Raw genomic sequence first — 46,197 nt, forward strand, 5'->3', positions numbered from 1 at the left:
GCGGCGTCGACATGTGCCTGGACCGGGACGTCAGGGACAAGAACTCGGGCGCCGACCTGCGCAAGGGCTGCCAGACCCTCGACGGCGCCGAGGCGCTGGCGTTCGTCCGGCAGCGCAAACAGGAGGCCCAGGGCGACCTGGGCCGTACCCGCAACCAGCAGAAGTTCCTGGCCGCCCTCGCCGAGAAGGCGGTCACCCCCGGCACCCTCCTCAACCCCGCCAGGTCCTTCCCGACCCTCAGCGCGGGCCTGGACACGCTGGTGGTCGACAAGGACACGGGCCTGCGGGACCTCATGACACTGTTCCGGGCGATGCGGGGCGTCACCGCGGGCGGCGGCCGGCAGCTCAACGTGCCGGTCTCCGACCCCGCTCTCGCCACCTCCAAGGGCAGCGCCGTCAAATGGGACGACCGCCGCGCACGGACCCTCTTCACACAGTTGCGGAACGACCGCCCGGTGACGCTCCCGCAGGGGAAGTGACCATGCTCTCCGACGCCGGGGAAAGTGCCGGAGCCGTGGGAAGCAGCGGAGCCGGCGGCAGCGCGGCGGCCGGGACCTCGACGGCGTGCGGGTAGGCGGCCGACCGTTTCTGGAAGGAGAGGATCTTCGGATTCAGCACGACACCGTCGCGGATCTCGATGGCGTTCCTGATCGTGGCGTCCTCGTCCCAGGCCGCCGGGCCGCTCAGCACCTTGCGCAGATACGGCAGGAGCGCCTCGCTGATCTCCCAGGTGGCCGAGTTCCACAGGTGCGACGGGCTGTGGTCCACGCCGTAGTAGTGGCAACCGGAACCCACCTGGGGCATCGGGTCCTCGAAGGTGGTCGGACGGGCCCACTCGAAGCCCATGCCCTCGTCGCAGGAGACGTCGACGAAGAAGGTCCCCGGCTTGAACAGGGCGAGCTCCTCCTCGGCGACGAACGTCAGCGGCGCGTCGGTGTCCTGCCTTATGCAGTTGACGATCACGTCGAACCCGGCCAGGTACTCCGCGAGCGGCACGGGGCCGAGCCCGGTGAGCGCCTCAAGACGGGACGGATCGTCCTCGCGCTCCGCGAAGTGACCCATCACGACCGACGGCATCGGCGAGGCGACCGCCGCGGCGGCACGCTGGGTCAGCACCGTGACGTCGGAGATCCCCATGGCACCCAGACCCGTGACCGCGCCGCGTGCGGTGGCCCCGAAACTGATGACCACCGCGCGCATCCGGCGACCGTAGCTGCCGGTCAGACCGCCGAGCTGCAGGGCGTGCAGCACCGAGCAGTAGCCGGCCAGTTCGTTGTTCTTGTGGAACACATGGACGCTGAAGGCGCCCGTGGAGGTCCAGTGGTTCATGGCCTCCCAGGCGATGAGGCTGAGCTGCCGGTCGATGGCGAGCTGCGTCATCCGCTCGTCCTGGACGCAGTGCGGCCAGCCCCACAGCACCTGGCCCTGCCGCAACCGGGTGACGTCCTCGTGCATGGGCTTGGGCAGGAGGAGCACATCGCACTCGTCGAGGAGCTGGTCGCGGGAGCGCAGTCCGCCGACCAGCGGGCGCAGCGCGTCGTCGCCGACGCCGAACCGGCCGCCGTAGCCCTCTTCCAGGAAGATCTTCGCGCGTACGTCGGGAGCGATCCGGTCGAGGTGACCGGGATGCAGCGGCAGCCGGAACTCGTTCTCCTTGTGGGAGGAGGCGAGTACTCCGAGACTCAACAGACTCATGCGCGTCCTTCTATTTCGTTGTCGTCGTGCGGGCGTTCGTCGTGCTGGTTCGTTCGTTGTTCCGGTTCGTGCGCCGTGCTGGGTCGGGGTGTTCCCCGCCGGACCGGCCGCATCGGTCGGACCGGCCGGATCAGGGTCGGTCTCCCCGGTGCCTGCGCACGCGTTCGTCCAGGGGGAGGGCCGTCTCGCCGAGGCCGTTGACGGATCCGCACGCCATGCGCGCGCAGGTCCCGTGGCAGGCGAGGATCTGGCCGCCGTCGTGGTGGGAGACCACCACGGCCTCGGGGTCGGGTGCGTTGCGGTAGTCGGTGCCGCACATCAGGCAGACCAGTCCGGAGAGCATCTCGGCGGTCGGTTCGGGGCGCCCGCGGCGGTGGCCGGAGATCGCGTCCTGTGAGTACATGTGTCCCGCATCCTCTGTGTTCGGGTCTGGTCGGACCGTGCACGAGGCTCCCGAAGGCCCCGGAAGGGCGTCCGAAGAGCTGGGAGGGTCGCTATCGCCTGGTGCGGAAGGGACTGCGGGAGACGGCGTGACGGTACGAGCCAGAAGGCATCGCGCGGCTCATTTCCGGCCGGATTCGATCTGCGTCGGCCATTGCCGTTCTCCGAGTGCGACGCCGAAACGGATGACGGCGTACGAGGTGCGCCCGGTGACGTAACCGTACTCCCTTCCGCATTCGGCGCCGACCCGGCGGGAAGGGATGGAAGCCTGGCCGCGGACCTTTTTCCCCCATCGGGAACGTATCCGGCACACCGGACGTTGGAATGAGTGGTTGTAGTTGAAGTTTGCGAACGTGGAAGCGCCCGCGGAGTTCTGGCAGCGGGCGTTATGTCGTTTTCGGGGGTTTTCTTCGACGGCCTGGCGACCAGCAACCCGGAGTCGCGCGACGCGCGCTCTCCGCTCAGCTCGTCATCTCGACTCGAAGGAGACATCACATGAGTCTTGGAACTGTGAAGTGGTTCAACGCGGAGAAGGGCTTCGGCTTCATCGCCCCTGACGAGGGCGGCGCCGACATCTTCGTGCACCACTCGGCCATCGACACCGAAGGTTTCCGCTCCCTGGAGGAGAACCAGAAGGTGGAGTTCACGGCAAGCCAGGGTCCCAAGGGAATGCAGGCGGACCAGGTCCGCGCGCTCTGAGGAGCCCCCTTCCTGAGCCTTCTCTTCCCAGGCAGGCCCTTTCCGAGGCAGGCCCGTACGCGGGCCTGCCTCGGGGTGTCTACGGCGCGAGGCCGCCAGGACCGGGCCCCCACGGCCCGGACGCCTGCCCCGCACGGCCGGCCCGCCCGCACCCCGAGAGGAAACACGTGACCACCACCGAGACCGTCGCCCGGAGCACCGACCCGGCCGATCCCGCCCGGATGACCAAGCCGCCCCCCGCCCGCCGCGGCAGCGACTACGCCGCCCTGTCCCGCGAGGTCAAACAGAGCGGACTGCTGAAGCGGCGCCCGGTCTACTACTCGGTCAAGGTCGGGGCGAACCTCCTCCTGCTGGCCGCCGGATGGACCGCGTTCGCGCTGATCGGACAGTCGTGGTGGCAGCTGGTGACCGCCGCGTTCCTCGCGGTGATGTTCACCCAGACCGCGTTCATCGGACACGACGCCGGACACCACCAGATCGCCGCCTCCAAGCGGGTCAACAACGTGCTCGGCCGCGTCCACGCCGACCTGCTGGTCGGCCTCAGCTACGGCTGGTGGATCAACAAGCACACCCGGCACCACGCACACCCCAACCACGTCGACCGCGATCCCGACATCGCCGACGGCGCGATCGCCTTCACCGAGGACCAGGCCCGCGTCCGCAGCGGCGCCTACGCCTGGCTGGGCCGCCACCAGGCCTGGCTGTTCTTCCCCATGCTGCTCCTTGAGGGACTGGCCCTGAAGGTCGCCGGCGTACAGGCCACCATCGAGCGCGGCCGTACGCGTACCGGGCGCGCGACCAGGCTCACCGAGGCGGCCATGCTGACGACGCACATCGGCGGCTATCTCGCCGCCGTGTTCCTGGTCCTGACCCCGCTCCAGGCCCTGGCCTTCATCGCGGTGCACCAGGGACTGTTCGGGCTGTACATGGGGTGCTCGTTCGCCCCCAACCACAAGGGCATGGCCCTGTTCGGCAAGGACGACAAGGTCGACTTCCTGCGCCGGCAGGTCCTGACGTCACGCAACATCCGCGGCCACCGGCTCACCGACCTGGCGCTCGGCGGACTGAACTACCAGATCGAGCACCACCTGTTCCCGTCCATGCCGCGGCCCAGCCTGCGCCACGCCCAGGAACTCGTCCGCGGCTTCTGCGCCCGGCACGGCGTCGCGTACCACGAGACGACCCTCCTCGACTCGTACGCCCAGGTGCTGAGGCATCTGCACACCGTCGGCGGCCCGCTGCGTCTGCGGCCGGAGCTGGAGTACTGAGCCCTCCGGCTCACCCCCGGCCGTCCGTCACCGGGGACTGCGCGGCACCACCAGCCCGCAGTCGTACGCCAGGATGACGGCCTGCACCCTGTCGCGGAGCCCGTACTTCTCCAGGATGTGCGCGATGTGCGTCTTGACCGTCGTCTCTCCCACGCCCAGCTCCAGTGCGATCTCCGCGTTGGACAGTCCACGGGTCAGGGCCCGCAGGACGTCCAGTTCACGGCCGGTGAGCGCGCCGAGGCGGGACGGCACGTCCGGGGACGCGGGCGCGCCCAGATGGGCGAAGCGGTCGAGCAGCCGGTGGGTGACCCGGGGCGAGAGCACGGCGTCACCGGCCGCCACGGTACGGATGGCGCCGACGAGCGAGTCGGCCGGTCCGTCCTTGACGAGGAAGGCGCTGGCCCCCGCGCGCAGGGCGTCCACCACGTGAGCGTCCAGGTCGAAGGTGGTCAGGATGACGACGCGGCTCGACGACCCCGTCTCCGCGATACGGCGTGTGGCCTCGACGCCGTCCATGGTCGGCATCCGGATGTCCATCAGGACGATGTCCGGGCTCAGGGACCGGGTGCTCTCGACGGCGGCGACGCCGTCCGCCGCCTCACCGACGACCGTGATGTCCGGCTCCGCTTCGAGGATGAGCCGGAATCCCGTCCGGATCATGGGCTGGTCATCGACCAGCAGGACGCGGATCGCTTGCATGCGGGGAATGCCCTTCGTAGTGCCCTGCGAGGTCGAATGAGGGATCGTCCGGTGCCGGTGGTGGCGTCGGTGAGTGGGCCGGCGTCGACGCCGGCAGCGGTACGACCGCGTGCACGCAGTACCCGCCGCCCGGCCGCGGGCCGGTGTGCAGCACACCGCCCACGGCGCCGATGCGTTCGCGCATGCCGAGCAGTCCGTGACCGGGCCCGTCGGGCAGGTCGGCCGGGCGCGCCACCGCCCCCTCGCCCGGCCGCGGTCCGTCGTCGCACAGCCGGACGGTGAGCCGCCGGTGCCTGCGTTCCCACGCGATGGTCAGTTCGGCGTGGGTGTGGCCGGCGTGCTTGAGCGTGTTGGTGAGGCCCTCCTGCACGATGCGGTAGACGGTCAGATGCGAGCCCGCCGGCAGCTCGGCGGGGACCCCGGTCGTCGTGAAGTCCACGGTGAGGCCCGCCGCGCGCACCGCGTCCACCAGCGCGGGCAGCGCCTCCACGGTGGGCTGCGGCGGCTCCTTGCTCGGATCGGCGGCCGCCTCGTCCTCCGTACGCAGCACGTCGAGGAGTCTGCGCAGTTCGGTGACGGTCGCCCGGCCGGTCTCCTCGATCGTGCCGTGCAGCTCGTGGGCCTTGGCGCCGTCGCGGTCCTGGATCCGGTCGGCGGCGATCGTCTGGACGACCATGAGGCTGACGTTGTGCGCGACGATGTCGTGCAGTTCGCGGGCGATCCGGGTCCGCTCCTCCATGACGGCGGCGCGCGCGTTGGCCTCCTGCGCGCGTTCCAGCGCGGCGGCCCGTTCCAGCGCCTGGTCGCGGATGGCGGCGCGGGCCCGGGTCAGCCGGCCGAGCGCCCAGGCCCCGACCAGCAGGACGGCCTCCGCGAGGAGGGTGGCGATGCGGTGCCCGGCCGGGGCGAGGACCGCCTCGGTGACGGCCGCCGCCGGGATGACCGCGGCGACGACCAGGGTGGCCGTCCTGGGCGCGCCCCGCCGGGCGGTCAGGAGGACGGCCGTGGCCACCCCCATGTAGGAGGGTCCGATGGAGGTGCCCTGCGGACCCGACAGGTGCGGGATGTAGTGCCGTGCCTGGAGCGCGGCAACCGCCACCGTCATGATCAGCAGAACCGGCAGGGGGAACCGCCGGTGGACGGCCAGCGGCAGAGCGGACAGCAGGGCGAGTACGACGAACAGGGCGTCCGGGGTGCGCAGCGCGGGCACGGTGGCGGGCATCGGCACGAGCGGGACCAGCGCGCCCGCGGTGAAGAGCAGGGCCAGACCCGCGTCCGTGACGGCCGGGGGCACGCGCCGTCCGGCGAACGAGTCCATCAGGGTCATGGCCCCAACGGTAGACGGACCGCGGGGCTCGGCCCTCTGACCGGGGGAGGAACGGTTTCTGGCCGCCTCCTCCGTGAAGGCATCCTCCGCAGGGAGGAGGCCGCCGGAACCCCTGGGGCGGACCGGCTTCCGTCGGGTCAGTGGCTGACGCGTACACCGTCCAGGGCGATGGACATGACCCGCTCGCGCTGGGTGTCGTCGTCGAAGTTCGTCGCGGTGATGCCCGCGACCATGCGCAGCAGATCGCCGAAGGTCATGTCCGTACGCGCCTCGCCGGCCCGCTGGGCCCGCTCGAACAGCGGGGTGCCTGCCGCGTACATCGACTCGCGGCAGGCGGCGAAGATCGCCGACTCGTCGTTCAGGGCCTCGCGCACGGCCCGCTTGGTCACCATGTAGCCGGCGAACCGGTCGAGCCAGGTCGTCAGCGCCTCCCACGGTTCGAGCTCCGCGACCTCGTCGGCCACCTCGCACAGCGAGTTGACCTCGTCCGCGTACAGGCTCTCGAAGAGGTGCCTGCGGGTGGGGAAGTTGCGGTACAGCGTGCCGATGCCGACGCCCGCGCGACGGGCGATGTCCTCCAGGGAGGCGTCCGCGCCCTGCTCGGCGAAGGCCTCACGGGCGGCGGCGAGCAGCGCGTCGTAGTTGCGCGCCGCGTCCTTCCGGTGCGGCCGCCGGGTCGCGACGATCTCGCTGACGGGGAACGACTGGGCGGTCACTGCTGCCTCCCGGGCGGGACGAGGTCGAGGCGAAGGGATCGGGACGAGTTCGAGGCGAGGGTATCGGGACGAGGTTGAAGCGGAGGTATGCCTCCGCTACAGTGGAGGGGTGCCTCCACTTTAACAGTGCGGGGTGCGTCCACCGGGGACACGTGCGGCCGCACGCGCCGTCGGCGCGACGCCACCCCCCTGTCGTCCGGGCCCCGCGCCGAGCGCGCCGCCCGACTCCCTGACACTCCCTGACACCTTCCGCGACCTCCCCTGCTCCCGGCTGCCGCTCACGGCCGCACACGGACAGGAACCAGTTCGGAGAGGCTTTCCATGCCCCGCAAGTCCACCCGCCTCACCTTCGCGGTCCTCGCGACCGGTGCGGGCGTCTTCTCCATGCTCCAGTCGCTGATCGCGCCGGCCCTGCCGACCGTCCAGCACGAACTGCACACCTCCCAGGCCACCGCGACCTGGGTGATGACGGCCTACCTGCTGTCCGCCTCGGTCTTCACCCCGATCCTCGGCCGCGTCGGCGACCTGATCGGCAAGAAGCGCACCCTCGTCGCCGTCCTGGTGACCGTGATGATCGGCTGTCTGATCGCCGCGCTCGCCCCGACCATCGGCGTACTGATCGTCGCCCGCGTCGTCCAGGGCATAGGCGGCGCGCTGTTCCCGCTCTCCTTCGGCATCATCCGGGACGAGTTCGCCCCGACCCGGGTGAGCCCCAGCATCAGCAACCTGTCCGCCGTGATCGCCGCGGGCGGCGGTGTCGGCATGGTCGCGGCCGGCCCCATCGTGTCCGCGCTCGACTACCGGTGGCTGTTCTGGCTGCCCGTCGGAGTCGTCGCGGTGACCGTCCTCATCGCCCTGCGCTACGTCCCCGAGTCGCCCCGGCGCGCCGAGGGCCGCGTGAACTGGCTCGGCGCGGTCCTGCTGTCGGCCTGGCTGGTGGCGCTGCTCCTGCCGCTCAGCCAGGCGACCCAGTGGGGCTGGGGCTCGGGCCGGGTGATCGGGCTCTTCGCCGCCGCGGTCGTCCTCTTCGTCCTGTGGCTGCTCGCCGAGGCGCGCTCCCGCTCGCCGCTGATCGACCTGAAGGTCATGCGGCTGCCCGCCGTGTGGACCACGAACACCGCCGCGCTGCTGTTCGGCGCGGGCATGTACTCGATCTGGTCCTTCCTGCCCGCCTTCGTCCAGACCCCCAGCTCCGCCGGGTACGGCTTCGGCGCGAGCGTCACCGCGTCCGGACTGCTCATGCTGCCGATGCTGGTCGCCATGTTCTTCTCGGGCATCCTGAGCGGCCGGCTGGAACCCGTCGTGGGAGCCAAGAAGCTGCTCACGACCGGCGCCGCGCTCGGTGCGGTCGCCTGCGGATTCCTCGCCCTGTGGCACGACGAGCAGTGGCAGGTGGCCTTCGTATCAGGTGTGTTCGGGCTCGGCATCGGCCTCGCGTTCGCCTCGATGGCCAACCTGATCGTCGGCAGCGTCCCGGCCGAGCAGACCGGCGCCGCGACCGGTATGAACGCCAACATCCGCACCATCGGCGGGTCCATCGGCGCCGCGGTCACCAGCGTCCTGGTCACCGGCCACCTGCAGTCCTCGGGCCTGCCGGAGGCCTCCGGCTACACCCACGGGTTCACGCTGCTGGCCCTGCTCTGCCTGGCCGCGGCGCTGGCCGCGCTGCTCGTCCCCGTCCAGCACGTACGCCGTCTCGCCGGCGCGCCCCGCGCCTCCGGCGACCCGGACCAGGGCTCGGCCCCGGCGCGTGCGGACACGGAGAGCGTCACCCCCGCCGCACGCGGCTGACGCGACTGTTCCTCGATGTCACTGCTCCTGCTCCTCGACGGCCCGGCGGCTCTCCGGGCCTGCCGGGTCGCGGTCCGCGTCGCCGGACGCCGTCAGACTCCCCAATATGGCGAGGAGTTCGGCGTCCCGGCTGCCCGGTGCGGCCTGGAAGACCTTCAGGATCAGACCGTCCGATCCGACGATGCCCAGCTTGCTGGCGTGCAGCTCGAAATCGCCGACCTTCGGATGGCGCAGCCGCAGAAGACGTGACTGCTTGGGCCGCACGTCGTGGCGGCCCCACAGATACCGGAAACGCTCACTGCGTACGGACAGCTCGCCCACGAGTTCCACCAGGCGGGGATCGTCGACGTCGGGCCCGACATTGGCCCGCAGCGCGGCGACCCCCGCCTCGGTCAGCTCGTCCCAGTCCCGGCGCAGCTCCCGTTCGCTCTCGTCGAGGAGGACGGCCCGCATGATGTTGCTGCCGGGGGCGTGGTTCGGGGACAGGGCCCTGGCCAGCGCGTTGGAGGCCAGCACGTCGGTGAACTTGTTCTCGACGTGGGCGGGGTTGTTCGGCCAGGCCTCCAGGAGCTGGAGGATGTCGGGCGGCACGGTCTCGGGCCTGCGGGCGGCCCCGCGTCCGCGACCGGTGGCGGGAGCGGCCCGGTGGGCCTGGGAGGGCCGGGCCTGGGCCAGGCCGATCAGATGCTCCGTGGCGTTGGCGTCCAGATTCAGGACGTCGGCCAGGGCTTCGAGGACCTGCAGCGACGGGTTGCGGTCGCGGCCCTGCTCCAGGCGCAGGTAGTAGTCGGCGCTGATGCCGGAGAGCATCGCCACCTCCTCGCGGCGCAGGCCCGGGACGCGCCGCAGGCCGCCGCCGCGGATACCGGCGTCCTGTGGCCGGACCAGGGCCCGGCGGGCGCGCAGGAACTCTCCGAGGACGTTCGTGCCGTTCATGTCTCCACCGTAGTTCCGTCCCGGCGCGGGTGACTGTCCCTGCCACTCCCAGGAACAGCGGGGTACTGCCGTCCGCGTCCGGCCCGGCGCAGAGTCGAGGAGCAAGGACTCGAGAAGTACAGCGAGAGGCAACACCATGACGGACGTGACCGGCACGCTCTCCGGCGGCACCCTCACCCTGGCCGACGACCTGACCCTGACCCGCATGGGGTACGGGGCCATGCAGCTGGCGGGCCCCAACGCGTTCGGGCCGCCCAAGGACCGGGACGAGGCGGTCGCGGTGCTGCGGGAGGCCGTCGAGCGGGGCATCACGCACATCGACACGAGCGACTTCTACGGACCGTTCGTGGTCAACGAGATCATCAAGGAGGCCCTGCACCCCTACCCCGACGACCTGCGCATCGTGACCAAGGTCGGCGCCCGCCGCGGTGACGACGGCGCCTGGATCTTCGCGCGGGAGCCCGAGGACCTCAAGGCCCAGGTCCACGAGAACCTCCGGCGCCTCGGCGTGGAGGCGCTCGACGTGGTGAACCTGCGGGTCGGTTCCGTCGTGGGCACGGACGAGGAGCCGCTGAGCGACCAGTTCGGGGCGCTGGCCGAGCTGCGGGAGCAGGGGCTGATCCGGCACCTCGGTGTCAGCTCGGTCTCGGCCGCGCAGCTGACCGAGGCGCAGGCCATCGCGCCGGTCGTCACCGTGCAGAACCTCTACAACCTGGCCAACCGCCAGGACGACGCCCTCGTCGAGCGGTGCGCGGCGGAGGGGATCGCGTTCGCGCCGTTCTTCCCGCTCGGCGGCTTCTCCCCGCTGCAGTCGCAGATCCTGACCGACGTCGCCGCCCGGCTGGGCGCCTCGCCCCAGCAGGTCGCCCTGGCCTGGCTGTTGCAGCGCTCACCGTCGATCGTCCTGATCCCGGGCACGTCCTCACGGGCGCACCTGCGAGAGAACATCGCGGCGACGACCCTGGCGCTTCCGCCGGAGGAGATCACCGAACTGGACAAGATCGCCTCCTGACCCCCACGCGAGGGCCCGCTACGCGGCGCACGGATTGACACGGGGCAACCCTCACCACCTAAGGCGCGCGCGGCGCACGGATCGGCGCCGGTCAACCCTTCCCGCCTAAGGGGCGCGGGGAACGGCGCGTCCAGCGACGTGCGACCTGCACCTGACGTCGTGTGTCGGGTGCGGGTCAGTGGAGGCTGAGTGCGCAGTTCCCCGCGCCCCTTACGGGGCGCGGGGAACTCTGGCCGCCTAAGGGGCGCGGGGAACGGCGCGTCCAGCCACGAGCGACCTGCACCTGACGACAAGCGTCGGCTGCGGGTCAGTGGAGGCTGAGCGCGCCGTTCCCCGCGCCCCTTACGGGGCTGCGGTTACGGCGCGCCGACCGTCGCCGTCTCGCGGAGCAGCGGGGTCTCGGTCACGGCCGGCTCGCGCACGGCCGGCTCGCGCACGGCGGTGGCGCGCGTGCGCCACAGCCAGCCGATGTCCCGGCCGAACGACCAGGTCAGCAGGGCCAGCGCGAGGGCGACGACGCCGAACGTCAGGGCGTACGGGAGGATCCCCGAGCCCGCGAGCAGCAGCAGGACCCCCTGGAGCGCCGCCACCGTCTTACGGGCGGTACTCGGCGGCAGCGCGTTGTTCAGCCAGGGCAGGAACTTCGCGGCGGCCACGAACGCGTACCGCATCCCGCCGATGACGAGGGCCCACGCCCCCACCGTCGTGGCCACGTACACACTGAGCACCAGGATGAGGAACGCGTCGACCTCCATGTCGAAGCGCGCCCCCAGCGCCGTGGAGGAACCGGTGCGGCGGGCGACCTTCCCGTCGACCGCGTCGAGGATCAGGGCGACCGCGGTGAGCGCCACCAGGACCGTGACCGGCGGCGGGCTCTGGAACGAGTCGGCGACCAGCGCGGTCACCCCGCCGACCAGGGTCGCCCGGCCGAGCGTCACGCGGTTGGCGGCTCCGAAGGAGCGGGGCCGCGTGCGGTGCAGGGCGCGTGAGAGCACCGCCCAGGTCGCGAGTCCGAACGCCAGCCCGGTGAGCCAGCCCGCGGGGCCCAGGCCGATCGCCGTGCCGAGCACGGTCAGCAACAGCAGTTGCACGCCCGCTCCCACGGCCGTCTCCTGCTGCAAGAGCCTCGCGTCATACGTGTTGTTCAGGGCCACCGCACATCCTCCGGCCAGGTGACAGAGTCGATCATTGCCGCGTACCTTGTGCGCGGCTTCGCAAAGGTCGGTACGTGGCTCGCCGCCCGATCGTTCAGCCCGTTCGCTCAGCCGATTCACATGAACCACTCAGGAGGATGCCGAATGGACCGCTCCGCCCGCGCCTTCTGGCTCAGCTCTCCCGGCTGTGGCGAACTCCGGGACACCCACCTGCCGGAACCCGCAGAGGGCGAGGTCGTGGTGCGCACACTCTTCTCCGGGGTGAGCCGCGGCACGGAGACGCTCGTCTTCCGCGGCGGGGTCCCGGAGAGCCAGTACGCCGTCATGCGGGCGCCCTTCCAGGAGGGCGACTTCCCCGGGCCCGTCAAGTACGGCTACCTGAACGTCGGGACCGTCGAGGAGGGGCCCGCCGAACTCGTCGGCCGGACCGTCTTCTGTCTCTACCCGCACCAGAGCCGGTACGTCGTCCCCGCGAGCGCCGTCACCCCCGTGCCCGAGAACGTGCCCGCCTCGCGCGCCGTGCTCGCCGGCACCGTGGAGACCGCCGTCAACGCCCTCTGGGACGCGGCGCCCCTGCTCGGCGACCGGGTCTCGGTGATCGGCGCGGGCATGGTCGGCGCGAGCGTCGCCGCGCTGCTGGCCCGCTTCCCCGCCGCAGACGTCCAGTTGGTCGACGCCAACCCGGCGCGCGCGGAGATCGCCCGCGCCCTGGGCATCGGGTTCGCGCTCCCGGAGGACGCCGCAGGGGACCGCGATCTGGTGGTCCACGCGAGCGCCACCGAGGCCGGGCTCTCCCGCGCGCTCGAACTCCTCGCCCCGGAGGGCACCGTCCTCGAACTGAGCTGGTACGGCGACCGGAAGGTCACCCTGCCGCTCGGCGAGGCGTTCCACTCCCGCCGTCTCACCGTCCGCAGCAGCCAGGTCGGGTCCGTCTCACCCGCCCGCAGCTCCCGCCGTACGTACGCCGACCGCCTCGCGCTCGCCCTCGAACTCCTCGCCGATCCCGCCTTCGACACCCTGATCACGGGGGAGTGCGCCTTCGAGGACCTGCCCGAGGCGCTGGCCGGGCTCACGACGGGCGAGACGACCGCGATGTGTCATCTCGTGCGCTACGACGCGGACCCCCGTACGACGTAGACCCGGACCGGGACGGACGGTCGACTCCGCTCACAAGCGGTCACGTCCGCACACCGAGTAGCCAAGAACCAACGCCGGTAACCAAGTTCGCACCACGCGCCCACCTGGCAACCCTGTCTCGGCACCCGCGTCCGAAACTCCGACCCGAACCCCCTGAACACGGAGAACGGACCGGCCGTACTACACGGCACGCCCCGGCAGAGGGGTCAGACGCACCGCACCTGGAGGGTCGTCCGTTGTTCAGCATCACCGTCCGCGATCACCTGATGATCGCCCACAGCTTCCGCGGAGAGGTCTTCGGACCCGCGCAGCGACTGCACGGAGCGACGTTCCTCGTGGACGCCACGTTCCGCCGCGCCGAGCTGGACGACGACAACATCGTCGTCGACATCGGACTGGCCACCAGGGAACTGGGGGAGGTGGTGGCCGAGATGAACTACCGGAACCTCGACAACGAGCCGGTGTTCGCCGACACCAACACCTCCACGGAGTTCCTGGCGAAGGTCGTCGCCGACCGCCTCGCCGAGCGAGTGGAAAAGGGAGCACTGGGCGAAGGAGCCCGCGGACTGGCCGGCATCACGGTCACCCTGCACGAGTCGCACATCGCCTGGGCGAGTTACGAGCGTGCCCTGTGAGCCACAATGCCGACATCATCCCCATGTCCCTGCGCGCCATGCACTTCGTGATGCCCGGCGGAGTGGACGACTCGACCATGCCGAGCGGCGGCAACGTCTACGACGCCCGCGTCAGCCTCGACCTGCCCGGCTTCGGCTGGCAGGTGCACAAGCACGCCATCGGCGGAAGCTGGCCCCGGCCCGAGGCCGCGGCCCGTGACGAACTGGCCCGCACCCTCGCGGAACTGGCCGACGGCACCGTCGTCCTGCTCGACGGCATCGTCGCCTGCGCGGTCCCCGAGATCATCATCCCGGAGGCCGAACGGCTGCGGCTCGTCGTCCTCGTACACCTGCCGCTCGGCGACGAGACCGGGCTCACGCCCGAGGTGGCCGCGGACCTCGACGCCCGGGAACGCCACACCCTGCGTGCCGTGCCGGCCGTCGTGGCCACCAGCGAGTGGGCGGCCCGCAGGCTCGTCGCCCACCACGGCCTCGCGCCCGACCGCGTCCATGTCGCCACCCCCGGCGCCGACATCGCGCCGCTGGCCCCCGGCACCGACGGCGTCTCGCGGCTCCTGTGCGTCGCCTCGGTCACCCCGCGCAAGGGGCAGCACCGGCTCGTCGAGGCCCTCGCCTCCGTCGTCGACCTGCCCTGGACCTGCGTCCTGGTCGGCGGCCTCGACCACGACCCCGAGTACGTGGCCGGTCTGCGGGACCTGATCGAGCAGCACGGGCTCGGCGACCGGCTGCAACTGGCCGGACCCAGGTCCGGTGCCGCACTCGACGCCAGCTACGCCTCCGCCGACCTGATGGTCCTCACCTCGTACGCCGAGACGTACGGCATGGCCGTCACCGAGGCGCTCGCCCGCGGAATCCCCGTCCTGGCCACGGACGTCGGCGGTCTCCCCGAGGCGGTCGGCCGCGCGCCCGACGGCGGCGTGCCCGGTCTGCTCGTCCCGCCGGAGAACCCCGCGGCCCTCGCCGCGGAACTGCGCGGCTGGTTCGGCGAGCCCGACGTACGCCGGCGCCTCAAGGCCGCCGCGCGGGCCCGCCGGGCATCCCTGGGCGGCTGGGCCGCCACGGCCCGGAGTCTGTCGGGTGTCATGGGGCGACTGAAGAGCGAGGCAAGGAGGGGGGCGGCATGAGCGGCATCAGCACGAGCACGAGCACCAGCACGAGTACGGGCGTCAGTACCGGCACGGCGTCGGTGGAGGGCCCGGGGGCGGGGGAGCACGGACGGGACACAGGAACGATTCGGCTGGGTGACCGCACCCGCGGCGAAGCCACCGACGACACCACCCGCTACGCCCCCGAGTGGCTGCAGCTGCGGGAGGGCGTCGACGCCTCGGCCCGGGCGACCGAACTGCTCGACCCGCTGCGGATCCGGCTCGCGAACCTGCCCGGACGCTCGGGCGGGTTCGTCATCCACGACCTCGGCTGCGGCACCGGCTCCATGGGCCGCTGGCTCGCGCCCCGGCTCGACGGCCCCCAGCACTGGGTGCTGCACGACCGCGACCCGTATCTGCTGCACTTCGCGGCCGTCGGCTCGCCCCGCTCGGCCGCCGACGGCAGCCGGGTGACGGTGGAGACACAGCGCGGCGACATCGGCCGGCTGACCGCCGACGCCCTGGCCGGGGCCTCGCTGGTGACGGCCTCCGCGCTCCTCGACGTCCTCACCGCCGCCGAGATCGAGGCACTGGCCGCCGCCTGCGCCGGGGCCGGCTGCCCCGCCCTCCTCACCCTCTCGGTGGCGGGCCGGGTCGAACTCACCCCGGCCGACCCGCTGGACGCCGAGATCACCGAGGCGTTCAACGACCACCAGCGGCGCGGGGACCTGCTCGGCCCGGAGGCGGTCAGCGCGGCCTGCGACGCCTTCTCCGGGCACGGCGCGACCGTACGGGTGCACCCCAGCGCCTGGCACCTCGGCCCGGACGAGTCCGCGCTGACCGCGGAGTGGCTGCGCGGCTGGGTCGGCGCGGCCGTGGAGCAGCGCCCCGAACTGGCCGCCCGGGCAGAGACCTATCTGCGTGAGCGTCTCGCGGCCTGCGAGGCGGGGGAGCTGACCGTGGTGGTCCACCACAGCGATCTGCTCGCGCTGGCCCGACCGGCCGGGGGATCGTGATGAGCGCGGGAACCGTGGCGCGGGAGGAGCGGGCCCTGGCCGCCCTCGACGAAGAGCTGTCGGCGGCGGTCCGCGACGGCGACCCGGACGGGGCGACGGAGCGGACCCGTGCCGACGCGGACCCCGGCGAAGCCGCCGTGCGTCCGCGCGGCGGCCGGACGGGCGGCGCCCGCTCCGGCGTCCGGTTCCTGCGCACCCACTTCGGCACGATCGCCGGTGTCGTCATCCTCACGGTGCTGACCTGGCGGCTGGGCACCGGAGTCTTCCTGGACGGCCTGCGCCGCATCGACGGGCTCACCCTCCTCGCGGCGCTCGGCATCGGTGTGCTCACCACGGTGTTCAGCGCCTGGCGCTGGTGCGTGGTGGCCCGGGGCATGCGCCTCGAACTGCCGCTGGGCGCGGCCGTCGCCGACTACTACCGCGCGCTGTTCCTCAACGCGGCGCTGCCCGGCGGCGTCCTCGGCGACGTGCACCGGGCGGTGCGGCACGGGCAGAGCGCCGGCGATGTCGGCCGCGGCGTACGCGCGGTCGTCCTCGAACGGGTCGCGGGCCAGGCCGTCCTGGCCGCTGTCGGGGTGGCCGTCCTGCTCACGCAGCCCTCGCCCGTCCTGTCGGAGACCCGGCACCTGGTCGCGCTGCTCGCGGTCGTCTCGGTGTGCGGGGCCGTCACCGTGGGCGCCGTCCGCGGCAGGGGCAGGGCGCCGCGCGCCTCCCGCCGCTACCGGGCCGTGCGGGGCGCGCTCACCGAGGCCCGCGGGGCGCTGCTGGCGCGCGGGAGCTGGCCGGGCGTGGTGCTCTCGTCCGTCGTGGTCCTCGCCGGACACGTCCTGATGTTCCTGCTCGCGGCCCGGGCCGCCGGATCGGCCGCCCCCGCCGCCGCGTTGGTGCCCCTGGCACTGCTGGCCCTGATCGCCATGGGACTGCCGCTGAACGTCGGAGGCTGGGGACCCCGCGAGGGCGTCACCGCCTGGGCGTTCGGCGCCGCGGGCCTGGGCGCCACCCAGGGCCTGACCGTCGCGGTCGTCTACGGCGTCCTCAGCTTCGCCGCGAGCCTGCCCGGCGTCGCCGTCCTGCTGGCGCGCTGGTACGTGGGACTGCGCGGCCCGCGCGAGAGGACGGGCGCGGCGGCCGGGGTCGACGCGGCGGCCGGCCTGGACGCGGCGGCCGGGGTGGACGTGGCCGTGCGGCGACGGTCACCGCAGGAAACGCTCCCGGCCCGCGCCGAAGGGGGCGGGGACGCTCAGTGCGGATCCGCGACCGGCGGTACGCGCGGTACGCCGGAGGCGTCGGGGTCGGATGTCAGTAGGGAGAAGTACGCTCCGAAGGAGTCGGCGAGCGAGGCCAGAAGTTCCTTCCCCTTCTCGGCGGACGCCCTCGAAGGACGCCCGATGACACCGGACTTGGTATAGGCCGACATACCGAGGGAGAGCAGATGCCGACGGTCGTCGGCGACGAAGTCGGAGGTCTCGTAACCGGGCCTGAGGTATTCGGGATTGGTGTGCAGCAGAATGGAGGTCTCGATTTCCCCCGCATGCATATCGGTGAGCAGCGAGGTCTCCACCCCGGCCGCCTCCCGTGCCGTTTCCCAGTCCTCGACCGCCGGGAACAGAGCCATTCGAGCACCGGCGGCGGAGGATTCCTGAACGACATTGCCCAACACGTAATTGCCGCCATGACCATTGATCAGAACGAGTGTGTCGACACCCGACCGACGCAGTGAATCAGCTATGTCCCGCACCACCGCATGGAGTGTCACGGAGGAAATGCTCACCGTTCCCGGCCAGGCCGCGTGTTCGTGGGAGCAGGAGATCGTCACCGGAGGAAGGAGATGAACGGGGAATGCGGCAGCGACCTCCCGGGCGATCGCACACGCTACGAGCGTGTCGGTCGACAGCGGAAGATACCGGCCGTGCTGCTCGAAGCTGCCGATGGGAAGCACGGCGACCTGCCGGGCGACACCGGCGCCTCGTGTGCGCACGTCCTCCGTGGTGTCCGTCGGCAAGGGCCCTGACACCGTGAGCCGTATTTCCGAACCGTCCGAATTGACCATGTTCTCGCGACCTTTCGTCTCTGCTTAGGAACCAGAATCATGACAGAAATAGATGGCGTACTCGCCGGGAAAGCCCAGCCCTCAGGTGCCGAGCGGGTCGTCACTTCCCCGCTGCCCACCGTGTACGGCGATTTCCAGGCCGTCGGCTACCTGGACCGTACTCGCGGAGACGAACAAGTGGCCCTGGTTTACGGCGACATCCGGGCCGCCCGGGGCGAGGGAATACTCACCCGGCTGCACTCCGAATGCCTGACCGGCGACGCCTTCGGGTCCCGGCACTGCGAGTGCGGACCCCAACTCACCACCGCGCTGCGGGAGATAGCGGCGGAGGGCCGCGGTGTCCTGATCTACCTCCGGGGGCACGAGGGCCGCGGCATCGGTCTGCTGGCCAAGCTCCAGGCGATGAAGCTCCAGGCGGAGGGCCTCGACACGGTGGAGGCGAACCTCGCGCTCGGCCTGCCCGTGGACGCCCGCGACTACGGCGTCGGCGCGGACATCCTGCACGACCTCGGTGTCCGCTCGGTGAGACTGCTGTCCAACAACCCGCGCAAGCGGGAGGCGTTGGTCCGCAACGGCATCAGGGTCGACGCGCAGGTACCCCTGCTGATCCCGCCCTGCGACGACAACATCACCTACCTGCGCACCAAGCGGGAGCGCCTGGACCACGACCTGCCGCACCTGGACGCGGTGGTGGGCCACCGGGTCTGACCGCCCGGCCGCCCTTCCGGACCCCCGTCCCCGCCGGAGGTGGTGACACCGGTGCGGGACGGGGGAAGGGATGAGGAATGACCTCAGACCTTCACCTCAGGACGGGCCGCGCGAGGCCGAGCCTCCTCGAACTGAGCCGCTTGGGACCGTGCCGCCTCGGGCCGTGCCGTCCATGACCGCCGTGCCGGGGCGCGCCGGAGTCGTCGTGATCGGCGGCGGGGTGATGGGGACGAGCATCGCCTACCACCTGGCGCGGGCGGGTGTGCCCGACGTGGTGCTGGTCGAGCGGGACGAACTGGCCTCCGGATCCACCGCGCGCGCCGCGGGAGGCGTCCGCGCGCAGTTCTCCGACGAACTGAACATCCAGCTCGGCGCCCGCAGCCTGGAGGCGTTCGCCCGCTTCGAGGAGGAGACGGGCCACGACATCGCACTGCACCGCGTCGGCTACCTCTTCCTGCTGTCGACGCCCGAGGACGTCGAGGCGTTCGAGGCCGGGGTCCGGCTGCAGAACGGCCTCGGTGTGCCCAGCCGGATGACCGACCCGGCCGAAGCACACCGGCTCGCACCGCTGATCACCACCGACGGACTGCTGGCCGCCGCCTTCTCCCCGGACGACGGCCACTGCACACCCGAGGCCGTGGTGCACGGCTACGCGGCCGCCGCCCGCCGCCACGGCGCGACGATCGTCCGGCACTGCGAGGTCACCGGCATCGAGACCCGCGGCGACGACATCGCGGCCGTCGTCACCCGCCACGGCCGGATCGCCACGTCCACCGTCGTCTGCGCGGCCGGCGCCTGGTCGCGGGCCGTGGGCGCGATGGCCGGCGTGGACCTGCCGGTGGAGCCGCTGCGCCGCCAGATCGCCGTCACCGAACCGGTCCCGGGGCTCCCGCCGGACCTCCCCATGACCATCGACTTCACCAGCAGCCTGTACTTCCACACCGAGGGCCCCGGCCTCCTCCTCGGCATGTCCGACCCCGACGAGAGACCGGGCTTCGCCACCGGGACGCACGACCGCTGGATCCCCCGCCTCTACGAGGCCATGGAGCGCCGCGCCCCCACCCTGCTCGACGTACGCAGGACGGGCGGCTGGGCGGGCCTGTACGAGATCACCCCGGACCACAACGCACTGATCGGCGAGGCCCGCCAGGTCTCCCGCTTCCTGTACGCGACCGGGTTCTCCGGGCACGGTTTCCTCCAGGGACCCGCCGTCGGAGAGGTGGTCCGCGATCTGTACCTGGGGCAGGATCCGTTCGTCGACGTCACCCCGCTGCGTGCCGAACGGTTCGCGGCCGACTCCCCGAGACCGGAGGTCAACCTCGTATGACCGAGCTGCACCTGTGGCTGCGCCACGAGACCCGTACGACCGAGCGGCGCACCCCGGTCGTGCCGTCCGACGCCCGGCGGCTCGTCGGGGCCGGCGTGACGCTCACCGTCGAGGAGTCCCCGCAGCGGGTCTTCCCCTCCGAGGCGTACGAGGCGGCCGGCTGCCGGGCCGTCGAGGCGGGCTCCTGGACCGGGGCACCGGCGGACGCGGTGATCGTCGGCCTCAAGGAACTCCCGGACGGACCCGACGGGCCGGAGGAACTGCGGCACCGGCACATCTTCTTCGGGCACGCGTACAAGGCGCAGCCGGGCGCAGGCGCGCTGCTGCGCCGGTTCGCCGCGGGCGGCGGGAGCCTGTTCGACCTGGAGTACCTGGTGGACGACGACGGGCGCAGGCTCGCCGCCTTCGGCTACTGGGCGGGCTATGTGGGCGCCGCCCTCGCGGTCCTGCACCACCGGGGCAGGCTGACGGCTCCACTGCGGCCGACGTCGAAGAAGGAACTGGACGACGGCCTCCACCCGGCCCCCGGCGACGAACGGTTCACCTCGCTGGTGATCGGGGCGCTGGGCCGCTCCGGACGCGGGGCGCGGGCGGCGCTCGCCGAGGCGGGCCTCGAACCCACCTGCTGGGACCTGGCCGAGACCCGCGCCCTGGACCGGCCGGCGCTGCTGGCCCACGAGCTGATGGTGAACACGGTGCTGACCACCGGCCCCTCCACACCGTTCCTCACCGACGACGACCTGGCCGTGCCGGACCGCCGCCTGCGCACGGTGTGCGATGTGACCTGCGACGTCGGCTCCCCGTACAACGTCCTGCCCGTCTACGACACCGTCACCGACTGGGCGGACCCCGTACGGCGCCTGCACGGACGGCCCGCCCTCGATCTCATCGCCATCGACAACCTGCCGTCCCTGCTGCCCGAGGAGGCGAGTACGGACTTCTCGGCGGCGCTGACGCCCCTGCTCCTGGAGTTCGGGGTGGGCGGGGAGTGGGGCCGCTGCCTGGACCGGTTCACGCAGGCGTGCCGCGCGCTCGGCGTACGGGACGGAGGGCCGGGCGATGTCTGAGACCGCCGCACCCGGGCCCGCCCCCGTGCCGTCCTCCCGGACCGTCCACTGGATCGGCGCGGGCCTGTCCACCGGCGGCGGGCTCGCCGCGCTCTGCGCGGCGGCCGACCGCGTACGGCTGTGGCACCGCACCGAGGAGCGGGCCGGGCGGGCCCTGGCGGGGCTCGGCCTCACCGGCCGCGCCGAGCCCCGCGCGTACACCCCGCGGGCCCTCGCCGCCGAACTGGCCCCCGGGGACGTGGTGGTCTCCATGCTGCCCGCCCCCGAGCACGCGGAACTGCTCGCCGCCTGTGTGCGGGGCCGCGCGCACTTCGCCTGCTCCAGCTATGTCTCCGACGCGGTGCTCGACCAGCTTCCAGCGGCCACGGCGGCCGGTGTCGTCGTCCTCACCGAGGCGGGTCTCGACCCCGGCATCGACCACCTCTTCGCGCACGGCCTCATCGCCCGCGCCCGTGCGGAGATCGGCGCGGACACCGCGGCCGAGGTGAGCCTCACCTCGTACTGCGGAGGCGTCCCCGCCGTCCCGAACGACTTCAGGTACCGCTTCAGCTGGGCCCCGGCGGGCGTCCTCAACGCCCTGCGCTCGCCCGCCCGTTACATCGAGGCCGGCGCCGAGACGACGGCCCCGCGCCCCTGGGAGGTCACCCGGCCCCATGTGGTGGACGGGGAGCCCTTCGAGGTCTACCCGAACCGCGACAGCGTCCCGTTCGTCGCCCAGTACGGGCTGCCGCCGGCCTGGAAGCCGCAGACGTTCGTGCGCGGCACCCTCCGCCTTTCCGGCTGGCTCGACGCGTGGCAGCCGGTCTTCGCGGAACTCCGCGAGGGCGACGACCGACGGATCGCCGAACTGGCCCAGGAGCTGGCGACCCGCTACCCCACCACGGACGCCGACCGGGACCGGGTGATCCTCGCGGTGACTCTCGACGTACAGGCCGCCGGGGGACGCACCTGGTCGGGGCGCTACCTCCTGGACATGGAGGGGGACGCGGAGGAGAGCGCGATGGCGCGCTGCGTCTCACGGACGCTGGCGGTCGGCGTGCGCGGGATCCTGCGGGACGCCCTGCGGCCGGGCCTCCACCGCGCGGCGGAGACACCGGAGCGCTCCGAGGAGTGGCTCGCCGAACTGGATGGCGAGGGAATCGACTTCACGCTCCGGACCGACGGTTGAGCCCTCTGCCAGGGTGCCGCCTGCCGGGGAGCCTCCTGGCAGGCGGCGCGGGCGCTGCCCCGGGGCACAGGCTGCCCGGGTGGCGCCCGCCCGCGGCACGGGCGCTCAGTCCCCGAGGGCCTCGTGCACGAAGGTCTTCAGTTCGTGGAAGGACAGCATTCCCGCGGGCCGTACCTGGGTCATGAACTGCACGGTCAGGTCGTTGCGGGGGTCGACCCAGAAGGTCGTGCCGCCCGCGCCGCTCCAGCCGTAGGACCCCTCGCTCTCGGGGGACGGTGTGCGGTCCGCGTCCACCACGACCGAGACGCCGAGGCCGAAGCCCAGGCCCGCGTTGCCCGGCTGCCCGTGCAGGGGTTTGGTGCCGAAGGCGTGCAGGTCGGCGGGGAGATGGTTCGCCGCCATCGTGTCCACGGTCCCGGGGGACAGCAGCCGGACGCCGTCGAGTTCGCCGCGCCGGCGCAGGAACTCCATGAAGCGGTGGTAGTCGCCCGCGGTCCCCACCAGGCCGCCGTGGCACGAGAGCAGGCGCGGGCGCTCGTGCACCGGCGGGCCCGCGAACGGGATGATCCCGCCGTCCTTGTCCTCCGGGTCCTCCTCGTAGAGGACCGCCAGCCGGTCGGCCCGCTCGCCGGAGACCCAGAAGCTCGTGTCCGTCATGCCCAGCGGCGCGAAGACCCGTTCGGCGAGGAACTCGTCCAGCGGACGGCCCGTCACCACCTCGATGAGGCGGCCGACCACATTGGTCGCGATCGAGTAGTTCCACTCGGTGCCCGGCTCGAACTGCAGGGGCAGGCTCGCGTACACCTCGCACGCCTCGGCGAGATCCGCGCCCTCCGGTGCCTGCGTCTCGACGCCCGCGGCCCGGTACAGGGCGTCCACGGGGTGGGTGCGGTAGGCGCCGATGGTCAGGCCCGCGGTGTGGGTCAGCAGATGCCTGACCAGCAGGGGGTGCTCGGCCGGGCGGGTTTTGAGGCCGTCGCCCGTGCCGCTCTCGTAGACCTGGAGGTCCGCGAAGGCCGGCAGATGGCGGGAGACGGGATCGTCGAGGCCGAGCAGGCCCTCCTCGTGGAGCATCAGCGCGGCGACGGACGCGACCGGCTTGGTCATCGAGTAGAGCCGCCACACGGTGTCCGCGGTGACCGCGGCGCCGGCCTCCCGGTCGCGCAGGCCGTATGACGTGAGATGTGCGACACGTCCGTGACGGGCCACGGAAACGAGGTACCCGGGAAGGAGGCCGTCGTTCACGCGACGGGCGAAGAACCGGTCGAGACGGTCGAGGGCCGCCGGGTCCAGACCGACCTCCGCCGGCTCCACTTCTTGCTGCAACTGAGCCATGTCTGCCTCCGGTTGACGGTCTGAAAGCGGCGGAAAAGGGATGTCGGCAAGCGGTCGGCGATGAGGCGTGGAGATCGGGAAGCGCTACGAGAGTAGCTGTGTGGGGGGTGTCCTCCGAATGAAATTCTCGGCGGCGGCCGAACGTGTACGAGGGCTCGTGGACCGGTGTGCTCACGTACCACCGGTACCGGGACACCACACCGGCGCGCGGGGCGCGCGACGCGGGAACGTGTGCGTCAGTGCGCTGAACTGCGGCTCCACCTCGGATCCGTAACTCTCGGACCTGCGTCTCCAGAGGCGAATGGCTGTCCTGTGCACGGATGATCGGCGCGGCGGGATCACGTCACGGACCGTACCCGTCCGATGACTACGCTGCGTGAGGCAACCATTCTCCAGTTCGATTCGTATATCTCCGTGGAAGCCCTGTGGACCGGGCGGGTAACGTGACGCCGGAGCGTCACGATCCGACTGGCCGGGTCCGCACCGAGCAAGGAGAACCGATGCGACCGTTCGCGCTCAACTACGCCCGTCCGGCCCAGCAGTTGGAGGTCAGCGTTCCGTATGCCTATGACTCCAGACTGCAATTGAATGTCCTCCCGGACGGACGGCTGGCCGCGCATGACTACGCCGTGTTGCGGGAGTTGGGGTCCACGACTTCCACAGCGGGCTCAAAGACCCACTTCGACGACTGATTCCGGACCCCCGACGATGACGGTTCTGATCCTGACGTGCGAACAGGATGTGACCGCGGACATGGTGGTGGCGGAGCTCGACGGGAACGGAGTTCCGGTCGTCCGCCTCGATCCCGCGGACCTGCCCGGCCCGGTGGCCCTGTCGGGCGAGTACGTGCGCGGCGGCTTTCACGGGCATCTGTCCGCCGGCGGCCGGCTGGTGAGCATGAGCGGGCTGCGGTCCGTCTGGGTCCGCAGGCCCGGCGCGCCGGCGAGCAACGCCGCCGAACCCTCCGACTGGCTGACCGAGGAGTCCGCGCAGGCGCTCTACGGCATGCTGCGGTCCACCGACGCGCGCTGGATGAACCACCCCGACGCGGCCCGCCGGGCCCGCCACAAGCCCTGGCAGCTGTCCCTGGCCCAGCGCTGCGGCCTGCCCGTACCCGCCACTTTGATCACCACGTTCCCCCAGGCCGCCCGCGACTTCGCGGACCGGTTCCCGGATCTCGTGGTCAAGCCCGTGTCCGGCGCGCACCCGCAGGAACCGCCCAGGGCGGTGCCCACCAGCCGGGTCGCGCCCGACACGGACTTCGCGGCCGTCGCCTTCGGCCCCACCCTGCTCCAGCGACGGGTGGTCAAGCGGGCGGACATCAGGCTGACCTGCGTCGGCGACCAGTTGTTCGCCGCGCGCAAGCCGGTCGCCCCGGACGCCGACCCCGACGAGGTGGACGTCCGTTTCGCGACCTCGGACGCCCTGTGGCAGCCGGTGGACACGCCGTCGTCCGTCGCCGCCGGGGTCCGCAGCTACCTCCGGGAGGCCCGACTGGCCTTCGGCGCCTTCGACTTCGCCGAGGACGCCGAGGGGATGTGGTGGTTCCTGGAGTGCAACCAGTCGGGCCAGTTCGGATTCGTACAGATCGAGTCGGGCCAGCGGATCGCGGCGGCGGTGGCCGACTGGCTGGCCGCGCCCGTCGCGCCCACCGCGCCCGGGGCGCTGCCCAACGGGGGCCGGGCGTGGGCCATGGAGGGCCACTGAGCCCGCGTCGCGGGGAGCGTGTCTCTTGGCTGCGGGCCGATGGGGGTTCGGTTGCGCAGTTCCCCGCGCCCCTCAGCAGGGGCTACTGCCCGCCGAAGACGTCAGGCCGGGGCACAGCCCCGCCTTTCAAGGGCGCGGGGAGCAGCACGCGTTGGTCCACCGTGAGCGCCGGCGCCCCGTCACCCGCGAGCGTCACCTCCAGCGTCGTACCGGCCTCCTGGGCGTACGGGCCCCGCACCCGGAGCGGCGAAGTCACCCGCACGGAGCCGCCCTTGACGTGTACGTCGCCGCGACCGAGCGCGGACGCCGAGGCGGTGGCGAGGACGCCCTCCTCCAGCGTGGTGCCGCCGGTGTACGCGTTGGCTCCGGTGAGCGACAGCGTTCCGCTGCCGCGCTTGACGAGCGCGCCCCGGCCGCCGATGTCGTTGCGCCAGGTGTCGGCGCCGCCGAAACCCCCGGCGGCGTCTAGCGTGACATGTGCGTCCGCGTCGAAGGTGCCGTACCCGTCGGCGGCGGCGAAGAGGTTCAGGCGCCCCCACTTCTCGAAGCCGTCCAGCAGGACGTAGCCGGCGGGCAGCGCGGTCGTCCGCAGCACCTCGCGCCGCTGGGCGGCGGAGAGATAGGGCAGCCGCGTCTCCAGCAGCACCTCGGCGCCCTTGGGCACGCTCATCCGGTCGTGCGCGGACCGCTTGGGCAGCACGTACGTCAACCGGGGTTCGACCGCTGCCCGGTTGGCGGCACGGTCCGCGTGCGGGTCGGTGTCGGGGCCCGCCGCGTGCGCGTAGACGCGGGGGTGGTCCAGGGCCCGGGCCGACCACCGCCTCCGCGCGTACGTGCGTCTTGGTGCCGCCCACGTCGATGCCGACGGCGACGGGCGTGAAGTCCGGCACGGGGTCATCTTTCGTCGGAGCGCGACGCCGCGTACGCGGTGCGCGCAGGCGAAGCGGACGGCGGGCGAACCGTGCCTGCGAACAACGGCTAGGGAAGCCCCGGGACGGGCTTCGGGGGAGTGCGGCAGGCGAGTACCGCACGAGTTCGTTAGGAAGTTAACTAACGAAGTAGGGTGCGTCAAGGGTTGCGGAACCCATGCCGTACAACGGTTGCGACGAGGGCCGGACGGACCCGAGCGGCGGACCGCCGCGGCATGACCTGAGGGAGAGCATGAACCTGAGCGAGAGCGCCCGCGCGGTGTTCGCCGTACTGGCCGCGTCGGGCACCGCCACCCGCCCCCAACTGGCGGCCGGAGCGGGTCTGTCCAAACCGACCGTCTCCACCGCCGTGGCCGAACTGGAGGGCGCCGGACTCGCCGCCTGCTCGGGCACGGTCTCCGGCAGCACCGGCCGGTCCGCCGCCGTCTACGCCCTCGGCCCCGCCGCGGGCGCCGTGCTGGCCGTCGATCTCGGCCCGACCGACACACAGGTACGCGGCTGCGCCCTGGACGGCACCCTGCTGGCCCGGGGGACCGGGCCCCGGGCGGACTCCGCCGACACGGTCCGGGCGGCCCTCGACGCCCTGCCCGCCGGAGCCCCGCTGCGCGCCGTGGTCGTCGCCGTCGGGGACGTCACCGCGCGGGACCGGGAGGGCACCGGAATGCGCCCCGCGACCGAGAAGGCGGGCCCCGCCTTCGACGCCATGGCGGTCGCGCTGCCGCCGGACGTCCCCGTCCACCTGGAGAACAACGTCAACTGCGCCGCGCTCGCCGAACTGCACCAGGGCGCCGCCCGCGACCGGGACTCGTTCGGCTATCTGCGGATCGGCGTGGGGATCGGCCTCGGCATCGTCATCGGCGGCCGGGTGCTGCGCGGCGCGAACGGCGCCGCGGGCGAGCTGGCCCGGCTGCCCTATCCGTGGGACGACGGCCGCGAACCGCGCCGGGAGGCCCTGGAGGAGCGCATGGGTTCCCGTTCGCTCCTGCGCCGGGCCGCGGAGGCATGGCAGGGCGCCGACGGCCCCTGCCCCCGGGCTCCCGAGCGGCTCTTCGCCCTCGCCGAGGAGGGGCACCCCACAGCCCGTGCCGTGGTCGGCCACCACGCCGCCGACATCGGCCGGCTGGCCGCCGCGGTGGTCGCGGTGCTGGACCCGGGACTGATCGTGCTGGGTGGCGCCATCGGCGCGTTCCCGCAGCTCCTGCCCGGTGTACGGAATGAACTGGCGCGGCTCAGCTGGCCCACCGAGGTGGTCAGCAGCATGGTCGGCGACAGCGGCACCGTGGCCGGTGCGAGCCGCCTCGCCGTGGCCCACGGAATCGAAACCGTGACCGGTGGGGTGCGAGTCAGGCATTGACGGGTCAGCCACGGGTCTGCCAATGTCCGGACAAGCGCTTTCCATGGCCGGCGGGACCCGGCCCTGGGTGAGGCGTCCCGCCGTACACGACGTACGGCAGCCGTGCGAGGGCGCGCTCGAACGGCTGAGGCCCACACGGCCTGTCGTCACCTTCCCGTCCGCCGGGCGACGCCCGGCACGCTTCCCCGGCCCCGGCCGGGGGACCCCCCTTCGCCGCACCGGGCGAGAGGCCGAGTACGTCACCGTACGAAGCCCTCTGCCCGGCACGGCGAGAGGGCGCACCGGACACCGTCCGGCCCGCCCTCCGGGCGGACGACACGAAGGCGACGACAGACCCCGGGCCGGGGACACCCACTCGCGGAGCGATGCGGCCGGGCGAGGCCGCACGCCGGAAGGCCTCACCCCAGGGACAAAGACCCGAGCCGCTCGACGGCCAGGGATCCGTTACGCACATCCAGGAGGACCCGGTGGGTCACCAGATCTCGCGCAGAACCCTGTTCCGCTCCGCGAGCGGCATCGCAGTCGCCGGCGCGCTCGGCACCTCGCTGAGCGCCTGCAGCGGAGGCACCGGCGCCGGCAGCACCAGCAGCGACCTGACCATGATCTGGTGGGGCAGCGACGACCGGCACGCGGCCTACAAGAAGGTGCTGGCCGCCTTCCAGAAGAAGAACCCGAAGATCAAGATAAGGCCGACCTACTCCGGCTACGACGGGTACTTCGACAAGTTCAACACCAACATCGCCGGCGGCAGCGCCCCCGACCTGCTGCAGATGGACACCGCGCTGGTCGCCCAGTACGCCCGCAAGGGTGTCCTCGCCCCGATCGACTCGTACGTCGGCAAGAGCCTGGACCTCACCGGCTTCTCCAAGACGCTCCTCGCCGCCGGCACCGTCGACGGCAAGCTGTACGGAGTCCCGTCCGGCATCGGCGTCAACCAGCTCACCGTCAACCGCAGCGGTCTGGAGAAGCTCGGCCTCGAACTGCCCGACCGCGAGTGGACCTGGGCCGACCTGAAGAAGATCTCGACGGACGTCCACAAGAAGAGCGGCGGCAAGATCTACGGCGTCGACGACGGGGGCGGCTCCACCCTCCAGTGTTTCGAGGTCTTCGCGCGGGAGAAGGGCGAGACCTTCTTCACCGAGGACGGCAAGAAGCTCGGCTTCACCGCCGACACCCTCCAGGAGTGGTGGGAGTACTGGGCAGGGATGCGCAAGGCCAACGCCTCTCCGCCGCCGGCGATCACCTCCGCCGCGCACAACGACCTCACCAAGAACGCGGTCGTCATCGGCAAGGCGCTGTTCACCTTCGACTCCGGCGTCTACGGGGCGGGCGGCTCCATCACCGACGCGCAGCTCGACTTCCTGCCCACGCCGCGGGGCGACTTCTCCGGAGCCCGCGAGGGCAACTTCGTCAACGGCGGTGTGCTGCTGAGTGCGACGAAGGCGAGCAAGAAGGTCGCCGACTCGGTGAAGATCATGTCGTACTTCGCCCAGGACGCCACCGCGATCAAGGACATGCAGCTGCTGCGGGGGATCCCGCCGACGGAGAAGGCGCGCGAGCTGATCGCCTCGGGGCTGACCGAGACGGACAAGCTGAACATGGCCAACGCGGACTACATCGCGCAGCGGGTCGGCAAGGCGAGCGACGCGCTGGCGGCGCCCGCGCCTCCGCCGCAGGGGGCCGACCAGGTGTGGGACCTGTTGTTCCAGTCGAACCTGGCGGTGGCCTTCGGCAAGAAGTCGATCAAGGCGCAACTCGGCGCGTTCTTCGACCAGTCGGCCGGGATTCTCGAAGGGTGACGCTCCGCTGGGGGTGGCGGCGCTTTTGGTGCGGGTCCGCTGTGGCTGGCCGCGCAGTTCCCCGCGCCCCTAAAAGACTGCGCAGTTCCCCGCGCCCCTAGAGACTGCGCAGTTCCCCGCGCCCCTGAGGTGCTGTGCCCGTGCCCCCTAAAGGCGCTGGTGCCCGCGCCCCTGTGAGCGCTGAGGCCCGCCCCTCGAAGGCGCTGGAGCCGGGGCGGGCTTGGTGAGGTGCGGCTCAGCCTTCGCCGTACGACAGCATGATGCGAGAGGGTCAGGGAGAAATGAGCATGACCGTTGCGAAGAGTGACGCGGGTGCCGGGGAGCAGGCTGCTTCCGTCACCCCGTCCGACCAGCGGGAGCGTGACCGGATGCGCCGCCGCCTCGCCAGACGGCGGGGCGGGGGCTGGTGGCCGTACGCCTTCCTGGCCCCCTGGTTCATCGGCCTGTTCGGGCTGACGATCTATCCGATGCTGGACTCGCTGTATCTGTCCTTCACCGACTTCGACCTGCTGACGCCCGCGCAGTGGGTCGGAGTGGACAACTACGACAAGATGTTCACCGAGGACCCGGTCTTCTGGGACTCGGTGCACGCCACGCTGCTGTACGTCGTCGTCTCCGTACCGCTGAAGCTGGCACTCGCCCTCGGTGTGGCCATGCTCCTCAACCGCGACCTGCGGGGCATCGGCCTGTACCGGGCCGCCTTCTATCTGCCGTCCCTGCTCGGCGGCGCGGTGGCCATCGCCATCGTGTGGCGGCAGGTCTTCGGCGGCGACGGCCTCTTCAACGACTTCCTCGGCTGGTTCGGCATCGCGGGCCAGGACTGGATCTCCAGCCCCGACACCGCGATCTACACGCTGATCCTGCTGGCCGTCTGGCAGTTCGGCACCCCGATGGTCATCTTCCTCGCCGGCCTCAAGCAACTGCCCAAGGACGTGTACGAGGCCGCCGCCATCGACGGCGTCACACCCGTCACCCGGTTCTTCAGAATCACCCTGCCACTGCTGACACCGATCGTCTTCTTCAACGTCGTCCTGCAGATCATCGACGCGTTCAAGACGTTCACCCCCGCCTTCGTCATCAGCAACGGCTCCGGCGGACCGCTCAACTCGACCATGCTGTACTCCCTCTATCTGTACAAGAAGGGCTTCACAGACCTCCAGATGGGATACGCCTCGGCCCTCGCCTGGGTGCTGTTCCTCGTCATCGCGGGGTTCACGGCGGTCAACTTCATCGCCAGCCGCTACTGGGTCCACTACGACGACTGACGACCGGCCGACGTCCGACGACGACCGGCCGATGTCCGAGCGAGGAGTCCTTCATCCCATGTCCGCCATCACCCCGACCCGGCCCTCGAAGGCGCCGCCGCACAACGCGAAGCGTCCGCTGCGGAAGCTGCGTTCGGCCACCGGATCGCGCCGCATCTTCATCCACACCGTGCTCGTCGGCGTGGCGATCGTCATGCTCTACCCGCTGCTGTGGATGCTGAGCAGCTCGCTCAAGCCCGACACCGAGATCTTCACCCAGCCGGGGCTCATCCCCAGCTCGCTGCGCCCCGAGAACTACTCCGAGGGGTGGAGCGGTTCCGGCAACTCCTTCTCCCTCTACATCACCAACTCGCTGATCGTCACGATCGGCGCGGTGATCGGGAACGTCATCTCCTGCTCGCTGGCCGCCTACGCCTTCGCGCGCTTCGAGTTCCGCGGCAAGAAGATCTGGTTCGGCCTGATGCTCGGCACGCTCATGCTGCCGACCCAGGCCGTCCTGATCCCGCAGTACACGATCTTCTACAACCTGACCTGGATCAACACGTTCCTGCCGCTGATCGTGCCCAAGTTCCTCGCGGTGGACGCCTTCTTCATCTTCCTGATGGTTCAGTTCATCCGGTCCATCCCCCGCGAGCTGGACCAGGCGGCCATGATGGACGGCGCCAACCCCTTCCAGATCTACTGGAAGATCATCCTGCCCCTGATGAAACCGGCGCTCATCACCACCACGATCTTCACCTTCATCTGGACCTACGACGACTTCCTCCACCAGCTCGTCTACCTCCAGCAGAACGACAAGTTCACCGTCCCCCTCGGCCTGACCCTGTTCCTGGACCAGACGAGCGGCTCCTCGTACGGCGCGATGTTCGCCATGTCGACGCTCGCTCTGCTGCCCACCCTCATCTGCTTCCTGATCTTCCAGAAGCGGCTCGTGGAAGGCCTGGCCACCTCCGGTATGAAGGGCTAGTACGTGCACCTCCTCCATCAGCGCGGCCCGCTGCACGACCTCGCGGACGACCCGGCCGCGTACGACGCCGCCCTGGCCGGCGTCGCCGAGACGGCACTGGCCCGTCTCACACCCGAGGGCAACCTGGAGAACCCGTCCGCCGGCGACGACATCGGCGACACCTCGCTCGGCATCACGTCCCTGCTCGCGCTCGCCTGGCACCGCACCAAGGACCCGCGCCTGCCGGAGGCCGTCCGCCGCAGCCTCCGCTTCCATCTGCGCGAGCGCGTCTTCACCGAGGACAACCCCGGCTACCCGAACCTGACGGCACGCGACTCCGGTCTCCCGTACGCCCGTTACGTGCTGGCGCCCGGCGCGCACCCCATCGGCGACTGGCCGAGCACCGTGTGGGCGCTGCTCCAGGCGGTCAACGTCCTCGACGCATCGGACGGGCTCGTCGACGACGAGCAGTACCGCGAACTCCTGGGCGTGGCGGGCGGATACTGGCGCTGGCTGACCGAGGCCACGGTCTTCAACCCGCAGGACGCCGCGAACCAGGCCATCGGCTGTGTGGTCGGCGGGCTGATGCTCGCCCGCCATCTCCCGTCCGAGGAGGGTGGGGTGCTCCGCGCGCGGGCCATGCGGTTGTACCTCGACGAGATCCGGGACCGGCGCGTACGGGACCGGGGGGCGCTGTTGCCTCCCGAGCACGGTGGCGCGTACGACAACAACTACGGGCCCATCTCCCTGTCCTTCCTCGCCCAGGCCCACCGGGTCAGCGGCGAGGAGGTCTTCGCCCAGGACGGCGACACGCTCGCCCGCTACATCGACGCGCGGGTCTGCGGAAGCGGCTTCGACATCGGCGGCCCGCGCTACAGCGAACAGCACTCAGCCTTCGAATCCGTCCTCGGACTGCGGTACTTCGGCCGCCGGATCGGCGCCGACATCGGCCGGTACGCCGGGGACTCGCGCTGGGGCCGGCACGCGGTCGGCGCCGACGGGGGCGTGGACGGGCACTTCGCGTTCATGCTCGTCTGGCAGATCCAGGACACCCCCGGCTGGCACCGCGCCCCGAGCTCGGTTCCCGCCTGCCACCAACTGCGCTCCGGCACGGTCACGGTGTCGTTCGACGACCGGATGACCCCCTCGGTGATCGAGGCGGGCGGTACGGCGCTCATCGCGGCCGCCGTCAACCGGCAGCACGGCTTCGGGCCCGTCGTCGGCCCGGCCGCGGACGGTTTCCTGCTGTGCCGTCCGATGGGTGCGGTGCGGGTCGCCGACCATCGTGTCGGCGGGCTCGCGGCCAAGCTCGTGACCAAGCCCGTCGTCGGGCGGGACCATGTGCTGCGGCACGTGCGGTCGTTGTACGTCACGGACGGGACGCGGCTGTGGATGACCGTGATCGTCGAACGGCTGCCCGGGGAGCGGTACTTGCTCGCGGGAATGCCGTATGTCGCCGCCGACGGCGACCGGTTCCGGCGGGTGGCCGACTTCCCGCTCGTCGTGGCGGACGGTGAGCTGCGGTTGACGCATCCCGCGGCGGGGAGTCCGGACTCCTTCGACGCGCGCGGTGAACTCACCCAGCAGGAGGCCGCGTTCGCGCTGGCCGCGGATCCTCGGGGGTATGGGGATCCTGATGCCGGGTGGCGGCATGTGCGGACCACCAGTGCGCTGGAGGTCGGGCCTTCGACGGGGGCGCCCGAGGGGCTCGATGTGTTCGCCGTGCGGTACGGAGCTGTGGCTGCCGAGCCGTTCGATGTGGTGTGTGAGTGGGGGGAGTCGGAGGGGGAGGGGCTTGTTGTGCGGGCGGGGGGTTTCACCGCGGTGTTGGGGGGCGCGGGTGCGGATGGGGAGCCGGGGCTCACGGTGTCCGTCGGGGGGAGCTGACCCCGGGGGCCGGGTGGGGGCGGAGGGGGTTTCGCCCCCTCCGCCCCCACCCGGCCCCGTCAACGAATCGGGGGCTCTGCCCCCGGGCCCCCGCTCCTCAAACGCCGGAGGGGCTGGATTAACCCCCCGCGGCGCTGAGTTGGACGTCGTAGGGGAGGGGCTGAGTTAGACGCCCGTCGGGCTCAGTACGTCCGGGGACTTCTGGGGGGTTCGGTCGCCCAGGTGTTCCGTCGGGGTCTTGTGTGTTTCGCGGGCCGTCAGGGCCGCGATCACCGGGGGGACGCACAGTGCGGCTGTGAACAAGGCCACGGACAGCCAGTCGTCGCCGTCCGGGCCCGCGATCTGCGCGGCGAACGTCACCGCGAAACCGGCGATCGCGAAGCCGATCTGCGTGCCGATGGCCATGCCCGACAGCCGGACCCTGGTGGAGAACATCTCTCCGTAGAAGGACGGCCAGACACCGTTCGCGGCGCTGTAGACGACACCGAACGTGAGGATGCCGAGGACCAGGACCAGCGGGTAGGAGCCCGTGGAGATGGCCCACAGGTAGAGGAACATCAGTACGCCGCTGCCCGCGGCGCCGATCAGGAAGACCGGGCGGCGGCCGATGCGGTCGGACAGGGTGGCCCACAGCGGGATCGCGCCCAGTGCGACGAGGTTGGCCAGCGCGCCCACCCACAGCATCGACGTGCGGTCCATACCGACCGAGTCGCTGGTCGCGTACGCCAGCGCCCACACCGTGAAGATCGTGCTGACCGAGGCGACGAGAGCGGCCGCGACCACCCGCAGGACGTCCGCCCAGTGCTCGCGCATCAGCACGGCCAGCGGCATCTTCGCGACGCCCTCGGTGGCGGCCTGCTGGGTGAAGGTCGGCGTCTCCTGGAGGGTGCGGCGGATCACGTAACCGACGACCGCCACCGCGATGCTCATCCAGAACGGGATGCGCCAGCCCCAGGCGAGCAACTGGTCCTCGGGCATCGCGGCGACCGGGATGAACACCAGCGTGGCGAGCAGCTGGCCGCCCTGGGTGCCGCTGAGCGTGAAGCTCGTGAAGAAGCCGCGCCTGTCCGGTGGCGCGTGTTCCAGGGACATGGAGTTGGCGCTCGCCTGCTCGCCGGCCGCCGAGATGCCTTGCAGGATCCGGCACAGGACCAGCAGCACGGGGGCCAGGGTGCCGACCTGGTCGCGCGTCGGCAGGCAGCCGATGAGGAACGTCGAGACACCCATCAGGATCAGCGTGAAGACCATGATCTTCTTGCGGCCGACCTTGTCGCCGAAGTGTCCGAGGAACAGCGCCCCGACCGGGCGGGCCGCGTACGCGACCCCGAACGTGGCCAGTGACAGCAGGGTCGCCGTGGCCGGGTCGGACTCGTCGAAGAAGACATCCGGGAAGATCAGCGCTGCCGCGCTCCCGTAGATGAAGAAGTCGTAGTACTCCAGCGCGCTGCCGATCCAGGCGGCTGTCGCGGCCTTCCTCGGCTGGCCGGGCGGCGCGTCGTGGGGTGCTGCGGGGACGGACACGGCGGTGCTCCTTCGGGGGAACTCCAACGTAGGCGGAGTGAGCGGGAGGAGGGCGATGAGCGGAACGAGCGGATGAGCTGAGCAGAGGGGAGAAGCGGCGGATCCCCGGGGTGGTGGGACGGCCGCGCCGGGATGCTGCCCGGTTAATTAACCCACTGGGTAGTTAGTAGTGGCTGGCTACGGATGTTGCGCTCACGTTTCCCGGGTGTCAAGAGGTCGTGCCGAAGGATCTTGGGGCTGCCGGGGCTGCCGGGGCTGCTCAGCCGGTCGCGCGGTCCGCCGTCAGGTAGGCGATGACCATGTCGCCGAGCATGCTCCGGTAGTGCTCGCGCTGCGCGGGGTCGACCAGGTCGCGGCCGAACAGGGCGCCGAAGGTGTGCCGGTTGGCGACCCGGAAGAAACAGTACGAACTGATCATCGCGTGCAGGTCCACGGCGTCGACGTCGGCCGTGAACAGGCCCGACTCCCGCCCCGACTCCAGGATGCGGCGGATCACGTCGAGCGCGGGCGAGCCGATCCTGCCGAGCTTCTCGGAGCCGGCGATGTGCTCGGCCCCGTGGATGTTCTCGATGCTGACCAGCCGGATGAAGTCCGGGTGCGCCTCGTGGTGGTCGAAGGTCAGCTCGGCCAGCCGCCTGATGGCCGCGACCGGGTCGAGATGCTCGACGTCCAGCCCCTGCTCCGCCTCCCGGATGACGCCGTACGACCGCTCCAGCACGGCGGTGAACAGCTGCTCCTTGCCGCCGAAGTAGTAATAGATCATCCGCTTAGTGGTCCGGGTGCGGGCGGCGATCTCGTCGACCCTGGCCCCGTCGTAGCCGGCCCGGGCGAACTCCTGGGTCGCCACGTCGAGGATCTCGGCCCTCGTGCGGGCGGCGTCACGGATGCGTCCGTTCGGCCTTGCCGGTTCTTCGACGCTGGTCATCGGGTTCCTTCGGTTCCTTCCGGCTCTTTCGGGTTCTCCCGGGCGAAGCCGGTGCCCGCGATTGTAGAAGCAGGGGCCGTCGTGTCGCTCAGGAGTCCGCCGGGCCTTCCCGTGGCTACGCGATGCTGGTATAGCTAACGTACTGGTTCGTACATTAGTGAGCTGCTCGGGAGGTCCGTCGTGGTCGCCGTGGTCAAGGACTCGTATCTCGTCGGACTGATCGGCGCGGGCATCGGCCCCTCGCTCAGCCCGGCCCTGCACGAGCGGGAGGCCGACCGGCAGGGCCTGCGGTATCTGTACCGGCTCATCGACATCGACGCGCTCGGTGTCGCGCCGGAGGCGGTGGGGGACCTGGTACGGGCCGCCCGCGACCTGGGCTTCGACGGGCTGAACATCACCCACCCCTGCAAGCAGCTCGTCATCGAGCACCTGGACGGGCTCGCCCCGCAGGCCGAGGCGCTCGGCGCGGTGAACACCGTCGTCTTCGACGGCGGCGGGCGCGCGATCGGACACAACACGGACGTCACCGGCTTCGCCGCGTCCTTTGCGCGCGGGCTGCCCGACGCCCGGCTGGAGCGGGTGGTGCAGCTGGGCGCGGGAGGAGCGGGGGCGGCCGTCGCGCACGCCCTGCTGACGCTCGGGGCGGGGTCCGTCACCGTGGTGGACGCGCTGCCGGACCGGGCCGCTTCGCTGGCCGCCGGGCTGAACCGGCAGTTCGGGGCGGGGCGGGCGGACGCGGGTGGTCCGGAGCGGTTGGCCGCGCTGCTCGCCGGGGCCGACGGTGTCGTGCACGCCACGCCCACGGGGATGGCCGCGCATCCCGGGCTGCCGTTCGCGGTGGAGTTGCTGCGGCCGTCGTTGTGGGTGGCCGAGGTGGTCTACCGGCCGCTGGAGACGGAGTTGCTGCGGGTCGCGCGGGGGGTGGGGTGTGCGGTGCTCGACGGCGGGGGGATGGCTGTTTTCCAGGCCGCGGACGCGTTCCGGCTGTTCACGGGGAGGGAGGCGGACGCTTCGCGGATGCTGGTGGACATCTCCGAACTGGCCGGATCCCTCCGGGCGGGCACGTGAGGGGGAGCTGGGCGCACAGTTCCCCGCGCCCCTCAAGGCGAGAGACTGCGCCGTTCCCCGCACCCCTGAAAGCACAAGATCGCGCCGTTCCCCGCGCCCCTGAAAGCACAAGACTGCGCCGTTCCCCGCGCCCCTAGGTGCAGGCGGACCATGTCGAGACCGAGGAGTTGCACTGTGCGTACGTCCATTGCCACCGTTTCTCTCAGTGGGGCTCTCACCGAGAAGCTCACCGCTGCCGCTCGGGCCGGGTTCGACGGGGTCGAGGTTTTTGAGAACGATCTGCTGGCCAGTCCTCTCGCGCCGGAGGAGATCCGCGCCCGGTGTGCCGATCTCGGGCTGAGCATCGACCTCTATCAGCCGATGCGTGACATCGAGGCCGTGCCGCAGGACGAGTTCCAGCGCAATCTGCGCCGGGCCGAGCACAAGTTCCGGCTCATGGAGCGGCTCGGCGCGGACACCGTCCTGGTGTGCTCCAGCGTCTCCCCCCTCGCCGTCGACGACGACGCGCTCGCCGCCTTCCACCTGCGCCGCCTCGCCGAACTCGCCGACGGCTTCGGCATCCGCGTCGCCTACGAGGCGCTGGCGTGGGGCCGGCACGTCAGCACGTACGACCACGCCTGGCGCATCGTCGAAGCCGCCGACCACCCGGCGCTCGGCACCTGTCTGGACAGTTTCCACATCCTCGCCCGCAGCTCCGATCCCAAGGACGTCGAGGGCATCGCGGACATCCCCGGCGAGAAGATCTTCTTCCTCCAACTGGCCGACGCCCCGCTGATGGCGATGGACGTCCTGCAGTGGAGCCGCCACTACCGCTGCTTCCCCGGACAGGGCGGCTTCGACATCGCCGGGCTCGTCCGGCAGGTGATCAAGGCCGGATATCAGGGGCCGCTCTCCCTCGAAGTCTTCAACGACGTGTTCCGGCAGGCGGAGGCCGGGCCGACCGCCGTCGACGCGCAGCGCTCGCTCCTCGTCCTCCAGGAGAGCGTCGGCCTCACCGCGCCGCCCGCGCCCGTCGTACCGACCGGCATCGCCTTCGCCGAACTGGTCAGCCCCGACGTCGAACCGGTCTCGGAACTCCTCGAAGCACTCGGCTTCGCCCGGACCGCCCGGCACCGCGGCAAGCCCGTCGACCTGTGGCAGCAGGGCGAGGCCCGGGTGCTGCTCAACACCGGTCCGGGCGCCCGCCGTGACGGTACGCAACTCGCCGCCGTAGGGCTGGAATCACCGGACCCGGCGGGCGCGGCCCGGCGTGCCGAATCACTGCTCGCCCCCGTGCTGCCGCGCCGCCGCACCCCCGAGGACGTGCCCCTGGACGCCGTTGCCGCGCCCGACGGCACGGAACTCTTCTTCTGCGCCACCGGCCGCCCCGGACTGCCCGACTGGACAAGGGACTTCGAGCCCGTCGGACAGCCGGCGCCCGCCGACGGCGGCATCCGGCGCATCGACCACCTGGCCCTGACCCAGCCCTGGCACCAGTTCGACGAGGCCGCGCTCTTCCACCGCAGCGTTCTGGGGCTCGGCGCCCTGGAGAGCGTGGACGTCGCCGACCCGTACGGGCTGCTGCGCAGCCGTGCCGTCACCAACGCCGACGGCAGTGTCCGTATCGCCCTCGGTGTCGGCCCGGCCCCCAGCGCCGACGACGGTGACCGCGCCCAGCACATCGCGCTCGCCACCGACGACCTCGTGGCGGCGGCCCGCCGCTTCCGTGCCGCGGGCGGCCGGCTGCTGACCATCCCCGCCAACTACTACGACGACCTCGCGGCCAAGTACGAGTTCGAGGAAGGGGAGTTGGAGACCTACCGCGAACTCGGCATCCTCTACGACCGGGACGCGGACGGCGCCTTCCGCCACTGCTACACGGAGACGATCGGCCGGGTCTTCTTCGAACTGGTCCAGCGCGACGCGGGCTACCGCGGTTACGGCGCGCAGAACGCCCCGGTGCGGCTGGCGGCGCAGCACGTACGGAGGCCCGTGCGCTGAGCCGGCGGCACGGCCCTTCGCGGGTCCGGATGTCCGGAATTTTGGCTGACGCCCCGTTCCGAACCTGGTGAGACTGGCAGGCGCACACCCCCGACAGGCACGAGCAGCGGAGGCGGACCGCCATGCCGAACGGAGCGCAGACCCTGGTGGAAGGCCTCGTGGACGCGGGCGTCGACGTGTGCTTCGCCAACCCCGGTACCTCCGAGATGCACTTCGTGGCCGCCCTGGACGAGGTGCCGCGTCTGCGCGGAGTGCTCTGCCTCTTCGAAGGCGTGGCCACGGGAGCCGCCGACGGCTACGGGCGCATGGCCGGCAAACCCGCCTCCACACTGCTGCACCTGGGCCCCGGACTCGCCAACGGCCTGGCCAACCTGCACAACGCCCGCCGCGCCGGCACCCCCGTCGTGAACGTCGTCGGTGACCACGCCCTGCACCACAAACGGCTGGACGCGCCCCTGGAGTCCGACATCGGGTCCCTCGCGCGCACCGTCTCCGGCTGGACCCGGCGTACGTATCGCGCCACCGACCTCGCGAGCGACGTGACCGAGGCCGTCGCCGCCGCGTACGGGCCGCCCGGCTCGGTGGCGACCCTGCTGGTGCCCGCCGACGTGTCCTGGTCGGAGGCGGGCAAGTCAGGTCAGCCGCAGGTCAGGACCGGGCCGCGCCCCGGGGCCGTGTCCGCGGCGGCCGTCGAGGAGGCGGCCGGGGCGCTGCGCTCCACCGAGCCCGCCGTGCTGCTCCTCGGCGGCGCGGCGACACACGGGCGCGGGCTGCGCGCCGCCGCCCGGATCGCCGCCGCGACCGGCGCCCGGCTGCTGTGCGAGACCTTCCCGGCCCGGCTGGAACGCGGCGCGGGACTGCCCGCGGTCAGCAGGCTCGCCTACCGGGAGGCGGACGCCTCCGCCCAACTGGCGGGCACACGACTGCTGTTGCTCGCCGGGACGGCCGAGCCGGTGACGTTCTTCGCCTACCCGGGGCAGAGCGGCCGGATCGTCCCGGACGGCTGCCGGGTACTGTCGGCGGCCACCGGGACAGAGGACGTCACGGCCGCGCTGGAGGCACTCGCGGACCTCCTGAAAAGTGCCGTGACCCCGATACCGCAGGCGCCCCTCCGGCCCGAGCGGCCCACCGGGGCGCTGACCGGGGAGAGCGCCGCCGCGGCGATCGGCGCGCTGCTCCCGGAACACGCGATCGTCGTCGACGAGGCGAACACCTCGGGCATCTGGCTGCCCGCAGCGACGGCGGGTGCCCCGCCCCACGACTGGCTCAGCCTCACCGGCGGAGCCATCGGACAGGGACTGCCCGCGGCCGTCGGCGCCGCACTCGCCGCGCCCGACCGGCCCGTGCTGGCCCTGGAGGCGGACGGCAGCGCCATGTACACCCTTCAGGCCCTGTGGACCATGGCCCGCGAGCAGCTCGACGTCACCACCGTGCTCTTCGACAACCGCTCGTACTCGGTCCTCAACCTGGAGCTCCGGTCCGTCGGCGCGACCGCCGCGGGTCCCCGGGCCACCGATCTGCTCGACCTGTCCCGTCCCGACCTGGACTTCGTGTCCCTGGCCCGCGGTATGGGCGTACCCGCCGAACGGGCCGTCACCGCCGAGCAGTTCGCCGTACTGCTGGACCGGGCCCTGGAGGAGCCCGGTCCCTGTCTCATCGAATGCGTCGTACCACCGCTGGCGTGACCCTGCGACGCGGGAGGGCTCAACCGTCCCAGACGCCGGGGTGGTCGCGGTGCGCCGACGTCAGACCGTTCACGAAGAAGCGGTCGTAGTACTCCTCCTCGACGTGATGCGCCTGCAGCCAGACCCCCGGCACATGGATGGCGTCCGTGTGCGCCGGGAACCGCCGGTGCGTCTCGATGACGTACTCGCACACGTCCCGGGCGCAGTCGACGACCCGTGTCTCGTACTCACTGGCCTCGGCGAGATAGCGCTGGCCGTAGTCCTCCTTGTAGATCCGGGTGAAGACGTCCTTGTCCGTGTAGGTGCCGCCGGGCCCGAACTTCGCCTGGATGATCGCGTCCACGGCCGCCGACATCGACGGGTACGCGGGCGGGCAGGCCGCCTCGATCAGCGGCTCGCCCTCGGGGGAGGTGAGCCCCACCGGGTGCGAGCGCAGGTTCGCGTACTTGGGCAGCGGTACGTGCCAGCGCCACACGTCGGCGAGCCGCCAGCGCGGGGTGACGAAGGTGAAGCCGAGCATCCTGCCGTACGCCCGCGAGTACTTCGGGTCGCCCAGGGCGATCAGCGGGTTGATCGAGGCGTGGATCCAGGCGCCCAGCCCCATCCCCTCGGCCGTGAGCATCAGGTTCTGCAGGAGCAGGTCCGCCTCGATCTGGGTGCGCATCGGGCCGAGCGCGCCCAGCGGCAGCTTCAGGTCGCCGTTCAGGAATCCGTTGCGCACCCACTTCCGTACCCCGGCGGGGCGGTAGAAGTTGCGGTCGTCGACGAAGGTCGGGCGGGCCCCGTCCGGCTGCGTGAGCAGGTACATCAGCGCGTTGACGTACTGGTGGGACAGGTCGACCACCGGCAGGAACAGCGTCGTGCCGGGCAGGTTGGACAGGAACCGGTTCGAGTCGAGGTACGCCGGGAAGTCGCGCATCCCCTCGGCGACGTCGAGCCGGTGGTCCAGGACCCGCACCTTGGCCTGCTGGGCCCTGGCGACCAGCGTGGCGGCGTCGAAGGGCTCGTGCGGTGCGGGCTCCAGTTTGCGCAGATAGTACGTACCCGAGTCGTTGATCATGAAGAAGTGGGTGCCCTGCGCGTTGTCCGGGCTGCCCGCGGTCCGGCCCGCCATCGTGAGGTTGGGCTTGGCCATGATGGGCTTGCCGTCGCGCGGATCGTCGAAGGGCCGGTCCGGCATGGTCAGCCCGGTGGCACCCGTCAGCGCGATCAGTACCGCCTCCTCCAGCTCCGACAGCGGCTGCGGCGGGTGCTCGGAGCGGTGGCTCATGGACCCGGCCGGCACCGACGCGCCCCGGCTGACCCGGTGGGTGCGGCGGCGCCAGAGGGTCTCCAGGAGAGGCCGCGCCAGCAGGTCGTCGAGCCCCGGGTGTCCGGAGCGCCGCTCAGCCCGGCTCACCGTTGCCTCCGCTGTCGTGGTCGTTGCCGTCGTCCGTCGGGCGGACCGCCCGCCAGGGCGCGAAGGCGCTCGCGTCGCGGGGCAGCAGCGCGGCCAGCTCCGGGCAGTGCCGCAGGATGACGGAGTCCATACCGCCCTTCTCGACCCAGTCGATGCCGAGCGGTGTGTAGACCTCGGGCCGGTAGTCGACGGTCAGGAAGCGGTCGCTCTGCAGACGCCGCGTCGCCATCAGGATGAAGATGCGGAAGGCCGTGTCGCTGAAGCCGAAGCCCGTCGGCGGGTTCTCGGCGAACAGGCCCACCACCGTGTCGATCTCGTCGACCGAGCGGTACACCTCCTTGAGCCGCGCCAGCGACTCGGTGCTCTGCGTCAGCTCCTCGAAGGAGCGGATCCGCTGCTTGTGCAGCCCCTCGCGGAAGTCGTTGTAGCGCGGCACACCACGCCGCCGGGTCCGTACGAGGTCCACCACCGACAGGTCGATGATCTCGCCGTCCCGCTCGAACTGCTGCAGCGCGCGCGGGTAGTTGTGCAGGGTGATCGCGCCGGGATGCGCGATCCCGAACGAGTACAGGGCGTTCACGAGTCCCGTCTTGCGGATCTGCGACTCGGCCGCGCCGCCCTGGATGTCCATGAAGCCGACCGTTTCGAGACGCTGCCCGAAGTGGTGCTCGCGCAGTTCGAAGTCGTCGGGGACCAGCGGGTGCATCCGGTACACCGTGACGAAGTCCTCGGTCAGCGAGTACGGCGTCCCGTGGTGGTCCGGCACGGTCCGGGGAATGCCCTGGAGCGAGTGCGCCTCCAGCAGCCACAGGCCCAGCTGGTTCAGCCAGTTCCTCGGCGGGCCCTGCCAGTTGGTCTTCAGACCGATGTCGATCGCCTTCGTCGCGAGGATCGCCGGGGTCCACTCCACCGTGTGTATCTTCGCGATGAGCGCGGAGACCACGAGGCGGGCCGTGTGGTAGATCCGCTCCTCACGCATCGACGGGTACTCGGCGCGCAGCGCGTCACAGACCGCGTTGTGCTCCCGTGCGAACAGGGTGTGCATCGCGCTGAGGCCCATCCACCAGCTCTCGTTGAACCCGGTGAGCGGGACGCCGTTCTGCGCGCCCGGCAAGTGGCCGTCCTCCAGGCGGAGTTTGGCGCCGCCGTCGGGCTCCCGCAGGAAGCGGGCGGTCTCCTCGTCGCCGCCGTACACCTCGGAGCCGTCCCACCAGTGCGAGGCCATGTTCCCGAACAGGATCGGCGGCCGGTTGCCGGGCTGTTCCAGCCCCTCGTTGTCGGTGAACCGCATCACGTTCTCCGCCGACCCGCCCGGCGTGTTGTACCAGGGGTCGCTGCCGGGCGGCAGGGGCACCTCGACCGACGGGCCGCCCGCCGGGTACCGCCGGTGGTTGACCCAGTCGTGCACCTGGAACTGGATCCAGGCCGCCGCCAGCACATTGAGCGAGGTCGCGGGCAGGAAGCTGTCCCGCCGCAGCAGCTGACGGCTGACCGTGACCGGGTTGGGCGTGTCGAACTGGTCGGGCCGGTAGTCCGGTTTCAGGTTCCGTCCGAAGGCCGCGCCCACGGCCCCCATCCTCGGCTCGGACAGATCGTTGTACGAGCCGTCGTACGAGCGCTCGGTGCGCAGCCGCTCCTCGATCGGCCGCGGTACGGGCTGCGCCTTGGGCGGGGCCTCGCGCACCTCGGTGTCGATCAGGTTGAACCGGCGCAGCACCTTCCGCAGGAACACCAGGTTCAGCAGGCTCAGCTGCAACGGCAGCCGGTGCCAGGGCACATACCGGTTCAGCCGCGTCAGCACGGCGCCGACGGGTCGGCCGATGATCCGGTTGCGCAGCGGCTCCTCGGTGACGAAGCGCAGCCCGAGCCGGTGCGCGCCGCTCGCCTGATAGGCGGCCTTGCGGGCCCGGTTGAGATTGCCCAGGGGACGGAAGTCGTCGGTGGTGTACCAGGGGTTGAACACCAGGTCTTCCACCCGCCGGGCCGCCGCCCGCGCCTCGGCCTCGTCCACGTCCTGGCTCGGTACGGTGAGCCGGGCCACCGCGATCGGCGGCGAGACGGCGTCCTTCCACTCCACCGAGGTGTCCTCGACCGGGGTGCGCAACTCGTCCACGTACCGCTGCACACACAGCTCGAAGGACACGTCGGCCGAAGCGAGCCGACGGGCCAGCTCATGGTGCAGGAAGTCGGGGTCGCGCCGGTCGGGCGGCGGGGCCGGAGGTGTGCCGGCCGCGGGGCGCAGCAGATAGCGCACCGGTCCCGCCTCGCCCCAGAGCATCGCCCCGCGGCTCCAGTACGTCTGCGTGGCGAGGGAGGTGACGGTCTGGCGGGTGGCCGCCTGGACATTGCGCCGCATCCGCGTGGCGGTCTCGAACCCGACCGCCAGCGGGAGCTTCACGAGGAGCCCGAACGCCTTCTGGAGCGGGTTGCGGGCGCCCGCCATGGCCTTGGCGAAGGCCACGAACTCGCGGGCGTCACGGGCGTGGGACACCGGGTAGCTCGTGGCGAGCAGGTCGTGGCTCTCCTCGTCCGACACCCGTACGCGCAGGGCCGCGCCCCGCAGGTCGGGGGCGCCGTCGCCCTGCCGGATGCCGCTCGCGTTCGACAGCCGCAGCGTCACCGGATAGTCGGCGCCGGGACGGGCGAAGCCGACGCGCAGGGCGGCGGGCAGATCGTCGTGGAAGCGCAGGCGCGCGTTCTCCACACCGAGTGGGGCCTTGGCGTGGATGGCGCGGGCCGTTCCGCCGCCCCCGGCCCGGCGGTTCTTCACCTGTACTTCCATCAGCTCCCGGGCCAGCCGGTCGAAAACCAGCCGTTCCGCCTCGGGGCTTCCGCCTTCGTAGTGTTCGTACCGCTGCTCGTGCTGCCCGGTCTCGGCCATCGGTCGTTTCCTTCGTACGGAATGAGTACGGATGCGTACGGATGTGTACGGGACAGGGGCCAGCACGCTACCGGTGGGGCGGGGTCGCCGCAGCGGTGGTTCCCGCCGATGCGCGGGGGCTGTCGGTGGGCGGGCGCGTGGCGCGTCCGCGCACGTCGGGGCGTCCGCGGGGCCCTCCGGGACGTCCGCCCGATGTCCCGCGAGGCCCGCGGTCCCACAGCAGCCACAGCCGGTGGGGGCGGGGGTGGCCGGGAGTTTCGCCCCGCCCGCCGGGGGCCGACCGCTGTGCGGACCGGCTGCGGGTGGCGGGGGTTGCCTGCGCAGTTCCCCGCGCCCCTGAAAGCCCCGGGGAGTCTGGGCCGGCCGGATGTGTTGTGCGGCCCGGTGAGGGCTGGCCGCGCAGTTCCCCGCGCCCCTGGCGGTGTCGGGGTTGGGCGGGGTGTGTCGTGCGGCTCGGTGGGGGCTGGCCGCGCAGTTCCCCGCGCCCCTGGCGGTGTCGGGGTTGGGCGGGGTGTGTTGTGCGGGTCGGTGGGGGCTGGCCGCGCAGTTCCCCGTGCCCCTGGCGGTGTCGGGGTTGGGCGGGGTGTGTTGTGCGGCTCGGTGGGGGCTGGCCGCGCAGTTCCCCGCGCCCCTTAGGGCGTAGGGGGTTGGGCGGGGCGGTGGAGGCTGGCTGCGCTGCTTGAGGGCGCGGGGGCCTGTTGCGTTGGTTCTTGTCGGGGCGCAGCCCCTTTTTTAGGGGCGCGGGGAACTGCGCGCTCAGCCCTCACCAACGTGCACAACACATCCCGCCCCAGACCCGTGGCCGCCCGCAGGGCTGACGCGGCGGCCCGGGCGCTACGTCGACGGCCTCGCTCCGCCAGGGGGGAGCGAGGCCGTCGACGTGTTGGGGTCCGGGACGCGGTGGTCTACGGCTTGGCGTTCCATTCCGCGAGGACCGGGCGCCCGTGCTCCAGGGAGAGCCGGCTCACCGTGGCCGTGTCCAGCCGGAACAGCCGCCCGTCCGAGGCGGGCAGCCCGAGCCGGCGGGCGGTCAGGACGCGCAGGAAGTGAGAGTGGGCCACCAGGACCACGTCACCCTCGTCGAGCGCCTTCGCCGCGTGGGCGAGCACCCGGTCGGCACGTTCGCCCACCTCGACGGGCGACTCACCGGTGTGCCCGTCCGGGCCGGGCGGCACCCCGTCGTTCCACAGGTACCAGTCGGGACGGGTGCGGTGGATGTCGACGGTCTTGATGCCTTCGTAGGCCCCGTAGTTCCACTCGTGCAGATCGGGGTCGACGACGGCCCCGGTCAGCCCCGCCAGTTCCGCCGTGCGTATCGCGCGCTGGAGCGGACTGGTGAGCACGAGGGCACAGGACCGCCCGGCGAAGAGCGGGACGAGGGACCTCGCCTGCTCCTCGCCGTGCGGGGTGAGGGGCAGGTCGGTCCAGCTGGTGTGCTGTCCCGACCGGCTCCACTCGGTCTCGCCGTGCCGGACGAGGAGGAGATCGCCCATGATGTCTGCTTCTCCTACTTCGCGGATTCGACGGCGTGGCCGCCGAACTGGTTGCGCAGTGCCGCGATCATCTTCATCTGCGGCGAGTCGTC

Annotated in this window: 38 protein-coding genes and 2 pseudogenes (1 of these 40 cut by a window edge); 24 read left to right on the forward strand and 16 right to left on the reverse strand. The window is 71.7% G+C overall.

What is annotated here, in order from left to right:
- A protein-coding gene (locus IE278_RS33305; protein WP_189777740.1) for an LCP family protein crosses the window boundary here: on the forward strand, window positions 1-479 show its 3' portion. The gene continues 709 nt to the left of window position 1, outside the view; only the last 479 of its 1,188 coding nucleotides appear in the window; the start codon falls outside the window, past its left edge; its stop codon occupies window positions 477-479.
- Here the strand turns inward: IE278_RS33305 and IE278_RS33310 are convergent.
- Together IE278_RS33310 and IE278_RS33315 are read right to left on the reverse strand one after the other, a co-directional pair.
- The gene (locus IE278_RS33310) at window positions 430-1,695 is read right to left on the reverse strand and encodes a N(5)-(carboxyethyl)ornithine synthase (protein WP_189777742.1); all 1,266 of its coding nucleotides are present in this window, start codon (window positions 1,693-1,695) and stop codon (window positions 430-432) included. The genes IE278_RS33305 and IE278_RS33310 overlap by 50 nt on opposite strands.
- 130 nt (window positions 1,696-1,825) lie before the next feature.
- On the reverse strand, window positions 1,826-2,098 hold the full coding sequence (locus IE278_RS33315) for a hypothetical protein (RefSeq protein ID WP_189777744.1): 273 nt from the start codon (window positions 2,096-2,098) through the stop codon (window positions 1,826-1,828).
- Between the two features lie 533 nt (window positions 2,099-2,631).
- On the opposite strand from IE278_RS33315, the gene IE278_RS33320 reads away from it, so the two are divergent.
- Together IE278_RS33320 and IE278_RS33325 are read left to right on the forward strand one after the other, a co-directional pair.
- Window positions 2,632-2,835 (forward strand): cold-shock protein, encoded by a 204-nt coding sequence (locus IE278_RS33320; protein WP_189777745.1) that lies wholly within the window; start codon window positions 2,632-2,634, stop codon window positions 2,833-2,835.
- 221 nt (window positions 2,836-3,056) lie between these two features.
- The gene (locus IE278_RS33325) at window positions 3,057-4,103 is read left to right on the forward strand and encodes a fatty acid desaturase family protein (protein ID WP_189777835.1); all 1,047 of its coding nucleotides are present in this window, start codon (window positions 3,057-3,059) and stop codon (window positions 4,101-4,103) included.
- Window positions 4,104-4,130: 27 nt separating this feature from the next.
- Here the strand turns inward: IE278_RS33325 and IE278_RS33330 are convergent, their stop codons facing one another.
- The 3 genes from IE278_RS33330 to IE278_RS33340 all read right to left on the reverse strand — a co-directional run bounded on the left by IE278_RS33330 (window position 4,131) and on the right by IE278_RS33340 (window position 6,845).
- Entirely contained in the window at window positions 4,131-4,802 is a 672-nt protein-coding gene (locus tag IE278_RS33330) for a response regulator (protein WP_189777746.1), read from the reverse strand.
- Window positions 4,771-6,129 carry a sensor histidine kinase gene (locus tag IE278_RS33335; protein ID WP_189777748.1) on the reverse strand — a complete coding sequence of 453 codons (1,359 nt, stop codon included), beginning with the start codon at window positions 6,127-6,129 and terminating at the stop codon, window positions 4,771-4,773. Before IE278_RS33335 ends, IE278_RS33330 begins: the two co-directional genes overlap by 32 nt.
- 137 nt (window positions 6,130-6,266) lie before the next feature.
- Window positions 6,267-6,845 carry a TetR/AcrR family transcriptional regulator gene (locus IE278_RS33340; protein WP_189777750.1) on the reverse strand — a complete coding sequence of 193 codons (579 nt, stop codon included), beginning with the start codon at window positions 6,843-6,845 and terminating at the stop codon, window positions 6,267-6,269.
- A 321-nt stretch (window positions 6,846-7,166) separates the two neighbouring features.
- Between IE278_RS33340 and IE278_RS33345 the strand changes: the two genes are divergently transcribed.
- Window positions 7,167-8,636 (forward strand): MFS transporter, encoded by a 1,470-nt coding sequence (locus IE278_RS33345; protein WP_189777752.1) that lies wholly within the window; start codon window positions 7,167-7,169, stop codon window positions 8,634-8,636.
- Window positions 8,637-8,654: 18 nt separating this feature from the next.
- Here the strand turns inward: IE278_RS33345 and IE278_RS33350 are convergent, their stop codons facing one another.
- Window positions 8,655-9,572 (reverse strand): helix-turn-helix domain-containing protein, encoded by a 918-nt coding sequence (locus tag IE278_RS33350; protein ID WP_189777754.1) that lies wholly within the window; start codon window positions 9,570-9,572, stop codon window positions 8,655-8,657.
- 136 nt (window positions 9,573-9,708) lie between these two features.
- Here IE278_RS33350 and IE278_RS33355 point away from each other — a divergent pair, with 136 nt between their 5' ends.
- Window positions 9,709-10,584, forward strand: coding sequence for an oxidoreductase (locus IE278_RS33355; RefSeq protein WP_189777756.1), 876 nt, complete (start codon window positions 9,709-9,711; stop codon window positions 10,582-10,584).
- A gap of 356 nt (window positions 10,585-10,940) precedes the next feature.
- On the opposite strand, the gene IE278_RS33360 is transcribed toward IE278_RS33355, so the two are convergent.
- Window positions 10,941-11,738, reverse strand: a complete 798-nt coding sequence (locus IE278_RS33360) for a CDP-alcohol phosphatidyltransferase family protein (RefSeq protein ID WP_189777765.1) — start codon at window positions 11,736-11,738, stop codon at window positions 10,941-10,943.
- Between the two features lie 144 nt (window positions 11,739-11,882).
- On the opposite strand from IE278_RS33360, the gene IE278_RS33365 reads away from it, so the two are divergent.
- The 5 genes and pseudogenes from IE278_RS33365 to IE278_RS33385 form a co-directional block, all read left to right on the forward strand.
- Window positions 11,883-12,875, forward strand: a complete 993-nt coding sequence (locus IE278_RS33365; RefSeq protein WP_189777767.1) for a zinc-dependent alcohol dehydrogenase — start codon at window positions 11,883-11,885, stop codon at window positions 12,873-12,875.
- A gap of 236 nt (window positions 12,876-13,111) precedes the next feature.
- Entirely contained in the window at window positions 13,112-13,510 is a 399-nt protein-coding gene (locus tag IE278_RS33370) for a 6-pyruvoyl trahydropterin synthase family protein (protein WP_055513514.1), read from the forward strand.
- 23 nt (window positions 13,511-13,533) lie between these two features.
- Complete coding sequence (locus IE278_RS33375; RefSeq protein ID WP_189777838.1) at window positions 13,534-14,634, forward strand: glycosyltransferase family 4 protein; 1,101 nt, start codon at window positions 13,534-13,536, stop codon at window positions 14,632-14,634.
- Window positions 14,631-15,611: a class I SAM-dependent methyltransferase gene (locus tag IE278_RS33380; protein ID WP_189777769.1), complete on the forward strand. Its 981-nt coding sequence runs from the start codon at window positions 14,631-14,633 to the stop codon at window positions 15,609-15,611. The genes IE278_RS33375 and IE278_RS33380 overlap by 4 nt, the downstream gene beginning before the upstream one ends.
- Window positions 15,611-16,651 (forward strand): annotated as a pseudogene (locus IE278_RS33385) (lysylphosphatidylglycerol synthase transmembrane domain-containing protein); the annotation flags it as partial. The gene IE278_RS33380 and the pseudogene IE278_RS33385, both read left to right, overlap by 1 nt.
- Before the next feature lie 200 nt (window positions 16,652-16,851).
- Here IE278_RS33385 and IE278_RS33390 read toward each other — a convergent pair.
- Complete coding sequence (locus IE278_RS33390) at window positions 16,852-17,661, reverse strand: creatininase family protein (RefSeq protein ID WP_189777771.1); 810 nt, start codon at window positions 17,659-17,661, stop codon at window positions 16,852-16,854.
- A 39-nt stretch (window positions 17,662-17,700) separates the two neighbouring features.
- On the opposite strand from IE278_RS33390, the gene ribA reads away from it, so the two are divergent.
- The 4 genes from ribA to IE278_RS33410 all read left to right on the forward strand — a co-directional run bounded on the left by ribA (window position 17,701) and on the right by IE278_RS33410 (window position 21,931).
- Window positions 17,701-18,369 carry a GTP cyclohydrolase II gene (gene ribA, locus IE278_RS33395; protein WP_189777773.1) on the forward strand — a complete coding sequence of 223 codons (669 nt, stop codon included), beginning with the start codon at window positions 17,701-17,703 and terminating at the stop codon, window positions 18,367-18,369.
- A gap of 172 nt (window positions 18,370-18,541) precedes the next feature.
- Complete coding sequence (locus tag IE278_RS33400; RefSeq protein ID WP_189777775.1) at window positions 18,542-19,696, forward strand: NAD(P)/FAD-dependent oxidoreductase; 1,155 nt, start codon at window positions 18,542-18,544, stop codon at window positions 19,694-19,696.
- Entirely contained in the window at window positions 19,693-20,763 is a 1,071-nt protein-coding gene (locus IE278_RS33405) for a saccharopine dehydrogenase (RefSeq protein ID WP_189777777.1), read from the forward strand. The genes IE278_RS33400 and IE278_RS33405 overlap by 4 nt, the downstream gene beginning before the upstream one ends.
- On the forward strand, window positions 20,756-21,931 hold the full coding sequence (locus IE278_RS33410; protein ID WP_189777783.1) for a saccharopine dehydrogenase family protein: 1,176 nt from the start codon (window positions 20,756-20,758) through the stop codon (window positions 21,929-21,931). The genes IE278_RS33405 and IE278_RS33410 overlap by 8 nt, the downstream gene beginning before the upstream one ends.
- 105 nt (window positions 21,932-22,036) lie before the next feature.
- Here IE278_RS33410 and IE278_RS33415 read toward each other — a convergent pair whose 3' ends face one another.
- Window positions 22,037-23,266 carry a serine hydrolase domain-containing protein gene (locus IE278_RS33415; RefSeq protein WP_189777785.1) on the reverse strand — a complete coding sequence of 410 codons (1,230 nt, stop codon included), beginning with the start codon at window positions 23,264-23,266 and terminating at the stop codon, window positions 22,037-22,039.
- A 500-nt stretch (window positions 23,267-23,766) separates the two neighbouring features.
- Between IE278_RS33415 and tgmA the strand changes: the two genes are divergently transcribed.
- Window positions 23,767-23,958 carry a putative ATP-grasp-modified RiPP gene (tgmA, locus tag IE278_RS33420; protein WP_055514111.1) on the forward strand — a complete coding sequence of 64 codons (192 nt, stop codon included), beginning with the start codon at window positions 23,767-23,769 and terminating at the stop codon, window positions 23,956-23,958.
- A 16-nt stretch (window positions 23,959-23,974) separates the two neighbouring features.
- Window positions 23,975-24,973, forward strand: a complete 999-nt coding sequence (gene tgmB, locus IE278_RS33425) for an ATP-grasp ribosomal peptide maturase (protein WP_189777787.1) — start codon at window positions 23,975-23,977, stop codon at window positions 24,971-24,973.
- An 82-nt stretch (window positions 24,974-25,055) separates the two neighbouring features.
- Here tgmB and IE278_RS42995 read toward each other — a convergent pair whose 3' ends face one another.
- Window positions 25,056-25,871: an autotransporter-associated beta strand repeat-containing protein gene (locus IE278_RS42995; protein WP_189777789.1), complete on the reverse strand. Its 816-nt coding sequence runs from the start codon at window positions 25,869-25,871 to the stop codon at window positions 25,056-25,058.
- Between the two features lie 263 nt (window positions 25,872-26,134).
- Here IE278_RS42995 and IE278_RS33435 point away from each other — a divergent pair, with 263 nt between their 5' ends.
- The 5 genes from IE278_RS33435 to IE278_RS33455 all read left to right on the forward strand — a co-directional run bounded on the left by IE278_RS33435 (window position 26,135) and on the right by IE278_RS33455 (window position 33,153).
- Entirely contained in the window at window positions 26,135-27,256 is a 1,122-nt protein-coding gene (locus tag IE278_RS33435) for an ROK family transcriptional regulator (protein WP_189777791.1), read from the forward strand.
- A gap of 467 nt (window positions 27,257-27,723) precedes the next feature.
- On the forward strand, window positions 27,724-29,055 hold the full coding sequence (locus IE278_RS33440; protein WP_189777793.1) for an ABC transporter substrate-binding protein: 1,332 nt from the start codon (window positions 27,724-27,726) through the stop codon (window positions 29,053-29,055).
- Between the two features lie 287 nt (window positions 29,056-29,342).
- Entirely contained in the window at window positions 29,343-30,320 is a 978-nt protein-coding gene (locus tag IE278_RS33445; protein WP_189777795.1) for a carbohydrate ABC transporter permease, read from the forward strand.
- Window positions 30,321-30,378: 58 nt separating this feature from the next.
- Window positions 30,379-31,287 (forward strand): carbohydrate ABC transporter permease, encoded by a 909-nt coding sequence (locus tag IE278_RS33450; RefSeq protein WP_189777797.1) that lies wholly within the window; start codon window positions 30,379-30,381, stop codon window positions 31,285-31,287.
- Between the two features lie 3 nt (window positions 31,288-31,290).
- Window positions 31,291-33,153 (forward strand): hypothetical protein, encoded by a 1,863-nt coding sequence (locus tag IE278_RS33455; RefSeq protein ID WP_189777799.1) that lies wholly within the window; start codon window positions 31,291-31,293, stop codon window positions 33,151-33,153.
- A gap of 165 nt (window positions 33,154-33,318) precedes the next feature.
- On the opposite strand, the gene IE278_RS33460 is transcribed toward IE278_RS33455, so the two are convergent.
- The gene (locus IE278_RS33460) at window positions 33,319-34,674 is read right to left on the reverse strand and encodes an MFS transporter (RefSeq protein WP_189777801.1); all 1,356 of its coding nucleotides are present in this window, start codon (window positions 34,672-34,674) and stop codon (window positions 33,319-33,321) included.
- 259 nt (window positions 34,675-34,933) lie between these two features.
- On the reverse strand, window positions 34,934-35,599 hold the full coding sequence (locus IE278_RS33465) for a TetR/AcrR family transcriptional regulator (RefSeq protein WP_189777803.1): 666 nt from the start codon (window positions 35,597-35,599) through the stop codon (window positions 34,934-34,936).
- Window positions 35,600-35,788: 189 nt separating this feature from the next.
- Here IE278_RS33465 and IE278_RS33470 point away from each other — a divergent pair, with 189 nt between their 5' ends.
- From IE278_RS33470 to IE278_RS33480, 3 genes are all read left to right on the forward strand, one after another.
- Window positions 35,789-36,667 carry a shikimate dehydrogenase gene (locus tag IE278_RS33470; RefSeq protein WP_189777840.1) on the forward strand — a complete coding sequence of 293 codons (879 nt, stop codon included), beginning with the start codon at window positions 35,789-35,791 and terminating at the stop codon, window positions 36,665-36,667.
- Between the two features lie 174 nt (window positions 36,668-36,841).
- A complete protein-coding gene (locus IE278_RS33475) occupies window positions 36,842-38,647 on the forward strand; it encodes a bifunctional sugar phosphate isomerase/epimerase/4-hydroxyphenylpyruvate dioxygenase family protein (RefSeq protein ID WP_189777805.1) in 1,806 nt (601 codons plus the stop codon).
- Window positions 38,648-38,769: 122 nt separating this feature from the next.
- Entirely contained in the window at window positions 38,770-40,332 is a 1,563-nt protein-coding gene (locus IE278_RS33480) for an acetolactate synthase large subunit (RefSeq protein WP_189777807.1), read from the forward strand.
- A 19-nt stretch (window positions 40,333-40,351) separates the two neighbouring features.
- On the opposite strand, the gene IE278_RS33485 is transcribed toward IE278_RS33480, so the two are convergent.
- The 4 genes and pseudogenes from IE278_RS33485 to IE278_RS42540 form a co-directional block, all read right to left on the reverse strand.
- Window positions 40,352-41,731 carry a hypothetical protein gene (locus IE278_RS33485; protein ID WP_189777809.1) on the reverse strand — a complete coding sequence of 460 codons (1,380 nt, stop codon included), beginning with the start codon at window positions 41,729-41,731 and terminating at the stop codon, window positions 40,352-40,354.
- Window positions 41,718-44,612: a peroxidase family protein gene (locus tag IE278_RS33490; protein ID WP_189777811.1), complete on the reverse strand. Its 2,895-nt coding sequence runs from the start codon at window positions 44,610-44,612 to the stop codon at window positions 41,718-41,720. The genes IE278_RS33485 and IE278_RS33490 overlap by 14 nt, the downstream gene beginning before the upstream one ends.
- Before the next feature lie 905 nt (window positions 44,613-45,517).
- Window positions 45,518-46,105, reverse strand: coding sequence for a histidine phosphatase family protein (locus IE278_RS33495; RefSeq protein ID WP_189777813.1), 588 nt, complete (start codon window positions 46,103-46,105; stop codon window positions 45,518-45,520).
- Between the two features lie 14 nt (window positions 46,106-46,119).
- Window positions 46,120-46,197, reverse strand: a pseudogene (locus tag IE278_RS42540) (6-phosphogluconate dehydrogenase); the annotation flags it as partial.

This window comes from Streptomyces tauricus (assembly GCF_014650955.1).
GTDB lineage: Bacteria > Actinomycetota > Actinomycetes > Streptomycetales > Streptomycetaceae > Streptomyces > Streptomyces tauricus.

Coding starts and splice junctions, on each gene's coding strand:
- IE278_RS33310 (WP_189777742.1), bottom strand. CDS start 1,695: ATGAGTCTGTTGAGTCTCGGAGTACTCGCCTCCTCCCACAAGGAGAAC.
- IE278_RS33315 (WP_189777744.1), bottom strand. CDS start 2,098: ATGTACTCACAGGACGCGATCTCCGGCCACCGCCGCGGGCGCCCCGAA.
- IE278_RS33320 (WP_189777745.1), top strand. CDS start 2,632: ATGAGTCTTGGAACTGTGAAGTGGTTCAACGCGGAGAAGGGCTTCGGC.
- IE278_RS33325 (WP_189777835.1), top strand. CDS start 3,057: ATGACCAAGCCGCCCCCCGCCCGCCGCGGCAGCGACTACGCCGCCCTG.
- IE278_RS33330 (WP_189777746.1), bottom strand. CDS start 4,802: ATGCAAGCGATCCGCGTCCTGCTGGTCGATGACCAGCCCATGATCCGG.
- IE278_RS33335 (WP_189777748.1), bottom strand. CDS start 6,129: ATGACCCTGATGGACTCGTTCGCCGGACGGCGCGTGCCCCCGGCCGTC.
- IE278_RS33345 (WP_189777752.1), top strand. CDS start 7,167: ATGCCCCGCAAGTCCACCCGCCTCACCTTCGCGGTCCTCGCGACCGGT.
- IE278_RS33350 (WP_189777754.1), bottom strand. CDS start 9,572: ATGAACGGCACGAACGTCCTCGGAGAGTTCCTGCGCGCCCGCCGGGCC.
- IE278_RS33355 (WP_189777756.1), top strand. CDS start 9,709: ATGACGGACGTGACCGGCACGCTCTCCGGCGGCACCCTCACCCTGGCC.
- IE278_RS33365 (WP_189777767.1), top strand. CDS start 11,883: ATGGACCGCTCCGCCCGCGCCTTCTGGCTCAGCTCTCCCGGCTGTGGC.
- IE278_RS33375 (WP_189777838.1), top strand. CDS start 13,534: ATGTCCCTGCGCGCCATGCACTTCGTGATGCCCGGCGGAGTGGACGAC.
- IE278_RS33380 (WP_189777769.1), top strand. CDS start 14,631: ATGAGCGGCATCAGCACGAGCACGAGCACCAGCACGAGTACGGGCGTC.
- IE278_RS33390 (WP_189777771.1), bottom strand. CDS start 17,661: ATGGTCAATTCGGACGGTTCGGAAATACGGCTCACGGTGTCAGGGCCC.
- ribA (WP_189777773.1), top strand. CDS start 17,701: ATGACAGAAATAGATGGCGTACTCGCCGGGAAAGCCCAGCCCTCAGGT.
- IE278_RS33400 (WP_189777775.1), top strand. CDS start 18,542: ATGACCGCCGTGCCGGGGCGCGCCGGAGTCGTCGTGATCGGCGGCGGG.
- IE278_RS33405 (WP_189777777.1), top strand. CDS start 19,693: ATGACCGAGCTGCACCTGTGGCTGCGCCACGAGACCCGTACGACCGAG.
- IE278_RS33410 (WP_189777783.1), top strand. CDS start 20,756: ATGTCTGAGACCGCCGCACCCGGGCCCGCCCCCGTGCCGTCCTCCCGG.
- IE278_RS33415 (WP_189777785.1), bottom strand. CDS start 23,266: ATGGCTCAGTTGCAGCAAGAAGTGGAGCCGGCGGAGGTCGGTCTGGAC.
- tgmA (WP_055514111.1), top strand. CDS start 23,767: ATGCGACCGTTCGCGCTCAACTACGCCCGTCCGGCCCAGCAGTTGGAG.
- tgmB (WP_189777787.1), top strand. CDS start 23,975: ATGACGGTTCTGATCCTGACGTGCGAACAGGATGTGACCGCGGACATG.
- IE278_RS42995 (WP_189777789.1), bottom strand. CDS start 25,871: ATGACCCCGTGCCGGACTTCACGCCCGTCGCCGTCGGCATCGACGTGG.
- IE278_RS33435 (WP_189777791.1), top strand. CDS start 26,135: ATGAACCTGAGCGAGAGCGCCCGCGCGGTGTTCGCCGTACTGGCCGCG.
- IE278_RS33445 (WP_189777795.1), top strand. CDS start 29,343: ATGACCGTTGCGAAGAGTGACGCGGGTGCCGGGGAGCAGGCTGCTTCC.
- IE278_RS33450 (WP_189777797.1), top strand. CDS start 30,379: ATGTCCGCCATCACCCCGACCCGGCCCTCGAAGGCGCCGCCGCACAAC.
- IE278_RS33465 (WP_189777803.1), bottom strand. CDS start 35,599: ATGACCAGCGTCGAAGAACCGGCAAGGCCGAACGGACGCATCCGTGAC.
- IE278_RS33480 (WP_189777807.1), top strand. CDS start 38,770: ATGCCGAACGGAGCGCAGACCCTGGTGGAAGGCCTCGTGGACGCGGGC.
- IE278_RS33490 (WP_189777811.1), bottom strand. CDS start 44,612: ATGGCCGAGACCGGGCAGCACGAGCAGCGGTACGAACACTACGAAGGC.
- IE278_RS33495 (WP_189777813.1), bottom strand. CDS start 46,105: ATGGGCGATCTCCTCCTCGTCCGGCACGGCGAGACCGAGTGGAGCCGG.